General features: G+C 53.6%; 49 protein-coding genes and 1 tRNA gene (2 of these 50 cut by a window edge). 15 read left to right on the forward strand and 35 right to left on the reverse strand.

The window, feature by feature from the left end:
- Positions 1-2: 2 nt before the first annotated feature.
- A tRNA-Met gene (locus OGW16_RS17095) sits at positions 3-79 on the forward strand.
- A 74-nt stretch (positions 80-153) separates the two neighbouring features.
- Here OGW16_RS17095 and amiC read toward each other — a convergent pair.
- Positions 154-1,407, reverse strand: coding sequence for an N-acetylmuramoyl-L-alanine amidase AmiC (gene amiC / locus OGW16_RS17100; RefSeq protein ID WP_043017425.1), 1,254 nt, complete (start codon positions 1,405-1,407; stop codon positions 154-156).
- Between the two features lie 234 nt (positions 1,408-1,641).
- On the opposite strand from amiC, the gene argA reads away from it, so the two are divergent.
- Positions 1,642-2,973 carry an amino-acid N-acetyltransferase gene (argA, locus tag OGW16_RS17105; protein ID WP_043017426.1) on the forward strand — a complete coding sequence of 444 codons (1,332 nt, stop codon included), beginning with the start codon at positions 1,642-1,644 and terminating at the stop codon, positions 2,971-2,973.
- Positions 2,974-3,017: 44 nt separating this feature from the next.
- On the opposite strand, the gene recD is transcribed toward argA, so the two are convergent.
- The 12 genes from recD to rppH form a co-directional block, all read right to left on the reverse strand.
- Complete coding sequence (recD, locus tag OGW16_RS17110) at positions 3,018-4,847, reverse strand: exodeoxyribonuclease V subunit alpha (protein ID WP_286518642.1); 1,830 nt, start codon at positions 4,845-4,847, stop codon at positions 3,018-3,020.
- Positions 4,844-8,389 (reverse strand): exodeoxyribonuclease V subunit beta, encoded by a 3,546-nt coding sequence (gene recB / locus OGW16_RS17115; RefSeq protein WP_286518643.1) that lies wholly within the window; start codon positions 8,387-8,389, stop codon positions 4,844-4,846. The genes recD and recB overlap by 4 nt, the downstream gene beginning before the upstream one ends.
- A complete protein-coding gene (ptrA, locus tag OGW16_RS17120) occupies positions 8,382-11,270 on the reverse strand; it encodes a pitrilysin (protein WP_286518644.1) in 2,889 nt (962 codons plus the stop codon). Before ptrA ends, recB begins: the two co-directional genes overlap by 8 nt.
- 179 nt (positions 11,271-11,449) lie before the next feature.
- Entirely contained in the window at positions 11,450-14,818 is a 3,369-nt protein-coding gene (recC, locus tag OGW16_RS17125) for an exodeoxyribonuclease V subunit gamma (RefSeq protein WP_105179660.1), read from the reverse strand.
- A 12-nt stretch (positions 14,819-14,830) separates the two neighbouring features.
- Positions 14,831-15,154: a prepilin-type N-terminal cleavage/methylation domain-containing protein gene (locus tag OGW16_RS17130; protein WP_100194800.1), complete on the reverse strand. Its 324-nt coding sequence runs from the start codon at positions 15,152-15,154 to the stop codon at positions 14,831-14,833.
- Positions 15,139-15,546, reverse strand: coding sequence for a DUF2509 family protein (locus OGW16_RS17135; protein ID WP_286518645.1), 408 nt, complete (start codon positions 15,544-15,546; stop codon positions 15,139-15,141). Before OGW16_RS17135 ends, OGW16_RS17130 begins: the two co-directional genes overlap by 16 nt.
- On the reverse strand, positions 15,543-16,106 hold the full coding sequence (locus OGW16_RS17140) for a prepilin peptidase-dependent protein (RefSeq protein ID WP_080626148.1): 564 nt from the start codon (positions 16,104-16,106) through the stop codon (positions 15,543-15,545). The genes OGW16_RS17135 and OGW16_RS17140 overlap by 4 nt, the downstream gene beginning before the upstream one ends.
- Positions 16,097-16,567 (reverse strand): prepilin peptidase-dependent protein, encoded by a 471-nt coding sequence (locus tag OGW16_RS17145; protein ID WP_181634345.1) that lies wholly within the window; start codon positions 16,565-16,567, stop codon positions 16,097-16,099. Before OGW16_RS17145 ends, OGW16_RS17140 begins: the two co-directional genes overlap by 10 nt.
- A gap of 183 nt (positions 16,568-16,750) precedes the next feature.
- The gene (gene thyA, locus OGW16_RS17150; RefSeq protein ID WP_003033990.1) at positions 16,751-17,545 is read right to left on the reverse strand and encodes a thymidylate synthase; all 795 of its coding nucleotides are present in this window, start codon (positions 17,543-17,545) and stop codon (positions 16,751-16,753) included.
- A gap of 6 nt (positions 17,546-17,551) precedes the next feature.
- Positions 17,552-18,427 carry a prolipoprotein diacylglyceryl transferase gene (lgt, locus tag OGW16_RS17155; RefSeq protein ID WP_043017436.1) on the reverse strand — a complete coding sequence of 292 codons (876 nt, stop codon included), beginning with the start codon at positions 18,425-18,427 and terminating at the stop codon, positions 17,552-17,554.
- A gap of 222 nt (positions 18,428-18,649) precedes the next feature.
- The gene (ptsP, locus tag OGW16_RS17160; protein WP_087052044.1) at positions 18,650-20,896 is read right to left on the reverse strand and encodes a phosphoenolpyruvate--protein phosphotransferase; all 2,247 of its coding nucleotides are present in this window, start codon (positions 20,894-20,896) and stop codon (positions 18,650-18,652) included.
- 12 nt (positions 20,897-20,908) lie between these two features.
- Positions 20,909-21,439 (reverse strand): RNA pyrophosphohydrolase, encoded by a 531-nt coding sequence (gene rppH, locus OGW16_RS17165; protein WP_003825602.1) that lies wholly within the window; start codon positions 21,437-21,439, stop codon positions 20,909-20,911.
- Positions 21,440-22,123: 684 nt separating this feature from the next.
- Between rppH and mutH the strand changes: the two genes are divergently transcribed.
- From mutH to OGW16_RS17185, 4 genes are all read left to right on the forward strand, one after another.
- Positions 22,124-22,819, forward strand: coding sequence for a DNA mismatch repair endonuclease MutH (mutH, locus tag OGW16_RS17170; RefSeq protein WP_043017438.1), 696 nt, complete (start codon positions 22,124-22,126; stop codon positions 22,817-22,819).
- Between the two features lie 75 nt (positions 22,820-22,894).
- On the forward strand, positions 22,895-23,608 hold the full coding sequence (locus tag OGW16_RS17175) for a TerC family protein (protein ID WP_003033961.1): 714 nt from the start codon (positions 22,895-22,897) through the stop codon (positions 23,606-23,608).
- A gap of 144 nt (positions 23,609-23,752) precedes the next feature.
- Positions 23,753-23,971, forward strand: coding sequence for a lipoprotein YgdR (ygdR, locus tag OGW16_RS17180; protein ID WP_000758660.1), 219 nt, complete (start codon positions 23,753-23,755; stop codon positions 23,969-23,971).
- 106 nt (positions 23,972-24,077) lie between these two features.
- Positions 24,078-25,118 carry an NADP(H)-dependent aldo-keto reductase gene (locus OGW16_RS17185; protein WP_003033954.1) on the forward strand — a complete coding sequence of 347 codons (1,041 nt, stop codon included), beginning with the start codon at positions 24,078-24,080 and terminating at the stop codon, positions 25,116-25,118.
- A 100-nt stretch (positions 25,119-25,218) separates the two neighbouring features.
- On the opposite strand, the gene lplT is transcribed toward OGW16_RS17185, so the two are convergent.
- On the reverse strand, positions 25,219-26,412 hold the full coding sequence (lplT, locus tag OGW16_RS17190) for a lysophospholipid transporter LplT (protein ID WP_047408973.1): 1,194 nt from the start codon (positions 26,410-26,412) through the stop codon (positions 25,219-25,221).
- A complete protein-coding gene (gene aas / locus OGW16_RS17195; RefSeq protein ID WP_286518646.1) occupies positions 26,405-28,564 on the reverse strand; it encodes a bifunctional acyl-ACP--phospholipid O-acyltransferase/long-chain-fatty-acid--ACP ligase in 2,160 nt (719 codons plus the stop codon). Before aas ends, lplT begins: the two co-directional genes overlap by 8 nt.
- Positions 28,565-29,161: 597 nt before the next feature.
- Here aas and galR point away from each other — a divergent pair.
- Together galR and OGW16_RS17205 are read left to right on the forward strand one after the other, a co-directional pair.
- Positions 29,162-30,190 (forward strand): HTH-type transcriptional regulator GalR, encoded by a 1,029-nt coding sequence (gene galR / locus OGW16_RS17200; protein ID WP_043017443.1) that lies wholly within the window; start codon positions 29,162-29,164, stop codon positions 30,188-30,190.
- Positions 30,191-30,203: 13 nt separating this feature from the next.
- Positions 30,204-31,214: a LacI family DNA-binding transcriptional regulator gene (locus OGW16_RS17205; protein WP_043017444.1), complete on the forward strand. Its 1,011-nt coding sequence runs from the start codon at positions 30,204-30,206 to the stop codon at positions 31,212-31,214.
- Between the two features lie 87 nt (positions 31,215-31,301).
- Here OGW16_RS17205 and lysA read toward each other — a convergent pair whose 3' ends face one another.
- Positions 31,302-32,558, reverse strand: coding sequence for a diaminopimelate decarboxylase (lysA, locus tag OGW16_RS17210; RefSeq protein ID WP_043017445.1), 1,257 nt, complete (start codon positions 32,556-32,558; stop codon positions 31,302-31,304).
- A 118-nt stretch (positions 32,559-32,676) separates the two neighbouring features.
- Here lysA and OGW16_RS17215 point away from each other — a divergent pair, with 118 nt between their 5' ends.
- Positions 32,677-33,612: a LysR family transcriptional regulator gene (locus OGW16_RS17215; protein ID WP_286518647.1), complete on the forward strand. Its 936-nt coding sequence runs from the start codon at positions 32,677-32,679 to the stop codon at positions 33,610-33,612.
- On the opposite strand, the gene OGW16_RS17220 is transcribed toward OGW16_RS17215, so the two are convergent.
- The gene (locus OGW16_RS17220) at positions 33,584-34,291 is read right to left on the reverse strand and encodes an aspartate/glutamate racemase (protein ID WP_075145676.1); all 708 of its coding nucleotides are present in this window, start codon (positions 34,289-34,291) and stop codon (positions 33,584-33,586) included. The two genes, OGW16_RS17215 and OGW16_RS17220, sit on opposite strands and share 29 nt — an antisense overlap.
- A 141-nt stretch (positions 34,292-34,432) precedes the next feature.
- Between OGW16_RS17220 and OGW16_RS17225 the strand changes: the two genes are divergently transcribed.
- Together OGW16_RS17225 and OGW16_RS17230 are read left to right on the forward strand one after the other, a co-directional pair.
- Positions 34,433-34,759 carry a cupin domain-containing protein gene (locus OGW16_RS17225; RefSeq protein WP_043017447.1) on the forward strand — a complete coding sequence of 109 codons (327 nt, stop codon included), beginning with the start codon at positions 34,433-34,435 and terminating at the stop codon, positions 34,757-34,759.
- Positions 34,760-34,955: 196 nt separating this feature from the next.
- Positions 34,956-35,843, forward strand: a complete 888-nt coding sequence (locus OGW16_RS17230; protein ID WP_043017448.1) for an Rpn family recombination-promoting nuclease/putative transposase — start codon at positions 34,956-34,958, stop codon at positions 35,841-35,843.
- 55 nt (positions 35,844-35,898) lie between these two features.
- Here OGW16_RS17230 and araE read toward each other — a convergent pair whose 3' ends face one another.
- From araE to OGW16_RS17255, 5 genes are all read right to left on the reverse strand, one after another.
- Entirely contained in the window at positions 35,899-37,317 is a 1,419-nt protein-coding gene (gene araE / locus OGW16_RS17235) for an arabinose-proton symporter AraE (protein WP_043017983.1), read from the reverse strand.
- Between the two features lie 316 nt (positions 37,318-37,633).
- A complete protein-coding gene (gene kduD, locus OGW16_RS17240) occupies positions 37,634-38,395 on the reverse strand; it encodes a 2-dehydro-3-deoxy-D-gluconate 5-dehydrogenase KduD (RefSeq protein WP_003033923.1) in 762 nt (253 codons plus the stop codon).
- A gap of 56 nt (positions 38,396-38,451) precedes the next feature.
- The gene (kduI, locus tag OGW16_RS17245; protein WP_008785720.1) at positions 38,452-39,288 is read right to left on the reverse strand and encodes a 5-dehydro-4-deoxy-D-glucuronate isomerase; all 837 of its coding nucleotides are present in this window, start codon (positions 39,286-39,288) and stop codon (positions 38,452-38,454) included.
- Positions 39,289-39,887: 599 nt separating this feature from the next.
- Complete coding sequence (locus OGW16_RS17250) at positions 39,888-41,066, reverse strand: acetyl-CoA C-acetyltransferase (protein ID WP_286518648.1); 1,179 nt, start codon at positions 41,064-41,066, stop codon at positions 39,888-39,890.
- 102 nt (positions 41,067-41,168) lie between these two features.
- On the reverse strand, positions 41,169-42,053 hold the full coding sequence (locus tag OGW16_RS17255; RefSeq protein ID WP_047408964.1) for a LysR family transcriptional regulator: 885 nt from the start codon (positions 42,051-42,053) through the stop codon (positions 41,169-41,171).
- 101 nt (positions 42,054-42,154) lie between these two features.
- On the opposite strand from OGW16_RS17255, the gene OGW16_RS17260 reads away from it, so the two are divergent.
- Both OGW16_RS17260 and OGW16_RS17265 read left to right on the forward strand, forming a co-directional pair.
- Positions 42,155-42,610, forward strand: coding sequence for a multidrug/biocide efflux PACE transporter (locus OGW16_RS17260; protein ID WP_043017451.1), 456 nt, complete (start codon positions 42,155-42,157; stop codon positions 42,608-42,610).
- Between the two features lie 142 nt (positions 42,611-42,752).
- Positions 42,753-43,982 carry an amino acid permease gene (locus OGW16_RS17265; protein ID WP_172862375.1) on the forward strand — a complete coding sequence of 410 codons (1,230 nt, stop codon included), beginning with the start codon at positions 42,753-42,755 and terminating at the stop codon, positions 43,980-43,982.
- A gap of 52 nt (positions 43,983-44,034) precedes the next feature.
- Here the strand turns inward: OGW16_RS17265 and rcnR are convergent, their stop codons facing one another.
- Positions 44,035-44,307, reverse strand: coding sequence for a Ni(II)/Co(II)-binding transcriptional repressor RcnR (gene rcnR, locus OGW16_RS17270; protein WP_043017452.1), 273 nt, complete (start codon positions 44,305-44,307; stop codon positions 44,035-44,037).
- Positions 44,308-44,427: 120 nt separating this feature from the next.
- Here rcnR and OGW16_RS17275 point away from each other — a divergent pair, with 120 nt between their 5' ends.
- Complete coding sequence (locus OGW16_RS17275) at positions 44,428-45,327, forward strand: nickel/cobalt efflux protein RcnA (protein WP_047408958.1); 900 nt, start codon at positions 44,428-44,430, stop codon at positions 45,325-45,327.
- 45 nt (positions 45,328-45,372) lie between these two features.
- On the opposite strand, the gene OGW16_RS17280 is transcribed toward OGW16_RS17275, so the two are convergent.
- The 7 genes from OGW16_RS17280 to OGW16_RS17310 form a co-directional block, all read right to left on the reverse strand.
- The gene (locus tag OGW16_RS17280; RefSeq protein WP_286518649.1) at positions 45,373-46,755 is read right to left on the reverse strand and encodes an amidohydrolase family protein; all 1,383 of its coding nucleotides are present in this window, start codon (positions 46,753-46,755) and stop codon (positions 45,373-45,375) included.
- Between the two features lie 12 nt (positions 46,756-46,767).
- Positions 46,768-47,718 (reverse strand): carbamate kinase family protein, encoded by a 951-nt coding sequence (locus OGW16_RS17285; RefSeq protein ID WP_047408952.1) that lies wholly within the window; start codon positions 47,716-47,718, stop codon positions 46,768-46,770.
- A 26-nt stretch (positions 47,719-47,744) separates the two neighbouring features.
- Complete coding sequence (locus OGW16_RS17290) at positions 47,745-49,295, reverse strand: hypothetical protein (RefSeq protein ID WP_047408949.1); 1,551 nt, start codon at positions 49,293-49,295, stop codon at positions 47,745-47,747.
- Between the two features lie 117 nt (positions 49,296-49,412).
- Complete coding sequence (locus OGW16_RS17295) at positions 49,413-50,831, reverse strand: YlbE family protein (protein ID WP_047408946.1); 1,419 nt, start codon at positions 50,829-50,831, stop codon at positions 49,413-49,415.
- Positions 50,831-52,378: an acyl-CoA synthetase FdrA gene (gene fdrA / locus OGW16_RS17300; RefSeq protein WP_080626138.1), complete on the reverse strand. Its 1,548-nt coding sequence runs from the start codon at positions 52,376-52,378 to the stop codon at positions 50,831-50,833. The genes OGW16_RS17295 and fdrA overlap by 1 nt, the downstream gene beginning before the upstream one ends.
- Positions 52,356-53,177 (reverse strand): oxamate carbamoyltransferase subunit AllH family protein, encoded by an 822-nt coding sequence (locus OGW16_RS17305; RefSeq protein ID WP_286518650.1) that lies wholly within the window; start codon positions 53,175-53,177, stop codon positions 52,356-52,358. Before OGW16_RS17305 ends, fdrA begins: the two co-directional genes overlap by 23 nt.
- Before the next feature lie 93 nt (positions 53,178-53,270).
- On the reverse strand, positions 53,271-53,876 hold the full coding sequence (locus OGW16_RS17310; protein ID WP_047408940.1) for an ankyrin repeat domain-containing protein: 606 nt from the start codon (positions 53,874-53,876) through the stop codon (positions 53,271-53,273).
- 391 nt (positions 53,877-54,267) lie between these two features.
- On the opposite strand from OGW16_RS17310, the gene OGW16_RS17315 reads away from it, so the two are divergent.
- Positions 54,268-55,197 (forward strand): LysR substrate-binding domain-containing protein, encoded by a 930-nt coding sequence (locus OGW16_RS17315; RefSeq protein ID WP_043017460.1) that lies wholly within the window; start codon positions 54,268-54,270, stop codon positions 55,195-55,197.
- A gap of 42 nt (positions 55,198-55,239) precedes the next feature.
- Here OGW16_RS17315 and OGW16_RS17320 read toward each other — a convergent pair whose 3' ends face one another.
- Positions 55,240-55,512, reverse strand: a complete 273-nt coding sequence (locus tag OGW16_RS17320) for a GNAT family N-acetyltransferase (RefSeq protein WP_003033869.1) — start codon at positions 55,510-55,512, stop codon at positions 55,240-55,242.
- A gap of 11 nt (positions 55,513-55,523) precedes the next feature.
- Complete coding sequence (yjdI, locus tag OGW16_RS17325) at positions 55,524-55,754, reverse strand: 4Fe-4S mono-cluster protein YjdI (RefSeq protein WP_047413384.1); 231 nt, start codon at positions 55,752-55,754, stop codon at positions 55,524-55,526.
- Positions 55,755-55,836: 82 nt separating this feature from the next.
- Complete coding sequence (gene pgaD / locus OGW16_RS17330) at positions 55,837-56,343, reverse strand: poly-beta-1,6-N-acetyl-D-glucosamine biosynthesis protein PgaD (RefSeq protein ID WP_043017461.1); 507 nt, start codon at positions 56,341-56,343, stop codon at positions 55,837-55,839.
- Positions 56,340-57,671 carry the 3' portion of a poly-beta-1,6-N-acetyl-D-glucosamine synthase gene (gene pgaC, locus OGW16_RS17335; RefSeq protein ID WP_043017462.1) on the reverse strand. It continues 3 nt past the right edge of the window, so 1,332 of the gene's 1,335 nt are visible here — the last part of the coding sequence; the start codon falls outside the window, past its right edge; it ends in the stop codon at positions 56,340-56,342. The genes pgaD and pgaC overlap by 4 nt, the downstream gene beginning before the upstream one ends.
- Position 57,671, reverse strand: partial view of a poly-beta-1,6-N-acetyl-D-glucosamine N-deacetylase PgaB gene (pgaB, locus tag OGW16_RS17340; protein ID WP_286518651.1) — a 1-nt sliver only. 2,021 nt of this gene lie beyond the right edge of the window; only 1 of the gene's 2,022 nt is visible here; the start codon falls outside the window, past its right edge; only part of the stop codon is in view: it crosses the right edge, with 1 base visible at position 57,671. Before pgaB ends, pgaC begins: the two co-directional genes overlap by 4 nt.

Consider the following 57,671-nt stretch of genomic DNA (forward strand, 5'->3'; position numbering starts at 1 on the left):
GACGCGGGGTGGAGCAGCCTGGTAGCTCGTCGGGCTCATAACCCGAAGGTCGTCGGTTCAAATCCGGCCCCCGCAACCAACACATTAAACACCTTAACGGGTGTTTTTTTGTTTCTGTCGCCCATAAAAAAAGCGCTTTTCAGCGCTTTTTTGTTATCCCCTTCTCGCCAGCGTCGCCCCATCGGCAAAGTAGGCTTTAATCCCCGCCAGAATCGACTCTGCAACTTCCTGCTGGAAGGTCGCCGTTTTGAGTTTGCGCTCTTCCTCAACGTTACTGATAAATGCCGTTTCTACCAGAATGGATGGGATATCCGGCGCTTTTAGCACCGCAAACCCGGCCTGTTCAACCTGATTTTTATGTAGGTTATTGATTTTTCCAAGCTTGTTCAATACCGCTTTACCAAACTTCAGGCTGTCGGCGATGGTCAGCGATTGCACCATGTCGAACATGGTGTGGTCGACATAACGGTCACCGCTTTTGCTGACGCCACCGATGAGATCCGAGGCGTTCTGGGTCTGCGCCAGATATTTCGCGGCGGTACTGGTGGCGCCTTTGGTTGAGAGCGCAAACACCGACGAACCGCTGGGCTGTCTGCTGGTAAAGGCATCGGCGTGAATAGAGACAAACAGGTCTGCACGCTGCTTCTGCGCTTTCGCCACGCGGACTTTAAGCGGAATGAAGATATCTTCATTTCGCGTCATAAAGACCTTCATGTTGCCCTCTTTCTCTATGAGGGCTCGCAGGCGGCGGGCAATCTGCAGTACCACATCTTTTTCACGCGTCTTGTATTTCCCCACCGCACCGGAATCCTCTCCACCGTGGCCAGGGTCCAGCATAATGACAATCGGACGATCGCGCCCCGCTTTACCAGGCTGCGGGCCACTTTGCGCAGGCGGCACCTGTTTATCCAGATCGCCCTTGTTGTAATCTTCCAGCAACGCCAGCAACGGATCCTGAACATCCTGGGCATTCGCAGGATAGAGATCCATCACCAGACGTTCTTTAAAGCCAGCCACCGGAGCCAGCGCAAAAAGTTGCGGCTTCACGTTCTGTTTCAGCTCGAACACCATCCGCACGGTCTGTGGGTCAAACTGCCCAACACGCGCCGACTTAATATACGGATCGTCAGGACGGATCTGCGTACCAATGCCCTTAAGCACCGAGTTCAAGTTAACGCCTTCAATATCCACAACCACACGCTCAGGATTACTCAGGGCAAACTGTTTGTATTTCAGCAGACGGTTAGATTCTACCGTGACGCGGGTATAGCTGGACGCAGGCCAGACACGAACGGCAACGACCTGACTCACGGCAGCCAGACCGACCTGGCTGACGCTCAAAAGCCACATAGCACCCGCACCTTTCAGTAAACGGCGGCGACTGATTGCTGAATTGGATCCCGACATGCTTCTCCCGAGCAAAAGAAATCTTTATTGAGGTAATACGTAAAACGTCCGAATTGACCGGAAACTTTAGCGAATGACGCATAATCTGTCATCAATAAAAGGGTAAACATTCTTTTTATATTCACGGCATTACTGAGATAAATCTTCGGGATGGGTAAAAATTACGCTTGCGCACAGCGCCAAAACAGAATAAAAATACACAAATTACGAATAATCATGCAATGAGGGTGTGCCGTGGTGAAGGAGCGTAGAACCGAACTGGTACAGGGATTCCGCCATTCTGTTCCCTATATCAATACCCATCGGGGAAAAACGTTTGTCATTATGCTGGGCGGCGAAGCCATCGAGCATGAAAACTTTTCCAGTATCGTCAATGACATTGGTCTTCTTCATAGCCTCGGCATCCGCCTCGTCGTGGTCTATGGCGCACGACCGCAGATTGATGCCAACCTTGCGGCGCATCATCATGAACCGGTGTACCACAAAAATACGCGCGTTACCGACGCTAAAACGCTCGAGCTGGTCAAACAGGCTGCGGGATTACTTCAGCTTGATATTACCGCCCGCCTGTCGATGAGCCTGAATAATACGCCACTGCAAGGTGCACACATCAACGTGGTCAGCGGTAATTTTATTATCTCTCAGCCACTGGGCGTTGATGACGGCGTAGATTACTGCCATAGCGGGCGTATTCGTCGTATTGATGAAGATGCCATTCACCGCCAGTTAGACAGCGGCGCGATTGTGCTGCTGGGGCCGGTCGCCGTTTCCGTCACCGGTGAGAGCTTTAACCTGACGTCAGAAGAGGTCGCCACACAGTTGGCTATCAAACTGAAGGCGGAGAAAATGATCGGGTTTTGCTCGTCTCAGGGCGTCACCAACGATGATGGCGATATTATTTCCGAGCTGTTTCCTAACGAAGCCCAGGCTCGCGTTGAGTTGCAGGAAGAGAAAGGCGATTACAGCTCCGGCACGGTGCGCTTCCTGCGCGGGGCGGTGAAAGCCTGCCGCAGTGGCGTACGCCGCTGCCATCTGATCAGCTATCAGGAAGATGGCGCCTTGCTGCAGGAACTGTTCTCCCGCGACGGGATCGGTACACAGATCGTAATGGAAAGCGCCGAGCAGATCCGTCGCGCCACCATTAACGATATCGGCGGGATTCTGGAGCTGATCCGCCCGCTGGAGCAGCAGGGTATTCTGGTCCGCCGCTCCCGTGAACAACTGGAAATGGAGATCGACAAATTCACGATTATTCAGCGTGATAACCTGACCATCGCCTGCGCCGCTCTGTATCCTTTCCCGGAAGAGAGAATTGGCGAGATGGCGTGCGTGGCGGTGCATCCGGACTACCGTAGTTCGTCGCGCGGGGAAGTGTTGCTGGAACGGATCGCCGCGCAGGCCCGGCAAATGGGGCTAAGCAAGCTGTTTGTGCTGACCACGCGCAGCATCCACTGGTTCCAGGAGCGCGGTTTCACGCCGGTGGATATCGACCTGCTGCCGGAAAGCAAGAAAGAGATGTACAACTATCAGCGGCGGTCAAAAGTGCTGATGGCGGATTTGGGGTAAGAGTCGTTGCCGGATGCGGCATAACTGCCTTATCCGGCCTACATCTACATCATGCCGTCATTAAATAATGACGACAATCCGCTGCGACGTTCGGTGCGGGTGGCAACGGCGCCACTCAGTATCCGCTCATCGGCATACAGCGACAGACGGCGACGCGCGCGGGTAACGGCGGTATAGACCAGCTCGCGGGTAACCACGGGTGAATGCTGGCTGGGTAAAATCAACGCCGCGTGGTCAAACTCGGATCCCTGCGATTTATGCACCGTCATCGCCCAGGTGGTTTCATGCTCTGGCAAGCGGCTGGGTTGCACCGATTTGATAGCACCGTCCGGCAGCGTAAACCACACCCTCAGGCCCTGTCCACGATCGAGGGCAATACCGATATCGCCGTTAAATAATCCCAGCGAACTGTCATTGCGCGCGATCATCACCGGCCTTCCCTCATACCAGCGGCTATGCGGTGAACGATGAATTTTACGTTTTTGCGCCATCACCTGCTCGATGCGTTCATTCAAACCGCCCACGCCAAACGGCCCTTCCCGCAGGGCACATAGCAGTTGATACTCATTGAAGGCCTGAATGACAGCATCCGGCTCGGCACCCTCGCGCAGTAAATCCAGATAGTGCCCATAGCCCGCCAACGCCTCATCCAGCATTGCGGCATAATCCTCGCTGCTGTGTAACGTGCATTTTTCGATGTCGCTAAATCCCTGCTGGAAAACCGTTTTTATCGCAGCTTTGTCGCCGCGATTAATCGCAGCAGCCAACTGACCAATTCCGGAATCGCTGCCAAAACGGTAGCTCTTTTGCAGCAGGCACAGACTGTCGCGCAGAGCTGCCGCCTGAGTTCCCGGCCCTGCCGGAATAGCGCTTCCGGTCAGGCGACTGAGCTGGCGGGCGCGTTCCGGGGTAAACCCGTCACTGACGAAAGCACAGATATCCCCCAGCACCGCCCCCGCCTCGACAGAAGCGAGCTGGTCGCGATCGCCCAGAAAAATCACCCGCCCGTGCGGCGGCAGCGCATCGATAAGGCGCGACATCATCGGCAAATCGATCATCGAAGCTTCATCCACCACCAGCACATCCAGATGCAGCGGGTTTCCCGCATGATGACGCAGGCGCTGACTGCCAGGCTGAGCGCCTAATAATCGATGCAGCGTACTGGCGTCATCGGGAATGCGTTTCTTTTGCTCATCGGTTAGCGGTAGCTCTCGCAGTGCCGCACCCAGCGAGGAGGTCAGGCGCGCTGCCGCCTTTCCCGTTGGCGCTGCCAGTCGAATACGACAGCGTTCACCGTCCGCCATCTGAATCAATGCCGCCAGCAGCCTCGCAACCGTTGTCGTTTTTCCGGTTCCCGGCCCGCCGGAGATCACCGATATACGACGGGTCAGCGCTACAGCAGCGGCCACTTTTTGCCAGTTAACTCCCTCTGATGGCGGAAACAGCGCCTCCAGCGTATGGGTCAGGCGTTGTTCGTCCACCTCAATGGCGTGGTTTACCTCACTGAAAAAGCGCGCCACCGCGCGTTCGTTATGCCACATCCGGTTCAGGTACAGGCGATCGCCATACAGCACCAGCGGCGTGGGTTGATCGCCACGGCTTACCGCCCCGGAAGCCAGCAGGCAGTCCGCCCAGTTCTCAGGCTCTCCCGCTTCAGCGAGCCAGCCGCTTAACAGAGGATGCGCGTCCTCACTCAGGGATAACCGTGAAAGCGGTAAGCAGACGTGTCCTTCACCTGCTTCGCGGCTGAGCAACGCCGCAGCCAGCGCAACGGCAGGGTTATCATTTCCGGCAACCGCCAGCGCAAACTGAGCATCCAGAGGCCTGAGCTGCTTTTGCTCAACGGCTTCCAGTAATCGTTTCTGGATTGTCATGACATCTCCTCCAGCAGCGCACCAGCAAACAACTCATCCATCAAGGCGATCAACTCCCCGTCAGGTCGGGTCGCGTAAATTCCCTGCTGCGGATTCTCACTGTCAACGCCACGCAGGAAGAGATAAATAACGCCGCCAAAATGACGTTCATAATCGTAATCAGCAATGCGATGGCGCAAGTAGCGATGCAGCGCCAGGGTATAAAGTTGATACTGCAGGTCGTAGCGATGCGCCTGCATGGCAGAGGCCATCGCCTGCTGCGTATAGGCTGAGCTGTCTTCGCCCAGCCAGTTCGATTTGTAATCGAGCAGGTAATAACGCCCCTGGTGGCGGAATACCAGGTCAATAAACCCTTTCAGCATGCCACGCACCTGCATAAATTCCAGCGCAGGGCACCCCGCCGAGAGCGGATCGTACTGACGAATCAACGCATCAAGTTGGTTGGCCATCAGCGGCTGCGAAATCGGCAGATAAAACTCCATCTCCACCTGTTTTTCACGCGCGGAAAGATGGCTCAAACTCACGCCCGTCTCGTTGAGAGGCGCTTGCAAAATGGCGTCCAGCCATTCGGTCAAAACCGGCGTCCAGTGCGCGTCATAACCCCCCAACGCTAGTTGCTCTTCGACCCAATGCGGATCCACCGGTTGCGTAAAATCGAGATCTTCAAACAGGCTATGCAAGAACGTACCCGGCGAAGCGCCGCGCGGGAACTGATGCGGTGTAAGTCCTGACTCTTCAATAACCTCACCGACGCCTGCGGCATCGATATCGAGTCGCGGGATCAGATCCTGCGCGATACCATGTCCCCGCTGTTGCAGACCGGAATAACTGGTCACTCGCCAGCTATCGCCGGGCGTACGCCGCAGTATTTTCGCACTCAGTTCGCTGCTAACAGCCTGCGTAACCTGCCAGGGTTCACCGTCAGGCTGCGCAGGCGTCTGGCAGGCAATATCGTTGCTGCAAAGCGCTTCAATCGCACCACGCAGACCCGCAGCATCCATCGGCTCGCCTTTTTGCAACAGGTGGCCAAGGGCACTCTGATGCACATCGGTATCCCCTTTTTTATCGCCCCGGCGTCGCACCAACGGCGCAACGCCAAGGCTGCAGTGCCATACCGAACGGGTTAGCGCGACATAAAGCAAACGCAGGTCTTCCGCCAGGCGTTCCGCTTCGGCCAGCTCAACGCTCTCCTCGGCATCGCTGAGATCCAGCACAGCTTCAAAAGAGCTGCGATCGTGGTAGAAAGCCTGATCCTGGACACGGAAATTGGTGATAAACGGCAGCCAAACCAGCGGATACTCCAGCCCTTTCGATTTATGGATGGTGACGATTTTGACCAGATGCTTGTCGCTTTCCAGCCTGAGCTGCTGGCTGGACGCGTTGCTGTCGGGTTCAAGAATATGCTGGGATAACCAGCGCACCAGCGCATGCTCACTTTCCAGTTGCGACCCCGCTTCCTGCAACAGTTCGCTGATGTGTAGAATGTCTGTCAGGCGGCGTTCGCCCCCCGCCGTCGCCAGCAGGTTTTCCGCAATCTGGCGGGCTGCCATCAGCGCGCGTAGCATCGGCATCACGCCGCGTTTATGCCAGATCTGACGATAGCCATCGAACTCTTCGACCACCGCATCCCAGGCATTTTCGTCGTTATTTAACGCTTCAAGATCCTGCGCATTCAGCCCCATCATCGAGGTCGCCAGCGCGCTACGCAGCGTATTCTCACGCTCCGGGGTCATCACCGCCTGCAGCACCCACAGCAACTCCTGCGCCTCCAGCGTTTCAAACACGCTGTCACGGTTAGAGAGGTAGACGGAGGGAATGGCCAGTTGGGTCAGCGCATCACGGACCAGCGCCGCTTCCTGGCGGCTACGAACCAATACGCTGATGTCCGACGCGCGTACCGGACTGGATGTTTTACCACTGACCAGTTGCGCCGCGCCAGAATGCCCGGCCTTAAGCCAGTCGCGAATTTGCGTGGCGCACACCTGGGCCATGTAGTTCTGATAGTCGCCTACGCCACAGCTTTCCCCTTCCATCAGCCACATACTCATAGCGGGTTGCGTTTCACCGTGTAAAACAAACTGAAGCGCCTGGTTTTTTTCTGCAGATTTTACCGGGCTGAAGGGGATTTCGCGGAACATAAAGGCGTCGTCCATCTGGCTGAAAAGCGTATTCACGCTATTGACCATGCCAGGGGCCGAACGCCAGTTGGTATCGAGCGTATAGTGTGCGCTGACTTCGCTGCGCGCCTTCATATAGGTGAAGATATCCGCGCCGCGAAACGCGTAAATCGCCTGTTTCGGATCGCCAATCAGCAGCAGTGCAGTATCCGGCTGATGCTGCCAGATCCGGCGAAAAATACGGTACTGCTGCGGATCGGTATCCTGAAATTCATCGATCATCGCGACCGGAAAACGGGTACGAATCGCCGTCGCCAGCGCATCGCCGCTTTCACTGCGCAACGCCGCATCCAGACGGCTAAGCATATCGTCAAAACCCAGCTCACCGCGGCGTCGTTTCTCTTCGGCAACCGCCGTGCGGATCTCCGCCAGCGCCCGGGTGATCACCAGATCCCGCAGGGTTAACGGTTCGCTAAGCAGTTCATCAATAGCGACAAACAGCGGGTGCTGAGGAGTTATCCCGCCCGCTTTAGTGCGCTCTTCCAGAAAACGCTGTGAGAATTTCTCCAGCGCGTCAGGAAGCTGGTAACTTTGAGTTTCTTCCTGCGCCCACGCGCTGATCTTTTCGATCCACTTCCCCTGGTTACCGCGATTAAATTTACGCCGATCGATCCCGGAGGCTTCCAACAGGCCGTCCAGCTCATCAACGCAATCGCGCCACTGCTGCTTGATTTGATTAATGCGCGCGAGAATTTGTTCGTGCCGGGAGGCCAGCGTTTCGTCATCGGACGGCGGAGCCTTGATAACTGGTGCTTCCCCCTGCAGATAGCGATCGATATCCCTCAGCAGCGCCTGCGGTCCTTTCCACGTTTCAAAAATCACCTGCGCAATGTCGCGGGGCAGCGGGTAGCAGTGTCGACGCCAGAAGTCCGCACAGGCCTGATAGCGCAGCAGCGATTCATCTTCTATCAGTTGCTGTTCGAACAGCATGCCTGATTCAAAGGCGTTGAGACTGAGCATACGCTGACAAAAACCGTGGATGGTAAACACTGCCGCTTCATCCATCTGTCTTTCAGCCAGTAGCAGCCACTGAGCGGCCTGTTTTTTATCGGCGATTTCATCTAACAAACGGGCGTATAGCGGGTTGTCGGTGGTTTCACGCAGGCAGGCAATTCGCAGTTCATGAATGTTGCTACGAATTCGACCTCGCAGCTCTTCGGTGGCCGCCTCGGTGAAGGTGACCACCAGCAGTTCTTCGACGGTCAGAGGACGAGGAAAGGCGGCAGCGCCGCCCAGTCCAAGCAGTAAACGTAAATACAGAGCGGCGATGGTAAAGGTTTTACCGGTGCCCGCAGAGGCTTCAATCAGGCGCTCGCCCGTCAGGGGCAAGCGCAGTGGATCAAGGGACTCAGCGGCATCATTCATTCTTATCACTCATCAGGGGTAAGGTTTGCTGCAACGCGCTGACGGTCTGCCACACTTTCCAGCCTTCCGGGTGCACATATTCTGCTTTCCCGTTCTGACTGCCGGAAACCTGTGACAGTATCGCCATGCCTTGCGGCTCAACCACCGCCTGATGGAAGAAATCGGCAAGTTTTTGCGGCGTCAGCAGTTTAATCTGAGCCACTATTTTATCACGTGAATCGAAGCGCATATTACCGCGATCAAAATCTTTGCTTAACTGCGAGGCTTCAGCCCCCAGCGTTTGCGGCGCCTGCAGCATTTGCGCAATAATCGCCTGCTGAATTTGCGCAAACTCTTCAGGTTTCATCGCCCGCAGCTTCGCTTCCGCCGTCGGGAAGAACGCTTTATAACGCTCCCAGAGGTAAGACGGCTGCTTATCGCTGCTTTGCAGCAGGAACCCCATTCCCCACTGACGGCCAACGCTCATTGGGAATGCAAATACGGCGTAGCCTAACTGTTCTTCAGTACGCAGTTGATTGTAGAACCACGGCTGAACAATCTGCCCTAACATGGCGCTGTAGGCTGAACTGGCGTATTCATCGTATCCGGTTGGCACAAATACGGCCGCCAGCGCAGAATCCGTGCTGCTACCTGCTTTTTCAAAGATAACGGACTGCTTCTTGTCCACCACCACATCTTTATTGCGACACCACTGTGACCCGTTAGCGCCAAGCTGTTGCTGGATATCCCGCGCCATGGTTGTCGCCTGAGCTGCGCTCATATTACCAATTACCAGGAATTCAGGCCGCGCACCGGTTTTTAAGGCGTCGCGGTAGGTCATCACCTCTTTCAGGGTGATAGAAGGCAGCAGCTTACGGCGTTCATCACGTGAGAAATACGGTACCTGAGAAAGCATCTGCACCGGCATAATGGCCTGATCGTAGGCTTTCCCCTTCTCTGCGGAATCCATCATCTGCGCATACCACGATTTTGCCTGTTCCAGCAGTTCATCCGTTGAGGTGTAGCTGAAATAGCCGCTCAGCAGCGCCTGAAAAAGCTGCGGCAGACGTTGGGTGTAGCCGTTGGCGTTAAGCATCAACCCATTGTTAGCATTGGTTGAGAAACCAATTCCACCTACCGACGCCTGGTTGCTTAACTGATCGAGCGCAATCCCCGCCAGGTAATCGTTAAGTGCGAATAAAACCTGGTTGCGCGCGCTGTCCATGGCTTTCGGGTTACGCAGGATCGCGCTAACGTCAGCCTTCGGCTCACTGGCAAAATACTGGCTCGGCGCATACACCACACGTAAATCCGGCTCATCAACAATCAGTTCCGGGTGGGCGTATTTTTTATCCGTTTTAATCAGTGTGAAATCATCCGGAATGTAGGGGTTTAACTCCGGTAAAGACAGCGCAATGCCCTGCGCTTTTTGCTGCCAGTCGGCAAAGGTTTTGTCGCTGATCTTATCCACCTGGTAAGGCGCATCGACAAAATACGCGGTTTTATTATGCGGTTCTTTCGCGCTGATATACCAGATACGCGCATTCTGCGGCGTCATCATTGCCAGGCGTTGCTCAACGGCTTTCGCATCGTACTGGTCAGCAATATTCACCGCATCCAGCGTATGTTCGACGGGAACACGGATCATGGTATCAGCCAACCATTCCACGTAGTCCATATCACGGGTGATGGAGGGATAACGGAAATCCAGATCCAGCACGTGCGCCAGCTCGTCAAAATAACGTTTATCGACGCCTTTCTCGCGTAACAAATTGAGGTAGCTAAAGATTGCCGCAACAACTTCATCGCGGTTCGCCAGCCCCTTGTCGGTTAACGTCGCGGAAATGGCTAACACGCCGCTGTTCCCGTTGACCACCGGATCGGAGTCTGCGCGAATACCTTCAACCAGGCCCTGCTTTTGCAGCCAGTCAGACAACGTGCCCGGGCTACGATTGCCAATCAGGTAGGTCACCAGTTCATCGGTTTTACTGCGGAACTGCGCGCTGTTGTTATCGATACGAAACTCGACGCGCAGCACTTTACGCGGCATTGCCGGAACATAGTGGATGATGACGCCCTTTTGCGCGTCGGTGACTACCGGTACGGTAATTTCAGGTTTTGCGATATTTCTGTTCGGTACGCGTCCAAAGGTGTCAGCCGCTATCCGCGCCAGCTCTGGCAGCGGTTTATTACTATAAATCACTGCCTTCATCAGGTTCGCGGAGTAGTACTTTTCATGAAAATTTTGTAATGCCTGCACCACCGGGTTACCCGGTTTATCGCTTAATGTCTCGAGATTTCCGCCGGAGAAACGCGAGCCTGGGTGCGCCGGGTTGATGGTCTCAGCGCTCACCTGCGCCATACGCATCCCGTCTCGGGTACGCGCCAGCGTCAGCTCGGAGTTAACCGCGTTACGCTCACGGTCGGCATATTTTTTATCCAGTAACGGATCGGCAATAGCGTCCGCCAGACGATCCACTGCCCCCACCAGCGCGTCGTTTTCGACTTCAAGATAGAAGGCCGTACGATAAGGCGCTGTGCTGGCATTGTGGCTGCCGCCATGCATTTTCAGGAATTCAGCCAGGCTGTCCGGCTGCGGGTATTTTTTCGAGCCCATCAGGCACATGTGTTCAAGATAATGCGCCAGCCCCTGATGATCGTCCGGATCTTCCAGCGAGCCCACGGGGACGACCAGTGCAGAAAGGGATTTCACGGCCTGAGGATCGGATACCAGCAGCACGACCATGCCATTATCAAGGCGCACGGCCTGATACTGACGGGTGTCTTTATCGCTTTTACGGATGGTTTCAGCTAAAGGCTGCCAACCGGTATCTGCCTGACTTACGGGAACCCAAAGGGCGACGAACAACAGTAATGCGCTGAACCAGGTGCTGCGGGGCATTCACAAACCTCATCATTAACGTATTCACCTGTTCACTGCAAAGCACGTATGAATACGTGGTCTGAACAGGGCAAGACTCTGTGCTGAACGAGCCAGCATCTTCTCTTTATAAGAATCAGTCCGTGACAGAATGCGCATCATAGATGAAGCCATCGAGTTGCGCAATTTTTATACAATCATCATGACTGATTAAAGCGAAAAATCGGTAACAGGTAGTGCTGAGACTGTAAAACAATGGTCTCCAGCGTATCAGCATCCAGTTGTCGCCAAAGACGCTGATACCAGATGTCGTCGCCTTCACCTCGTACTATCATGTTGCCTTCATAGGCCTGCAGAAACTTACTGCGCGCTTTTTGCAACGTTGCATCGTCATCTAACATGGCATCATTTGCGGCGTCATAACAGGTTTTTATCCATGCACCGCCGCTTTCGGGCAACACCAGCAACGGTGACGACATGCCTTCCCGATACCCCTCAATGAGTTGCGACAGGTACAGTAACGCCTGTTCTGCATCCAGCGGCGGAAAACGCCATTCCCCGTCTTTACGCAGGAACAACCGGCTCTCTCCCATACCGCCACTGGCACAATAGACAAGATGTTCCAGCCAAAGTTGCACACCTTGCGCAATGCTTATCAAAGATGGGCGCCAGCGCAACAAACCGTCCTCTTGTACCTGCGGCAGCCAACCGGTGATTTGCACGCCGTTACAGTTAAGATCGATTTCCATGCTCTGACAGGGCTGGCGACAGGCGATAATGCGTTCAGCCAGCGACTGCATCTCCTGACGCTGCGTATCCCACAGAATTTCGCCAAATGGCCCATAGGGTAGCGCGCCCGCCGCACGAAAACGGCGGAACAGCCGTTCAGCATCGTTCTCTTCAACCAGCGTATTAAGCAATTGCTGATTAAGTTGATAGCGGGTTAATCCTTCAAGGGTGAAAGGTTCCGTATCGGGGATCTCACTCTCTTCAGAGCGGAAATTAACCCTCAAACGCATCTGGAAAAAGGCGCGTACCGGATGAGCCCAAAATCGCTGCAGCGTTTCCAGCGTCAGCGTTTCGGGTATCTCAAAGGGCAGAGGCTGTACAAAGTCCGAGTGCGCTTTTCCTGACAGACTCGCCGCAGGCAGCCATTCCCGGGCATAGCTTTGCTGTTCACCCGGTAGATAGTTTTGTGCATCAAAGGGCATACGGGTATGCAAACGGGTAACGTGCGCTTTTACCCGGGCCTCGCTTTGATCGCAGGTTAACGATTCATCGCCCGGCAGATAGTGGCTTTGCCCAATGTAGTCCATCAATTCCTGTACCAGAACCGACGGGAAGCGCTCGCTGTTGTCCTGAATGGATCGGCCAATGTAGCTGATATAGAGCGTTTGCTGTGCCGAAATCAATGCTTCGAGGAACAGATAGCGGTCATCATCGCGACGACTACGATCGCCCCGCATCGGTTTTTGGCTCATTAAATCAAAGCCCAGCGGCGCAAGCTGGCGCGGATAAACGCCATCGTTCATGCCCAGCAGGCACACCACCTTGAAAGGAATAGAACGCATCGGCATCAGCGTACAAATGTTAACGGGCCCCGCCAGGAAGCGCTGGCTGATGCGCTCCTGGTCAAGACGCTGCGCCAGCTCATCACGTAACAGAGAGAGCGGTACGGCCTCGCCATACTCGGCTCCCAAACCTTCAGTGATAATGGCCTGCCACTGCTGTTCAATCAGCGTCATCGCCGCTTCGGTATCCGCGTCCGGCAGGAAGAAATCATTAAGCATGTCCCGGCAAACAGGTAGCCATTCTTCCAGCGGTCGTTCCTGCGCTAACCCTCTACGCCAAAGATTGAGCTGCATCAGCAACGAGGCCAGATGCCCAACCAGCTCGGCAATCAATCCGCTGGACTCATCGTAAGGCAATACCGATTGCCACTCGCCCTGCGCGCTTTCCATCGCGTAGCCGAGCAGCATACGCGTTAAACCAAATTGCCAGGTATGCTGACCTGTAGGCGGAAGCTCCAGCTCACGCACGTTATCGTCGTCAATTCCCCAGCGAATACCGGATTCATTGACCCATAAGCGAAGATAGCGCAGCCCCTCTTCATCGATATTGAAACGCGCCGCCAGCACGGGAACATCCAGTAACGCCAGGACATCCTCTGAGACAAAACGGCTATCCGGCAGCGACAGCAGGCTAATAAAGGCCTGTAAGACGGGATGAGACTGGCGCGCCCGACGGTCGGAAATCGCGTAAGGTAAGTAACGCTCGGCTGGCGCGCTGCCAAAGACCGACTGAATGAATGGACTGTAGCTGTCGATATCCGCCACCATCACGATAATATCGCGCGGCGTCAGCGTTGGATCCGCTTCCAGCATTGCCAGCAAGCGGTCATGAAGAATTTCTACCTCGCGCTGTGGGCTATGGCAGACATGGAAAGTCACGCTGGTATCGTTCAGCTCAAGCCGGCGTTTATTGTCGCTCCGGGAATATTCTTCCAGCGTAACGCCCGCCACAGCATGACTTTCAAGCTCCAGAATATCCGATTGAATATTGTGCAAAAGATTGTCAGGCGTAATATCGACGAACGCATCCAGCTCCTGACTATTCTCTAGCTCTGAAAGCAGGTAAATGTAATCGCGCCCCAGTTTGCCCCATGAGGCCAGCATCGGGTTGCCCACATCCTGTTCGCCATCGCTATTAAATAATCCTTCAGCTTTCTGACTGTCACGAAACAACGGCAGATGGCGTTCTTCAAAGCTGTGCCGACGCTGACGCGCCATCAGCTTCGCCAGCCAGGCGGGATCTTTTATATCCCCCCAGTAGTAGCGACAAGGGTTGGTAAACAGCAGATGAATATCAATGTGCTTACCCAGCGCCTGCAATGCCTGCAAATAAACCGGCGGCAGCGCCGAAATACCGCAAATAAAGACGCGAGAAGGCAGTCCCTGCGGGCACTCGGACGCACTTTCCAGGGTCTGAATAAAACGTTGGTATAAATTGGCACGATGCCAGCGCGGCTGGCCCAATTCCTCAGTGTATTCCACCAGCGCTTTCCACAACGGGGCCTGCCAGGCCTGAGACTCGCCAAGTCCGTCAACCAGTCGCCCGGCTTCCCACTGGGTCAACCAGTCAGGGCGGTAGACTAAATACTGGTCAAAAAGGTCAGCAGCGCGCGAGGAAAGCTGAAACAGCTTGCGCTTATCGGTGTCGTCCGTCAGATAGTGGCGCAGCAATGCGAAATCATCGCCATCCAGTAACTGCGGCAACAGCGTCATCAACTTCCAACTCATGCTCTGTTTGCTAAACGCGCTCTCTTTCGGGATATCCGGCAGCACGCGCACAAACATATCCCAGATAAAACTCGCAGGCAGCGGAAAATCGATGTTGGCGGCAATACTAAACTTCTGTGCAAGGGTCATTTGTAGCCACTGCGCCATGCCGGTACTTTGAACCAGGATCATCTCAGGTTCAAAGGGGTCGTCCAGCCGCTCGCGCTCAACGATAAATTCCATTAACGCTTCCAGCACATCCAGACGATTGGAGTGGTAGACCCTTAACATAGCGACTCCTGACTACTGACGATTCGGGCAATGCAGACGCGTCATCTGACCCTGCCTGCCCAGGGGTGAAGATATTTTAACGTTGATGCTGACACATCCCGCTCTCGTTGTCTGCATTCGGTTAACCTGCCAGTCCAACGGTGATGAAAACTGATACAGCTGGGTTTGCTGCCAGGCATGACGCCAGAGTTGTTGGTACTGGTTTCTGATGATAAAGCTGTTCATCAGCGCCCGCTGGTATCCCGACAACGCGGTCACAATCATTATCATCAGTACCATTGCCAGCATCACTTCCGGCAGGCTAAAGCCACGCTGTCTGTTCAGGGGATCTGACATAACGCCTGCTCCTTTAACGGGCAAAAATCGCTCCAGCCATTGGCCGAGAAGGCGATGTTGCCATCGATAACCGCTCCCTGACGCCATAGAGACACCCCTTCATAGTGAGCAATAAGCAGCACGAAATTATTAGTAAGCAGGCGCAGGCAAACCGCGGCATCCTTCATGGTATCGCGCCGACACTGTACGGCGGGTTGTATGCGCCAGGGCTGCATACGTCCCCATTCCAACGCGGATTGCACCGTCGCCTGACGCTGCAGCGCCTGGCTTTGCGTCACCACTCGTGAAGCAAAACTGGCCTCCTGTCTGCTAGCGCCTTGCAGCAGAAGACTACCGAGCACCAGCAGCAACAGGACCATCGCCAGAGATGAAGCGCCTCTCTCGCGGTTCACAGGTTGAATCCCGTAACGCTGTACACGGCTTCAATAACCTTTTGTGGTTCGACATTGTTCACTCCGCGCAAACGCAGCGTAAGGAGCGGGGAATATCCGCTGATCTTCAGGCGTTCAACCTGAAATGCCTCAATCTGTATCGTGGCTGGATCGGTCATTTTCTCCCACCCTTTTCCATTACAGTCAGTTGCTCCCCGCAGGGTCTCCAGCACCTTGTCCTGTAAACGAAACCCGATAGCATCAGCCTCTTTAGCGGAACTGCTGTCCCAAACGCCGTTGCTGTTAGCATCCCAGCGGGCAATAACACAGTCCCCCTTAGCCGATATCACCAGTCCCTCTCCGCCACAGTTTCCCCGGCAATACCCTGCCCGCTGAAGGTGCTTAGCCACGGTATAGACCCGCTGCCATATTTCATCTTCCAGCGCCAACTGGCTCGTATTGCGCAGAATCTCTCGCTGTAGCGCCGGTAAAAATTGCGCTGAGCTAAGCAGTAAAACGCTGCTAATCGCCATCGCAATGAGTACCTCCAGCAGTGAAAATCCCCGTTCCTTTACTGACATAACCGGGCCTCATCGCGTTCGCAAAGCCTGATTCGCCCCCAACCAGATACCACCACCCGCCATTCCCCTGCCGTATTTTTCAGGCGGATATGTCCGGCCCATGCCGTATTGCGCAGACCAAAAAAGGCCAGTGAAGGCGTTATCTCTGCCAACTCGACATCGTCCCAGAGCGGTGTAAACACCAAAGGTGAAGCGGGTTTGCACACATCTTGCGAAGCCGCAGAGCTGACAAAGCACCACGATGCGCCATCCCGAATCACGCTTATCACGTGATCGCGGTTACGCCAGTTAGCATCTTCACGCAGTTGCAGCAGGTAATCCCGGACCTGGCAGGCGGTTTGCCACAGGCGCTGTTGTTGCTGCCAGCGCTGCCAGCCATAAAGACCTGATGCTCCAAGCGCCGCGACGATCAGCATCGTAATCAGGGTTTCGAGAAGCGTGTAGCCGTGTTGTTTTTTCATGCCGCCAGTATGGCGTGAGGAAAATGAATAACGAGCGGGAAATTCGGTTTCTACGGCGAGCTACGGAGAATATTTTTCGAGTTGCAGTCCATTGCAATAATTCAGGAATCTGCGCCGAAGAACGCGATTTTAGATAAAAAAAACCGACGCACACAGGCGTCGGTTGTGACAGCATGAAGCCGGTTAGATAGCCACTGGCGCTTTAATACCAGGATGCGGATCGTAGCCTTCAATTTCGAAGTCTTCGAAGCGATAGTCAAAAATAGATTCAGGCTTACGTTTGATAACCAGCTTCGGCAGCGCGCGCGGTTCACGGCTAAGCTGCAGATGCGTTTGATCCATATGATTGCTGTACAGGTGCGTGTCGCCACCGGTCCAGACAAAATCACCTACTTCCAGATCGCACTGCTGCGCCATCATGTGCACCAACAGGGCGTAGCTGGCAATGTTAAACGGCAAGCCGAGGAACACATCGCACGAACGCTGATACAGTTGGCAGGAGAGCTTGCCATCCGCTACGTAAAACTGGAAGAACGCATGGCACGGCGCCAGCGCCATTTTATCCAGCTCGCCGACGTTCCATGCGGAAACGATGATACGGCGAGAGTCCGGGTCATTTTTGAGCTGGTTTAACACCGTGGTGATCTGGTCAATATGGCGTCCATCTGGCGTAGGCCACGCGCGCCATTGTTTGCCATAAACCGGGCCTAAATTACCGTTTTCATCCGCCCATTCGTCCCAGATTGAGACGTTGTTTTCATGCAGGTAGGCAACGTTGGTGTCGCCCTGCAAAAACCACAGCAGCTCATGAATGATCGAGCGTAAATGGCAGCGTTTAGTCGTAACCAGCGGGAACCCTTCCTGCAGATTAAAACGCATCTGATGACCAAAAATGGAAAGCGTTCCGGTTCCGGTACGGTCGTTTTTCTGTGTGCCTTCATCCAGCACTTTTTGCATCAGTTCTAAATACTGTTTCATGGTTCCTCAGGAAACGTGTTGCTGTGGGCTGCGGCGGTACGCCCAAACCATCATAATAATGCCTGCGACAATCATCGGGATAGAGAGGATCTGTCCCATGCTGATGTACTGTACCCAGGTACCGGTAAACTGCGCATCCGGCTGGCGGAAGAATTCAACGATAATACGAAACGCGCCATAGCCAATCAGGAACAGACCGGATACCGAGCCCATCGGGCGCGGCTTGCGAATGTACAGGTTGAGAATGATAAACAGCACGACACCTTCGAGCGCCATCTCATAAAGCTGTGAGGCGTGGCGCGGCAGCGAGCCGTAGGTATCAAAAATAGACTGCCATTGCGGGTTAGTTTGCAGCAGTAAAATATCTTCGGTGCGAGAGCCCGGGAACAGCATGGAAAACTTGAAGTTCGGGTCAACGCGTCCCCACAGCTCACCGTTGATAAAGTTACCCAGACGCCCTGCGCCCAGACCAAACGGAATCAGCGGGGCGATGAAATCAGAAACCTGGAAGAACGAACGTTTGGTGCGTTTGGCGAAGATAATCATCACCAGGATCACACCAATAAGCCCACCGTGGAAGGACATCCCACCGTCCCAGACGCGGAACAGATACAGCGGGTTGTCGAGGAATAACGGGAAGTTATAGAACAGTACATAACCAATACGTCCACCAAGGAACACCCCAAGGAAGCCCGCATACAGTAAGTTTTCTACTTCATTTTTGGTCCAGCCACTGCCCGGACGATTCGCGCGGCGGGTCGCCAGCCACATCGCAAATATAAACCCCACCAAATACATTAAGCCGTACCAGTGAAGCGCGACGGGTCCGATTGAGAAAATGACCGGATCGAAATCCGGAAAATGCAGATAGCTACTGGTCATCTGTCACCACAAGTTCTTGTTATTTCGCTGAAGTCAGACAGCAATTGATAAGCGCGCCTGCATAATACAGGCGCTCCAAAGGTGCGAATGATAGCACAAGGGGATCGCAGCGGATGCCGGGAAGATGTAAAAGATCTGTATAGGTAATCTTTATCCCCCCGTAATGCCTGATGGTGCTACGCTTACCAGGCCTACAGGCTGATAACACGAAATTTGTCAGGCCTATAATCCCCCGCGAATCAATCCCCCCATGCCACGGCGCTCCATAAAGGCCGCTACCTGATGGCGTACTTCTGCCGCCATCTGCGCTTCCAGGCTGCGCTGCGCCAGCGTTTTCGCTTCATCAAAATCGATATGACGCAGCAGATATTTGACGCGAGCGACGGAACGACCGTTCATCGACAAATGACGAAAACCAAGGCCGATCAGAATAGCCACGCACATCGGGTCGCCCGCCATCTCACCGCACAGGCGCAAATCGATACCGCTTTTTTCGGCTTCCTGCGCAATCATCGCCAGCGCACGTAACATCCCCGGATGCAGGCTGTCATAAATGCTGGCTACCCGCGTATTGTTACGATCGACGGCCAGAATGTACTGGGTTAAATCGTTAGTTCCGACCGAGATAAAGTCTATCCGGTTTGTCAGATGCGGCAGCATGAATACCATCGACGGAACTTCCAGCATGATGCCAATGCGCGGTTTCGGGATCGCATAGCCGATCATCTCTTCCACTTCGCGTCCGGCACGTTCAATCAAACGTCGCGCTTCGTCCACTTCATCAATGCTTGTAACCATCGGCAGCAAAATGCTGAGGTTGCCTGTTGCCGCGTTGGCTCGCAGCATGGCGCGAACCTGGATCAAAAAGATCTCTGGCTGATCGAGCGTTATGCGGATCCCACGCCAGCCAAGGCACGGGTTCTCTTCACTTATTGGCATGTAGGGCAGTTGTTTATCGGCGCCGACATCCAGCGTACGCAGAGTTACCGGCTTATCGTTAAACATTTGCAGCATACCCTGATACTGTGCAACCTGTTCTTCTTCCGAAGGAAAACCGCTTTGCAGCATGAACGGGATTTCAGTACGGTACAGGCCAATGCCGTCGATTCGGCTACCCAGCTTTTCTTCATGTTCCGGGCTGAGACCCGCATTGAGCATCACCTTCACGCGCTCGCCGCTTTTCAACTGCGCGGGCTGGTTGACGTCGTCTTCCGCCAGGCGGCTCAGCTCAATTTCTTCACTGATAAGACGCTGGTATTCCTGGATCAACACCGGTTCCGGATCAACCAGCAGTTCACCGCGATAACCGTCCACCACCAACGTACGGCGATGCAGCACCGAAGGCTGGATATCGGCCCCCATGACGGTAGGGATACCCAGCGCACGAACCATAATTGCCGCATGGGAGTTGGCTGCGCCGTCCCGGACAACCACGCCGACTAGCCGGTCCTGAGGAAGTTCCGCCAGCGTGGTCGCGGAAAGCTCATCCGCCACCAGCACAAAACGTTCCGGCCAGGCATTCGGCCCCTGAACAGAGTCGTCAAGATGGAACAGCAGACGCTGGCCCAGCGCACGTAAATCTCCGGCCCGCTCTTTGAGGTAGTTATCGCTCAGGGCGGCAAACTGTTCGGCAAACTTTTCGATGATCGTTTTAACGGCCCACTCGGCCACCGAACCATTATCCACTTCCGCAAATAACTCACGGCGCAGGCGGGTATCAGAAAGCAGGTGTGAGTAAAGATCAAAGATCGCCGCTGTTTCTTTCTGCGCCCCGGCGGTAAAGCGTTTGCTGTAGCGGCGAAATTCGTTCGCCGCCTCTTCCAGCGCACCGGTCAGTCGCTCGCGCTCAAGCACCGGATCCAGCGTTGAAGCCTGATAGACCTGTTCCATCAGCGGCAGCGTCGCGTCCTGCCAGCCTTCGGCTATTGCCACACCGGGAGCGGCAGGCAATGCACGGATACGCGTTTGCCGGTATTGGCCGAACAGCGCGTTTAGCTGCGACTGCGAAAGAATAGCCGCCATTTGCGTGGCGAGCGTGACGAGGAAAGACTCTTCACTTTCATCGTACTGGCGCAATTCGCGCTGCTGTACCACCAGCACACCTAAAAGCTGGCGGCGCTGAATGATCGGCACGCCTAAGAACGCACGAAAGCGCTCTTCTTTTACCGAAGGAATGTATTTAAAGCTGGGATGTTTTTGCGCATCGGCGAGGTTGATAGGTTCCGCCAGCCTGCCAACCAGGCCAACGATACCTTCATCAAACGCGAGTGCGACAGTGCGACCACGCGGTTTTTTCAGTCCCCGGGTCGCCATGAGGTAATAACAACGTCGATCGTGATCGGCCAGATAAACCGAACAGACCTCTGTATCCATCGCAAGACAGATGTCGGTAACCAGAATATTCAGCGCTTCATTCAGACGCGGAGCACTGGCCACCTTTTCGACTATTTCGCGCAGGCGGGTGAGCATAATTTGCGTAGCTTAACCTCTTTTACGTCTGTACGCAGGTGCGCTTTGCGGCTTAGGAGTACTCTCCTGAAGCGCCATGACAACACTTGCGAATTCTTTCATCACCCTGCGATAGACATCGCGTTTAAATGACACCACCTGTCGAACCGGATACCAGTAACTCACCCAGCGCCAGCCGTCGAACTCAGGTGTACTGCTGGTTTGCATATTGATTTCAGCATCGCTGCTGACCAATTGCAGAAGAAACCATTTTTGTTTCTGGCCGATACAAACCGGCTTCGTGTCCCAACGCACCAAACGTTTCGGTAACTTGTAACGCAACCAGTTACGAGTAGAAGCAAGGATCCGTACATCTTTACGACTAAGACCCACTTCTTCAAAGAGTTCCCGGTACATCGCCTGCTCTGCTGTCTCTCCTGCATTTATCCCACCTTGCGGGAATTGCCAGGAGTGCTGACCAAATCGCCGGGCCCACATGACCTGCCCCTGGCGGTTACAAATTACTATCCCTACATTCGGGCGGTAGCCATCGTCATCAATCACCGGACTACCTCAACATAAACCTTATATACAAACGATTGTTTCACACTCCTGAGGGGCGGTAAACCACTCTGTTAAGGGTGCGATATTCTAATAACAATTGAATAACTCACAGCTAAGGGCCGAGTTATAAACAGAATAAGGGCAAGCAAGGCGATTTTATTCACCTTTTCTGTGGATATAGTTGTGAAGAAGTACGGAATTACTATGGGAAAACCCAGAACAGTCCGAATAAGACATTCGTCACATATTAAAAATAGTCTTATGGATTCATAAAGTTAAAACCGATCAGTGCAAATAAACACTTAGAAATGTGACGTGTATCACGCACACGATCTTCAGGCTGATGAAAGATCGACCAGCGTTGGTTTTATCCACAGATTATGCCAATAAGTTAGGCACAATTTGTGTGAAAATTCGATTTTCGTCGCACGTCAAGGCTGTAAATTGAAACAGTAGTGGGGCTTTTTCACAGTTATCCCATCTTTCTGTGGATAACATGGTGTAAGATCCTGTTCATTGTCAGTGACCAGAATTGGAAAACCTACTTCGCTGTTGCGCAACTCTGCACACGTGAATCTAAAAACCAATATAAATCATAGAATTGAATAAAGCATGTGGAAAAAGATAAACTCTGTCCACACGGTATAAAACCATTGCTCATTTTTTCACCTAAGGGTTAACCCGATGCCTGAACTCCGTCCGTTGCTTTCTCCCCCTGAATCTGAAGCCCAGTTGCTGAGCCAGGCGCGGCTACTTTCGGGCTACGCGTTAGGAGAATTAGCGGCAATGGCGGGAATCGTGGCGCCTAAGGATCTCAAGCGCGATAAAGGCTGGATTGGCGTGCTACTGGAAATCTGGCTCGGTGCCAGCGCGGGCAGTAAACCAGAGCAGGATTTTGCGGCACTGGGCGTGGAGCTGAAAACGATCCCTGTGGACAGTCTTGGCAGACCGCTGGAAACCACCTTTGTGTGTGTGGCGCCGTTAACCGGTAATACTGGCGTCACCTGGGAAACCAGCCATGTGCGGCACAAACTTAAACGCGTTCTGTGGATCCCGGTGGAAGGCGAACGCAGCATCCCGCTGGCTGAGCGTCGCGTCGGCTCTCCCCTGCTGTGGAGCCCGAATGAAGAAGAAGACCAGCAGTTGCGTCTGGACTGGGAAGAGTTGATGGACATGATAGTGTTAGGCCATGTCGAACGCATCACCGCTCGCCATGGGGAAGTACTGCAGCTGCGTCCTAAAGCAGCCAACGCCCGAGCGCTAACCGAGGCCATTGGCGCTCATGGCGAACCCATCCTCACCCTACCACGCGGCTTTTACTTGAAAAAGAACTTCACCCGCGCATTGCTTGAGCGACATTTCTTGTTCCAGGCGCAATAGGCACCGTCCGGCCTTTCACCCGCCGCGTTACGGGCCTATAATTACCGCTTCTTTTTTTTGGCAGGACTTTGTTCGATGTTATTTGCATGGATAACCGATCCTAACGCCTGGCTTGCGCTCGGTACGCTGACGCTGCTGGAGATCGTTCTTGGGATCGACAATATTATTTTCCTCTCTCTGGTTGTAGCCAAACTCCCGACAGCGCAACGTAATCATGCCCGACGCATTGGGCTTGCAGCGGCGATGATCATGCGTCTGGCACTGCTGGCTTCTATCGCCTGGGTAACGCGGCTGACAAACCCGCTATTCGAACTGTTTGGCGAGGCGATATCAGCGCGCGACCTGATCCTTCTGCTGGGGGGATTGTTCCTTATCTGGAAAGCCAGTAAGGAGATCCACGAATCCATTGAAGGCGAGGAAGAGGGACTGAAAACCCGCGTATCTTCTTTCCTGGGCGCGATTGTGCAGATCATGTTGTTAGACATTATCTTCAGTCTGGATTCCGTGATTACTGCGGTTGGCTTGTCCGATCATCTGTTTATTATGATGGCGGCGGTGGTGATTGCCGTAGGCGTGATGATGTTTGCCGCGCGCCCAATTGGCGAGTTTGTCGATCGCCATCCTTCGGTAAAAATGCTGGCGCTCTCGTTCCTGATTTTGGTCGGTTTTACGCTAATTCTGGAAAGTTTCGACGTCCACGTTCCGAAAGGATATATCTATTTCGCCATGTTCTTCTCTATCGCAGTAGAGACCCTGAACCTGTGGCGTAATAAAAAAAATCCGCTCTGAGGAAACCCATCGCTCCCTGCAAGGGGAGCGAATGCCGGCCACACCTACCCCTTCTCACAGTTTAAGATTTTACTGCTTTCACCATGCACAACTTCGCGTTATTACTAAACTATTGTCAGACGCAGGCCATGTGAGGATAAGCAGATGAAAAAATGGGCAGTTTTGATTTCCGCCGTAGGACTGGCTTTTGCCGTTTCCGGATGCAGCAGCGATTATGTAATGGCAACAAAAGATGGTCGAATGATCCTGACCGATGGAAAACCAGAAATTGACGATGATACCGGTCTGGTGAGCTATCACGACCAGCAGGGCAATGCGATGCAGATTAACCGCGATGATGTGTCTCAAATCATTGAACGCTGATGGTTGAGGTCAGCAGCGCGCTGGCCTTAACAATTTTACTTCCCTTTTTCGCTTCCCTCAGCCATTTTTATAATCCTTATGTCGTGATTATAAAAAGGAAACGGCTATGCAATATCACCGTATACCCCACAGCTCGCTGGAAGTCAGTACACTGGGGCTGGGCACAATGACGTTTGGTGAACAAAACAGCGAAGCCGACGCACATGCACAGCTCGATTATGCCGTAGCACAGGGCATAAATTTAATCGACGTTGCCGAGATGTATCCGGTACCGCCGCGTCCTGAAACCCAGGGGCTCACCGAAACCTACGTAGGTAACTGGCTCGCCAAACACGGCAGCCGCGAAAAACTAATCGTTGCTTCTAAGGTCAGCGGCCCATCACGTAACAACGACAGCGGCATTCGCCCGAATCAGGCGCTGGATCGTAAAAATATCCGTGAAGCGCTGCACGACAGTCTGAAAAGACTGCAAACCGATTACCTGGATCTGTATCAGGTTCACTGGCCGCAGCGCCCGACCAACTGCTTTGGTAAGTTAGGCTACAGCTGGACGGACTCCGCGCCGGTCGTTTCCCTGCTGGATACGCTGGACGCGCTGGCAGAATTTCAGCGGGCGGGGAAAATTCGCTATATCGGCGTGTCCAATGAAACCGCCTTTGGCGTGATGCGCTATCTGCACCTGGCGGACAAACACGATTTACCGCGAATCGCCACCATCCAGAACCCCTACAGCCTGCTGAACCGCAGCTTTGAGGTTGGACTGGCGGAAGTGAGCCAGTATGAAGGGGTTGAACTGCTGGCCTACTCTTGCCTGGGCTTCGGTACGTTAACCGGTAAATACCTGAACGGCGCGAAACCTGCCGGTGCACGTAATACGCTGTTTAGCCGTTTCACGCGCTACAGCGGCGAGCAAACACAAAAAGCCGTCGCGGCCTATGTGGATATCGCGAAACGCCATAATCTGGATCCTGCGCAAATGGCGCTGGCATTCGTGCGTCGTCAGCCGTTTGTCGCCAGCACGTTGCTGGGTGCCACGACGATGGAGCAGTTAAAAACCAACGTTGAAAGCCTGCATCTGGAGCTGAGCGAAGAAGTACTGGCGGAGATTGAAGCGGTGCATCAGGTGTATACCTATCCTGCACCGTAACGGTTAGCGCCTGATGGCGCTATGCTTATCAGGCCTACAGACAGCGTTCCCTGTAGGCCGGATAAGGCAACGCAGCCATCCGGCAACAGCACGTAACAGACTAATGGCGGCGCTGCCAAATCCACAGCGCCGCAATCGCCAGCGCAAACAGCGCACCAAATCCAATACCAATCGCAACTGCCGGGATCCCCACCAGCACCGCCAGTGAGTAAATACCCAGCATCAGCAGCATCGCACTGTTTTCGCCGAGGTTTTGCACCGCTATCGCATTACCCGCACCGACGCTTTTCTTGCCCCGCTCCTGCAGCAACGCATTCAGCGGCACCACAAAGAAGCCACCAGACACGCCGATAAGCATCAGCAACGCGTAGGCCGGAAGCAGCGAATGTTGAAGAGAGAAAATCAGCACCACAATGCCAATCAGGATCCCCGCCGGCATACAGCGCGACACGGTTTCCAGCGTCACCAGCTTCGCTGCCGCACCCGCGCCTACCACAATCCCAATCGCTACCATGGCATTGAGATAGGTCGGCGTGGCGTTATCGGTGATACCGAGCGCCACCGGGACCCACAGCACCAGCAGAAAACGCAGCGTAACGCCCGCGCCCCAAAAAAGGCTGGTTCCGACCAACGAGAAGCGTGTTTCACCGTTGCGCCATAGCGAAGATGCGGCACAGAAGAAACTGCGCATCATTTTCCCCAAGTGCCAGGACTGACCAGGGCGAGCCGCGGCCAGTTTCGGGATATACAGGTTAGCCACTACCGCGCCAGCATAAGCCAGCGCACAGGCAGAAAGCGCGGCAATCACATGCCAGTCGGCCAGTACGCCGCCGGCGACAGAACCGAGCAAAATCGCGGCAATGGTGGAGGCTTCCATCAGGCCGTTGGCCTTCACCAGTTTGTCACCGGTAGTCAGTTCACCGAGAATGCCATACTTGGCCGGTGAATACGCCGCCGCGCCGATCCCCACCAGCGTATACCCGAGAAAGGGATTAATGCCGAAGCAAATACTCGCCGCACCCAACAGTTTCAGGGCGTTCGCAAACATCATCACTCTGCCTTTGGCAAAGCTATCCGCCACCTGTCCAACAAACGGCGCAAACAGGATGTAAGCGCCCACAAACACCATTTGCAGGATTGGCTGGCTCCAGTCCGGATAAAATTGTTCCTTCAGCAGCGCCAGCGTGGCGAACAGCAGCGCGTTATCGCCAAACGCCGACAGAAACTGCGCGGCGATAACGGACATCATCCCTTTGGACCAGATTGAAGTGTTAGTGTGCACTGACTCACTCATGTTGTTTTTCCGGCTCATCGACCCAGCTTTTCAGCGTAACAAAATCCGGCTTACCGCTGCCGAGTAATGGGAGTTGCTTCAGGTGGCGAATATCACGCGGTACGGCAAGTTCAGGTACGCCGTGCGCCCGCGCATACTGTTGTAGTTTTTCACGCGTGAGGTCGGTGTCGGTAGTAAACAGCACCAGCGCCTCACCTTTGCTGGCATCACTCTTGATCGCCGTGGCGTGCATTTTGTCTGCAGATACCGCCAACGCCAGTTGCTCAACCATTTCCAGAGACACCATCTCTCCGGCAATTTTAGCGAAACGCTTGGCGCGCCCCTGAATCTGTACAAAGCCGTTTTCATCAAAGCGCACAATGTCGCCGGTGTCATACCAGCCGCGCTCAATCTCACCTTGCGCATTCTCTGCCGTCGGCACTTCCAGCACACCGGGTTTTTCAACGCGTAAATAGCCGCTCATAATATTGGGGCCTTTCAGCTGTAAACGCCCACCGTCCTCAATACCCGGAACGGCTAACAGTCGGGCATCCATGCCAGGCAAGATGCGCCCTACCGTTCCCGGTTTTGCCGCCATTGGTACGTTGATCGACACCACCGGCGCACATTCCGTCACGCCATAGCCTTCAAGGACGCGCAGGCCAAATTTCTCCTGCCACAGCTGCTTTGTGCTGTCCTGCAGTTTTTCCGCGCCCGCCACCACATAGCGCAGGCGGTGGAAATCGTACGGATGCGCGAAACGCGCGTAGTTGCCAAGGAACGTAGACGTACCAAACAACACGGTGCAGTTCCGGTCATATACCAGCTCTGGCACAATGCGGTAATGCAGCGGGCTGGGATAAAGGAACACTTCTGCGCCAGTCAGCAGCGGCGTGAATAATCCCACCGTCAGGCCAAAGGAGTGGAACAGCGGCAGCGCCGACATAAAGCGGTCATCAGCGGTGAAATCGGCAATCGTTTTAATCTGCTCAACGTTCGCCAGAATGCTCTTGTGGCTATGGACCACGCCTTTCGGATGGCCTTCCGAACCGGAGGTAAAGAGGATCACCGCGGCCTCTTCCGGCTGCTGTTTAACTTGCGCCAGATGCGGTGCCAGCAGATGTGAGAAAATCCACAGCTTATCGCTAAATGTCACATCAGCTTTTAAGTCCTCCAGATAAACCCAGCGCACCTGGGTGAGCTGTTCTGGTAAATGCCAGAGTTTGCCTTTTTCGAGAAACTGTCTGGATGTGAAGATCGTTTTGATTTCGGAGGCAGTAATGGCGCTGGTTAACCCTTTCACGCCCGCGGTGTAGTTCATCATGGCCGGAATGCGTCGACGCGCAATGGCGCCAAAAATGACCGCCGCGCTGATGCTCGCGTTTGGCAGCATCAGGCCAATTTTTTCACCTTCGACACTGTATTTTTCCAAAATACGGGCCACAAAGAGCGTCTTCGTGAGCAGCTTGCGGTAGCTGTCCGGGGTAAAGTTGATATCTTCAATGCAGTTTTTGCCTGCGCCAAAACGGTATTTTGCCGCCAGCAGCGACTCGTATAGCGTTTCACGCGGACGCACCGCCATGCGCGCTTCCATCATAATTTGATGCAGCATTTCACCAGCAATTTTGCGGCGATCGCGAGCACGCGGCGCTTCCGGCATCGGCATGTGGGTCGGCGGCAGAATATGCAGTTGGATACGCGGGAAGAATCGCTGTTTCACCCGACCTTTCAGGCGGCTAAAGCGGGAAAGCTCTGCGCCCTCAATACGGACAGGAACGACCGTCGCCCCCGACTTAGCGGCGACAAACCCCGCGCCGTCATAAATTTTCATTAACGAACCGGTGGTAGAAATACGTCCTTCCGGGAAAATAACCACCGGACGCCCCTGCTCGACCAGACGAACCAGATGTTTAATCGACATTGGTTTGGTTGGGTCTAACGGCACGAAATCAATCAGCGGGGTTAGCCAGCGCATATACCATTGCTGGCTGATCGAGGTGTAAACGGCGAAGACGGGACGAATTGGTAAAAATAGCGCCAGCAGGATGCCGTCTATAAATGAGACATGGTTGGGAGTGATTAGAACGCGTTCTCCCTGTAGCGCGTTAACATCGCCCGTGACGCGAACGCGGAAAAGCACGCGAAACAGATTACGAAAAAAGCCAAATAGCATCTCAACTCCCTGTGCCATTAATTACATAAACATTAATGGTGGGAGAGTATACGAGTTGGGGAACAGGCGCGACAGGTAACTGGTAAATACAATCCGAAAAAAAACCTGCGCATCCGCGCAGGTCGGTGCAAGAGACAGGTACGAAGTGCGTACCGAATAATCTCACCAATCAATACCTCTGGGATCTTGATTGTGGTCGTCAGACACCAGATACGCCAGCGCGAAAACGCAAAGGAATGAACCCAAATGCAACGAGTTGTGTAAATTATCGGTTACTGTTACAGATAGGCTGAAGATAAAAAAAAACCTGCGCATCTGCGCAGGCTGGTGTAATTCTAGTGATCAACCCGAAAGTTGATTTCAACTATCAATACCTCTGGGATCCCAACTCTAGCAATCCGCTCAGTTCTCCCACCAGCGAACAATCGCAACAGCGCATCGCAAAGTGTAAGCAAAAATTAGCATTTTCTATTTTCTGTCTTACTTCGCTCGTGCGCGCTCACATTTGCGACGTCCTGACGGGCAATCTGCTTGAACAGCCAGCCATTTTCCGTAACACTGACGGAATGTAAGCGTTTACCCACAACAGGTACTATCATGGCGACCATAAAGGATGTAGCCCGACTAGCTGGTGTTTCAGTCGCCACCGTTTCTCGAGTGATCAATGATTCCCCCAAAGCCAGCGAAGCATCGCGTCTGGCCGTAACGAGTGCAATGGAATCACTCAGCTACCACCCCAATGCCAACGCGCGTGCGCTGGCGCAACAATCCACAGAAACCATCGGCCTGGTGGTCGGTGATGTGTCCGATCCATTCTTTGGGGCAATGGTTAAAGCAGTCGAGCAGGTGGCCTATAACACCGGGAATTTTTTGCTGATTGGCAACGGCTACCATAATGAACAGAAGGAACGTCAGGCGATTGAACAGCTCATTCGTCATCGCTGCGCGGCGCTTGTTGTCCATGCCAAAATAATCCCGGATGCCGAACTGGCTTCGTTAATGAAGCAAATCCCCGGCATGGTCTTGATTAACCGAATTCTGCCGGGATTCGAACAGCGCTGCGTTGCCCTCGATGACCGTTTCGGCGCGTGGCTCGCTACCCGACACCTCATTCAACAAGGCCATACGCGCATTGGCTATCTGTGCTCCAATCACACGATTTCGGATGCGGAAGATCGTCTGCAAGGTTATTACGACGCGCTGAATGAGAGCAACATACCGGTCAGCGATCGACTGGTGACCTTCGGCGAACCGGATGAAAGCGGCGGTGAACAGGCGATGACCGAGTTACTTGGCCGTGGTAAAAACTTCACTGCGGTAGCCTGCTATAACGACTCAATGGCGGCTGGCGCCATGGGCGTATTGAATGATAACGGCATTGATGTGCCGGGAGAAATCTCGCTGATTGGCTTTGATGATGTGCTGGTTTCCCGCTACGTGCGCCCACGTCTGACCACGGTACGCTATCCCATCGTGACGATGGCAACCCAGGCCGCCGAACTGGCACTCGCGCTGGCGGAGAAGCGCCCCGTGCCTGAAATCACCCACGTTTTTAACCCGACTCTGGTGCGTCGCCATTCCGTTTCGACGCTGACGGAGCCAGGGAATTCATCATCAAACGATTAACCAGGATAGCGTTATGACTACGATGTTGGACGTTTCACGGCACGCAGGTGTCTCAAAAGCGACCGTTTCGCGCGTACTGAATGGCACGGGTCAGGTAAAAGAGAGCACGCGCCAGAAAGTGTTTAAGGCCATGCAGGCACTTGATTATCGGCCCAATTTTTTAGCGCGCTCTTTGGCAAACCGCACCAGCAACAGCATTGGTCTGGTCGTTTCGACATTTGATGGATTCTACTTCGGCCGCCTGCTGCAACAGGCCTCGCGCCAGACGGAGTCTCACGGCAAACAGTTGATCGTCACCGACGGACACGACACGCCGGAGCGTGAACAGGAAGCCGTACAAATGCTGGCCGACAGGCAGTGCGACGCCATTATTCTCTATACCCGCTATATGAGTGAAAAGGCGATAATGTCGCTGATGAACAGCATTGCTATGCCCCTGTTGGTCATCAACCGTGATGTCAGTCAGGCCCGCGATCGCGCCATTTTCTTTGAACAAGAAGATGCAGCATATCAGGCGGTCAATTATCTGATCTCTCAGGGACACAGCGATATTGCTTGTATCACCGTGCCTGGCCATACGCCTACCGGTAAATCCCGCCTGATGGGATATCGTAAGGCGTTGGAAAAAAACGGTATTCCCTGGGATCCTGACAAGGTCAAATACGGCGACTCCACGATGACGCGAGGCTATGAAGCCTGTCGTGAACTGCTGGCGGAAGGGGTGAAATTCAGCGCTCTGTTCGCCTGTAACGATGACATGGCATTAGGCGCATCAAAAGCGTTACATCAGGCCGGACTGAGGATCCCAGCGGACGTCTCATTATTTGGTTTTGATGATGCGCCCAGCGCCAAATGGCTGGAGCCGGGGCTGTCTACCGTTTATCTGCCGATTGATACCATGATAACCACGGCAATCGACCAGGCTATCCGGCTGGCTAACGGCGAGAGCGTAGAGCCGATCCCACCGTTTACCGGTAAACTGGTGTTGCGGGAATCGGTGACAACGGGGCCGTATTACGAATAGTGCCGGATGGCGCAAGCGCCTTATCCGGCCAGTTAATTTCGTAGGCCGGATAAGCGTAGCGCCATCCGGCGTTTCACAACGCTATATTCAGATTAACTCCAGCGCCAGTAGCTCATCAATGGTCTGGCGACGGCGAATCAGTCGCGCCACGCCTTTATCAAACAAGACCTCCGGCAGCAGCGGGCGGCTATTGTAATTTGACGACATTGACGCGCCGTACGCCCCGGTATCATGCAAGACCAGATAATCTCCCGACACCACCGCAGGCAACAGACGGGTTTCTACATTCCCACCTTCCTGCTGGGTAAACACGTCGCCGGATTCACACAGCGGCCCCGCCACCACGGTTTCAATCTGCTGCGCGTTTTCCAGCGAGCGGCCATCACCCGCCAGCGCGGAGATATGGTGATAGCTGCCATACATCGCCGGGCGCATCAGATCGTTGAATCCCGCGTCGATCAGCACAAAGTGACGGCTGCCCATCTCTTTTACGCTGCGCACCTGCGCCACTAACACGCCAGCTTCTGCGACCAGAAAACGACCAGGCTCTATCTCAAGTGCGACCGGGTGGCCCAGGTGTTTAGCGATCTGCTCACGCGCGGCATTCCACAGGCCGAAGTAATGATCGGTGTCGATCGCCTCTTCCCCTTCACGATACGGGATTGATAAACCGCCGCCCGCGGAGATCGCCTCCAGATCCTGACCAAATTCAACCACCTGACGCACCATCGCGCCGCACACCTGCTCCAGATGGCCGTAGTCTACGCCGGAGCCAATGTGCATATGAATCCCCACCAGCTTTAACTTATAGCGCTGGATCACTTCCAGCGCCGCCGGTAGATCGCTGTACCAGATACCATGTTTGCTGTTTTCACCGCCGGTATTTGTTTTCTGACTGTGCCCATGCCCAAAGCCAGGGTTTACGCGTAGCCACACGCGATGGCCCGGCGAGACCTGACCCAGTTGTTCCAGCATGTCCACCGACCCGGCATTTACCGGAATGCTCAATTCATGCACCCGCGCGAGCGTCGCTTCATCAATCATATCGGCGGTAAAGACTATCTCATCTTTCCCAGGTACAAAGCCTGCCGCCAGCGCACGTTCAATTTCGCCAAGCGAGACGGAATCAACCTTCACGCCCTGCTCGCGCATCAGACGCAAAATATGAATATTCGAACATGCCTTCTGAGCAAAACGCACCACGTCAAACTGACTCAGCTTAGCAATCTGGGCGCGAATAATCTGCGCATCATAGACCCACACCGGGCAGCCGAATTCGGCAGGCAAGCGCAGCAGGTTGTCGGCGGTCAGGTCAGTGTCTGTATTGTTGAGTGGGCGTGGCATGGTGTACTCCGGTATTGGCTTTTTTATGATTACGCCACAACCCGAAAAGAATAAAAAATATCGTTTTATCGTGAGTCTATGCAAAAATGATATGGATTGGTTCATTCGAGGATTGCCCATGCCCGCCGTTAACCTGCGTCACATTGAAATCTTTCACGCTGTGATGACGGCGGGAAACCTGACGGAAGCCGCGAGGATGCTCAATACCTCACAGCCTACCGTCAGCCGCGAGTTAGCGCGCTTCGAGCAAGTTCTGGGGCTAAAGCTGTTTGAGCGCAGCCGTGGGCGCTTGCATCCAACGGTACAGGGATTACGTTTATTTGAAGAGGTGCAACGTTCGTGGTATGGCCTGGACAGAATAGTGAGCACCGCCGAAAGCCTGCGCGAATTCCATCAGGGCGAACTGTCGATCGTCTGCCTGCCAGTATTCTCACAGTCTTTTTTACCGCCGCTGCTGCAGCCATTTCTCGCGCGTTATCCGCAGGTCAATATTCAGATAGTGCCGCAGGAGTCACCGCTGCTGGAAGAATGGCTGTCGGCACAGCGCCACGATCTGGGGTTAACGGAAACGCTGCATACACCTGCCGGAACGAAACGCACCGAATTGCTGGCGCTGGATGAGGTGTGCGTACTGCCGCAAGGGCATCCGCTGACCCGCAAAGCGGTATTAACACCGCAGGATTTTCAGGGAGAGAACTACATCAGCCTGTCACGAACCGACAGTTACCGTCAGCTACTGGACACCCTGTTTAATGAACATCAGGTGAAGCGCCGCATGGTGATTGAAACCCATAGCGCCGCTTCAATTTGTGCGATGGTGCGGGCGGGCGTTGGGATCTCGGTGGTAAACCCGCTGACCGCGCTGGATTACGCCAGCAGCGGAGTCGTTATCCGCCGCTTCAGTATTTCGGTGCCGTTCACGGTCAGTCTGATTCACCCGCTTCATCGCCCCGCCTCGGCGCTGGTTGATGCTTTTACTGCACATCTGCAAGCCCATCTGCCGAGACTTATCGAACCGCTGGAGGCTATTTTGCATCCACAGTCGAAAGCATAAATGCCACCGCATCTTGCGCATGGATTGCCGCAGTGTCGAAAACAGGTAGTGGGCTTAGCTCTGCCGGAACCAGCAGACCAATCTCGGTACAGCCAAAGATAACCCCTTGCGCACCCTGTTTAGCCAACTGGTCAATCACGCTCAGGTAATAGTCACGAGAGGCTTCGCTGAACTCACCGAGGCACAGCTCGTCGAAAATAATCTGGTTTATTTTCTGGCGGTCATCAGCTTCAGGAATAAGCGTGCTAATGCCAAATTCAGTCTGTAAACGCCCACGATAAAAATCCTGCTCCATGGTGTAGCGCGTACCCAGCAGCGCCACGTTGCTCATCTGCTGCTTTTGTATAGCCCGACCCGTTGCGTCGGCAATATGCAGGAACGGCACATCACAGGCGCTTTCAATCGCCTCAGCAACTTTGTGCATGGTATTTGTACACAGCACAATCCCTTGCGCTCCAGCTTGCTGAAGCCCTGTGGCGGCCTGCGCGAGGATCTCCCCGGCCCGCTGCCAGTCACCGCTTGACTGACAAACTTCAATCTCGTGAAAATCTACGCTGTGCAACAGAATCTGTGCCGAATGCAGACCACCCAGATGCTGTTTTACCCCTTCATTAATGAGCCGATAATAAGGAATAGTGGATTCCCAGCTCATACCGCCTAACAGACCGATCGTTTTCATCATTTCCCCTGACTCGTTGTTGTCTCTCCAGTGAACCAAAGATGTGATCAACTTTCCACATCTGTTGGCGTGCATTTCTTTTTTTTATTTTCTGACATAGGTTTAATGAAACATCGTTTTAATTAATAACAGGAAGGCCGGATGTTTATTTTTCATAAAGAGACTACGCTTGACGATCTGGGCAATGGCGTTACCCGGCGCATTCTCGCTCACGACGGTAAAATGATGGCGGTTGAGGTGAACTTCGAGCAAGGCGCGATAGGCCCGATGCACAATCATCCGCATGAGCAGCTGACTTACGTGTTGTCCGGTGAGTTTGAATTTACCATCGGCGAAGAAAAGCATGTCGTCAGGGCAGGCGATACCCTGTATAAACAGCCGAACATTATGCATGGCTGCGTTTGTTTAAAACCGGGAACGTTGCTGGATACCTTTACGCCCATACGCGAAGATTTTCTGCACGGGTAATTTCGCTGTTCTCAAGCCGTGCTACTGACCGGTTTGAGAACACGCTAAAATGCGTACTCAGTTCCCTAAAAATGTATACGTTACAAGGTGAGGCATTTTCCCTCGATACCAATTCGCATAAGCGTTAATCACCCGATGCGTCTCGCCATGTGGGCGATTACAGTCACGTTATCTTAATTAACGGTGACGGATCGCCATGACAAAAATGACAACATCCACTCCACATGACGCAGTCTTCAAACAGTTCTTGTACCATCCTGATACCGCAAGAGATTTTCTGGATATCTATCTTCCATCAACCTTGCGGGAGCTATGTGATCTGCAAACACTAAAACTGGAATCAGGCAGTTTTATTGAGGATAGCCTGCGAGCCAGCTACTCCGACGTACTGTGGTCATTAAAAACAAATGAAGGCGATGGATATATCTATGTTGTTATCGAGCATCAGAGTTCGCCAGACGCTCACATGGCATTTCGGCTAATGCGCTATGCAATGGCCGCAATGCAACGCCATCTGGATGCTGGCCATAAAACATTACCTTTGGTGATACCGATGCTGTTTTATCATGGCGCACTCAGCCCCTACCCCTTTTCACTCTGCTGGCTGGATGAGTTTGACGACCCCATAGTGGCACGACAGCTATACTCAGCAACATTTCCGCTGGTGGATATCACCGTAATACCCGATGACGAAATTATGCAACATCGCCGTATAGCACTGCTGGAATTGATGCAAAAACATATCCGCAAGCGTGATTTAATGGGATTAGTGGAACAACTGGTCTCGTTGCTGGCTACGGGATACGCTAATGACAGCCAGCTCAAAACACTATTTAATTACATGATGCAGTTTGGAAATACGCCTCACATAGATAAATTTATCCGTGAAGTCGCTCAGCGGGTACCACAGCAAAAGGAAAGTCTGATGACTATTGCGGAAGTGTTGCAACAAGAAGCCAAACAACAAGAAGCGTTACGCATTGCCCAGATGATGTTAGCGAATGGTATTAGTCATGAAATTATACTAAAGATAACCGGGCTGTCTGCTAAGGATCTCCTCGCCAGGCAGGCTGCTCCACACTGAAATAAGTAGTTATGAGAGCCCGATAATCAGTTGTTCTATCGGGCTCCCTGCTCACTTACACCCCAATATCTCTTAACTTCTCACCCGCCATCAGCTTGCGTTCGATATGCTCCAGCGTGACATTTTTGGTTTCTGGAACAAGCCAGAAGGTAATCCCGATAAACGCGACGTTCAGCGCGGTATAAAGCCAGAACGTACCGGCTGCGCCAATGCTGTCGAGCAGCGTCAGGAACGTTGCGCCAATAATCATGTTCGATACCCAGTTGGTGGTTGTGGAGCAGGTAATACCAAAATCGCGGCATTTCAGCGGCTGAATTTCCGAACACAGGATCCACACCACCGGCGCGGCGCTCATCGCATAGCCTGCAATACACATCATCGTCATGCCAACTGACAGCCAGGATAGTCCATTGGAAGCCGTGCCGTTATCAAACTGCATAAGGCAATAACCAAGCACCAGCGTCCCGAGGGCCATCACGCTGAAACCAATTTTCAGCGCCGGTTTACGTCCTGCTTTGTCGACCGTGAAAACGGCGATAAAGGTGGCAAACATAAACGTTAAGCCGACCACCAGCGTGGCAATCATTTGCTGCTCTGTGGTGGTAAAGCCCGCCATTTTAAAAATTCGCGGCGCGTAATACATGATGATGTTCATCCCGGTAAATTGTTGCATCGCCTGCAGCAACATCCCGAGGAAAACCGCGCGACGCACGTTGCGGTTAATTTTAAACAGCGCCCAACCGCCCTGCTTCAGCTTCAGACTTTCACGGATTTCGTTCAGCTCATCGCGGGCCTTTTCTGACGTATCGCGCAGCATACGCAGTACTTCTTCGGCTTCGATGTGGCGACCTTTTTCCGCCAGCCAGCGCGGGCTGTTGGGCAGAAAAACAACCAGGATGATCAGTAACACCGCCGGGAGCGCCAGCACGCCCAGCATAGCGCGCCAGTTACCGCTGTAGCTGAATGCCGTATCGGACAAAAAGGCCAGTACGATACCCAGCGTTACCATCAGTTGATACATACTGATCATTTTGCCACGCACGTTCTCGCTGGCCATTTCGGAGAGATAGAGCGGTGCGGTGTAAGACGCGATCCCCACCGCAACGCCCAGCACCACGCGGGCAAAAATGAGCATTTCTACGCTGGAGGCGAAGGCCGACCCCAGAGATCCGACGACGAAAAGGATCGCGCCCGCCATCAGACTGTATTTACGTCCCAGGCGGAATGACAGCCAACCGTTAAACAGCGCACCCATTGCCGCACCCAGCATCATGCTGCTCACCACCCACTCCTGCAGACGGCTGGTCAGGACAAAATGATCGGTGATAAAAGGCAACGCGCCGGCTATCACGCCAATATCCAGGCCGAATAACAACCCTGCGACAGCCGCAGAGATAGATACAAACATATTCATACGTCGCGTATCGCGCGCAGTGCGCGGCGCTAAAGCAGCATCATTATTTATTGAGACCATTTTTTCCTGCCAGATACAGAATAACCATGTCATTGAAAGTAAGGGATCCCTTACAGGAAGCGTCAGGCGGGAAACGGCAAAAACATGGATTAAATAGCTACACCACATCGTTATGTGATGGATATTCCAATTTTAAAATTTAATGACAATCACTCAATTAAATTTAATCTATTGATATTAATGAATATTAAAAATCAAGAATCCATAAATATGGAAATGAATATGGAATAATTTATAACCACAATATGGATTTTAATGATCAAAATGTAAAAAAAACCCTGCCAGAGGGCAGGGTTTGACGGTTCAGGAAAGCGAATTAACGTGCCAGCCAGCCGCCATCAACCGCAACGGTATAGCCGTTGATATAGTCAGATGCGCTGGACGCCAGGAACACGACAGGCCCCATCAGGTCGCTCGGCAGCCCCCAACGACCCGCCGGGATACGATCGAGGATTTCTGCGCTACGCTGCTCATCAGCACGCAGCTGTTGAGTGTTGTTCGTCGCCATATACCCCGGCGCAATTGCGTTGACGTTGATGTTATGTTTTGCCCATTCGTTCGCCATCAGACGGGTAACGCCCATTACGCCGCTTTTAGACGCGGTGTAAGACGGCACACGGATCCCGCCCTGGAAGGACAGCATAGAGGCGATATTGATAATTTTGCCGCCGTTACCCTGAGCGATAAAGTGTTTCGCCGCGGCCTGAGACATAAAGAACACGCTCTTAATGTTCAGGTTCATCACGTCATCCCAGTCTTTTTCGCTGAAGTCGATCGCATCGTCACGACGAATAAGACCCGCATTGTTGACCAGAATATCGATATGACCAAATTCCGCCACTGCACGCTCAAGCAGCGCCGGAATGCCGTCGATTTGACGCAGGTCGGCGGTCAGACTTAAAAAACGGCGGCCCAGCGCGGTCACGCGTTCGATGGTTTCCGTCGGTTCAACAATGTTGATACCGACGATATCGCAACCTGCTTCAGCCAGACCCAACGCCATACCCTGACCCAGGCCGGTGTCACAACCGGTCACAACGGCGACTTTTCCTTCAAGAGAGAATGCATTCAAAATCATTGTAAATCCTTAATTTTTATATTGCCTGCCGCAGCAGGCACGGCTGTCGCCCGCGATTAGCGCAGATCTTTGACTGCAACATGGTCCATATCATCAAAGACCTGGTTTTCGCCGACCATGCCCCAAATGAACGTATAAGCTTTTGTGCCGACACCGGAGTGAATTGACCAGCTCGGAGAAATCACCGCCTGTTCGTTGTGCATCACAATATGACGCGTTTCCTGAGGCTGACCCATCATGTGGAAGACGCAGGTATCTTCTTCCATATTGAAGTAGAAGTAGACTTCCATACGACGTTCATGGGTATGACACGGCATGGTATTCCACAGGTTACCCGGCGCCAGTTCCGTCAGGCCCATGCTCAACTGGCAGGTTTCCAGAACATCCGGCACAAAGTATTTGTTGATGGTACGACGGTTACTGGTGAGGTTATCGCCCAGCGTCACTGGCGCAACGTCTGCTGGCGTGACTTTTTTGGTTGGGTAAGTCGTGTGTGCCGGCGCGCAGTTGTAGTAAAACTTCGCCGGTTTCGCCGTGTCGATGCTGGCGAATACCACTTCTTTTGCCCCTTTCCCGACGTACAGCGCATCGCGATGGCCAATTTCATAGCACTGGCCGTCAACGGTAATCGTGCCAGGGCCGCCGATGTTGATCACACCCAGCTCACGACGCTCGAGGAAATAGGTTACGCCCAGCTGTTTGCCGACTTCGCCACCCACAGAGACGGTTTTGGCCACTGGCATAATGCCGCCAACAATGATGCGATCGATGTGGCTGTAGACCATGGTGTATTCATCTGCGACAAACACTTCTTCGACCAAAAACTCATTACGCAGCCCCTGAGTGTCCAGGGTTTTCGCATGCGCACTATGGATGCTTTGTCTTACGTCCACATTTACCTCCAGTGATAAATTGACCGTGAATGCTTAAACGAATAGCAAAACGCTGTTCCGTTTTATCTTATGCGCTCATGATATCCCTCCCGGAATGGGTTTTCAATTACAACTAAAACGATGTTTCACTTTTTCTGCATCTTATTGTCAAAAGTGTAATTGTGATCACGCTAGCGCATATAAATCGCGAGAACATTTCAAATAAAATTATTTAAAACAATTAGATAGATAAATACACAAAGAAGTGGTTCATTAGTGGCGGGGATAAGACATTGAAAATACAGTCGGACTCATACGATGTTTGCACACCTTTTCAAACAAAGTGCGCAGTCAATCACATGAAATGAAACAGCGTTTTGATATGTTGGCAGGGTTTAGAGTGTATGTTTCTGTAACTGGCCTTGCCCTCCTGTTGGAGGGCTTTTTTATAGAGGAAGAGATAACACGGCAGAAAACTGTTCGAGAAGAAAAATATATACCCTAAATAATTCGAGTTGCAGGAAGGCGGCGACGCAGCGAATTCCCCGGAGCGTACATAAGTACGTGACTGGGGTGAGCGAGTAAAGCCAACGCACATGCAGCTTGAAGTATGACGGGGATTAGTCTCGTTCGATAGCGAGCGCCACCCCCTGACCGCCGCCGATACACAGCGTTGCCAGTCCTTTGTGCGCCCGACGCTTCACCATTTCATGTACCAGTGAAACCAGAATTCGGCAGCCAGATGCGCCAATCGGATGGCCGAGAGCAATGGCTCCGCCGTTCACATTTACCCGCCGTTCATCCCACTCCAGCATTTTCCCAACGGATAATGCCTGCGCGGCGAACGCCTCGTTAGCTTCAATAAGATCAACATCAGCCAGTTGCCAGCCCACACGCTCAAGACAGCGGCGCGTCGCATACACTGGCGCAATCCCCATCAGTGCGGGATCAACCCCGACGCTGGCAAAGGCGCGAATGCGGGCCAGCACCGGTAAATTCAGCTCCTGCGCTTTGGCTTCGCTCATCATCATCACCGCGGCGGCGCCATCGTTGATGGATGAAGCGTTACCCGCGGTGACCGAACCGAGCCGGTCAAAGGTAGGATCCAGACGCGCCAGCCCTTCGGCGCTGGCATCGGCGCGCGGCTGCTCGTCGGTATCCACCACGAAAGATTGCCCATTACGCTGCGTTACCACCGGCACGATTTCATCTTTAAAACGTCCGGCATCGATTGCCATCCGTGCCTTGTGCTGTGAGTGCAGCGCGTAGGCATCCTGTAATTCACGGCTGATGCCGTATTCCCGCGCCAGGTTTTCCGCAGTAACGCCCATATGGTAATCGTTGAAAGCGTCCCACAGTCCGTCATGCACCAGGCTGTCGACCAGTTGACTGTTTCCCAACTGTGCACCGGTGCGGCTATCGGTAAGAACATGCGGCGCACGGCTCATATTTTCTTGCCCGCCCGCAATCACAATGTCGGCTTCGCCGCACTGGATAGCCTGGGTCGCCAGATGCAGCGCTTTCAGACCCGAACCGCAGACATCGTTAATGGTGATGGCGGAAACGGTATTGGGTAGCCCACCATTGATGGCGGACTGACGCGCCGGATTCTGCCCGGCGCCTGCGGTAAGTACCTGTCCGAGGATCACTTCATCCACGGCGTGAACATCCACGCCAGTGCGTTCCAGTAACGCCCTGACCACCATGCTACCTAATTCAACGGCAGAGTGGCGCGCCAGCGTCCCCTGGAAGCAGCCAATCGGTGTCCGTAACGCCCCGACTATCACAACCTCTTTCATCACCACCTCAGCGCAAAATAACACCGCAATAGTAGATGATTGTTAAAAAGAGTTATCAAGGTTGTTTAAAAACGGTGATTTTTATCACAAAGGAAATTCGTATCATTTATTGGTCATCTGAACGCCACTCTGCTGTAAATGGTCGCGCAGCCAACTTCCCGCCACGCCAGGGGGGGATTTTTTATTCCACAACAGATCGATAGAGATAGCCTTTGGCCAACCGGGCAGATTCAATTGAACCAGCGGTTTTTCTGCCGCAAACTCCTCCACCAGCGCACAAGGGAGCGCGCACCAGCCGAATCCCTGCACCGCCATACTCAGCAGCAACAAATAGTTAGGCGCCGACCAGACGGGGCCACGCGCCACGTTGGTGCCGTTTTCCAGATAGGTATTCAGACGCAACTCGCGCCAGGTATGTAGCTGTTCCCACTGCAGTTTTTCATGAGCCGCCAGCGGATGCGACGCCGCGACGTATAATCCCATCCAGGTTTGCATCGGCAGACGCGTAACGCCCATGTCGGTCGGGTAATCCTCGCGCGCTTCGATCAACCCCACCTGAGCACGCCCTTTTTGCAGCAGATCGATCACGTCTTCATCTTCGCCAATCAGACATTCAAACTCGGTATGGGGAAACTTGCGGTCAAACTGCACCATCAACTCTTCCAGCACATCCGGGTGAAGCGTGTCCGAAAGCACGAAAGTCAGACGCGCTTCCGTCTCACCCGACAGCGAGATCGCCGCCTCATCGAGACGTTCGCTGGCCGTCAAAATTGCCTGCACATAGCCCAGCACCCGCTTACCTTCTTCAGTCAGCGTTGGCTGGCGGGATGAGCGGTCAAAGAGCGCAAAACCAAGATCGGCTTCCAGATGCGCAATGGCCGTACTGATGGTGGACTGGCTTTTGCGCAGCCGCCGGGCCGCCGCAGAAAACGAGCCGCAGGACACGGTCTCCACAAATGCCGTTAACGCTTCAGGAGAGTAACGCATGAACTATCTACTTTATCGATGGATACTATCTTTTAGATATCACATAAAACGATAAAATTGCCACCATTCCGTTATCCGGGCATTAAAGAAGGTTTTAGGTTATGCAACACGATACAGTCCAACGTCGCTCGCTAGTGGAGCGTATTTTTCATGCCGTCTGCTTTGAAGGCATTGCCACCGCTGTTCTCGCACCAACCACCGCATGGTTGATGCAGCGCTCGGTGCTGGAAATGGGCGGACTGACCGTTCTTCTCGCCACCACGGCGATGATCTGGAATATCATTTATAACGCCCTGTTTGACCGCCTGTGGCCATCACATCTGGTAAAACGTACGGCGAAAGTGCGGGCATTTCACGCCTTAGGCTTTGAGAGCGGTTTTATTGTGATCGGGGTGAGCATCGTGGCGTATGTGCTAAACGTCAGCCTGCTTCAGGCATTCACGCTGGAAATAGGTTTCTTCCTGTTCTTCCTGCCGTACACCATGTTCTATAACTGGGCTTATGACACGTTACGCGAGCGTGTTATGAAGCGTCGCCAGCAGCGCGTTACTGCCTGATAATTAAAATAATAGTCGGAATCTTCTCGGTTCCGGCTATTAATCCATTCACTAGCCCACTCGTTCACACCTCCCCCAGCCCCTGCCATTTGTGGTAAATTGCGCTTCTTTTTGTTTATTTTATAGTTGATACGTTCAAATAATGTCGAAATTTTGGTCAAAAGAAGAGACTCTCTGGAGCTTCGCACTATATGGGACTGCCGTCGGCGCAGGAACCCTCTTCCTCCCCATACAGCTGGGTTCTGCAGGCGCGGTGGTATTGTTTATCACCGCACTCGTCGCCTGGCCTTTAACCTACTGGCCGCACAAGGCGCTGTGCCAGTTTATCCTGTCCTCAAAAACCTCGGCAGGTGAAGGAATTACCGGCGCGGTTACGCACTACTACGGCAAGAAGATTGGCAGCCTGATCACCACTCTCTATTTTATTGCCTTCTTTGTGGTGGTGCTGATCTACGCCGTAGCGATAACCAATTCACTCACCGAACAGCTGGCAAAACATATCACCATCGATCTGCGGATCCGCATGCTGGTCAGTTTTGGCGTGGTGCTGGTGCTGAACCTGATTTTTCTGATGGGCCGACAAGCCACCATTCGGGTCATGGGCTTTCTGGTGTTCCCGCTGATCGCATACTTTTTATTCCTTTCGCTTTACCTGACCGGAAGCTGGCAACCAACGTTACTCACTGGCCAGATGTCTTTCGATCAGCACACGCTGCATCAGGTTTGGATATCTATTCCCGTGATGGTTTTCGCTTTTAGCCATACGCCAATTATCTCTACGTTCGCCATTGACCGACGTGAGAAATACGGCGAGCAGGCCATGGGTAAATGCAAAAAAATCATGAAGGTAGCCTACGTCATCATCTGCCTGAGCGTGCTGTTTTTCGTCTTCAGCTGTTTGCTTTCGATTCCGAAAAACTATATCGAAGACGCGAAAAATGAAGGCGTGACCATTCTGTCAGCGCTATCGATGATGCCCAACGCGCCGGCATGGCTGTCGATATCCGGGATCATCGTTGCCGTTGTGGCGATGTCAAAATCGTTCCTCGGCACCTACTTTGGCGTGATTGAAGGGGCAACGGAAGTAGTAAAAACGTCGTTGCATCAGGTGGGAGTGAAGAAAAGCCGGGCTTTTAACCGCGCCCTGTCCATTATGTTGGTTTCGACCATTACGTTCATCATCTGCTGCATTAACCCTAATGCCATTTCAATGATTTACGCGATTAGCGGGCCACTGATTGCCATGATTCTGTTTATCATGCCGACATTATCGACCTATCTGATCCCGGCACTGAAGCCGTACCGTTCAGTGGGTAATCTGATCACCCTGATTGTCGGTCTGCTGTGCGTATCTGTGATGTTTTTTGGCTAGAACGTGTTGTTTTACGGCTCATTTCAGTATTTAGATGAGCCGTTAAACTGACTTATTTGATGTACGAATCCAGCACTTTCAGGATCACATCCAAATCCTCTTCGCGCTTAATTTCATCGCCCTGATGCACAATGTGCTCGGTTAGATGACCTTTAATCACTTCACGCATTAATCCATTTACCGCACCGCGGATCGCCGCTATTTGCTGCAATACCGCCGCGCATTCATGCGGTTCATCCAGCATGGTTTTCAACGCCGCTACCTGCCCCTGAATCTTGCTGGCTCGGGCTTTCAGCTTTTGTTTGTCGCGGATCGTATGTGACATAGCTTTACCTTTTTAACGTCTGGCTGTAGCGACAATACCATCCTCATTCTACTGGGGGGTAGTATTTAATACTGGGGGGGAGTAGAATCAAGCAAAATTAAACAACTAAGAATCATTCTCATGGGTGAGTTTTCTACGCTTCTTCAGCAAGGCAACGCCTGGTTTTTCATTCCCAGCGCGATTCTATTGGGTGTGTTACACGGGCTGGAACCAGGGCATTCCAAGACGATGATGGCGGCCTTTATTATTGCTATTAAGGGAACCATCAAACAGGCGGTGATGCTGGGGCTGGCGGCAACGCTGTCGCATACCGCCGTGGTATGGCTGATTGCGCTAGGCGGGATGTATATCAGCAAAGCGTTTACCGCCCAGGCCGTCGAGCCCTGGCTGCAGTTTGTCTCGGCGATTATTATTCTCGGGACCGCATTCTGGATGTTCTGGCGGACCAGGCAGGGAGAGCAGAACTGGCTGGCCCAGACGCATCATGACCACGATCATGGGCATCATCACCACGCTCACGAGCATCACCATGATCATGACGGTCATCACCACCATCATGATGACCACGATGACGATCACCATCATCATCATGAACACGACCATGGCGCACTGGCCGGGCTGAACGAAGGTTCAAAAGAGTATCAGGATGCCCACGAACGAGCGCATGCCACCGATATTCAGCGCCGCTTTGCGGACAAAGAGGTCACCAACGGCCAGATATTACTGTTTGGTCTGACCGGCGGGTTGATCCCCTGCCCTGCCGCCATTACGGTACTGCTGATTTGCATCCAGCTCAAAGCCTTCACGCTGGGCGCGACCATGGTACTGTGCTTCAGCCTCGGGCTGGCGCTGACGCTGGTAACGGTGGGCGTGGGAGCGGCAATCAGCGTGCAACAGGCGGCCAAACGCTGGAGCGGATTTAACACGCTGGCACGCAAAGCGCCCTATTTTTCCAGCGCACTCATTGGCATGGTGGGGTTGTATATGGGGATCCACGGCTATCTGGGAATTGTCGGCTAACAAGCAAAGAGCGCAGCAGCGATTGCCGCCGCGCGTAAAACCAGATTAGCTTGCGACATTCCCCCACACCAGTTGCCCTTGATGGAAGGTCGCGGTGCGTGGGGAAATTCGCGCGACGGCTTCCGCCGAACAGGAGGCATCCACCAGCACAAAGCTGGCTTCATCCTGCGCTTTCGGCCAGACGCGCTCACCTTTATCGTTGAGCGGCAACACATCGCCAGTGGCGAGGAACAACGCCCGCGACAGGTTGAGTTCGTTGGGGCGAATATAGAGCTGCGCGTACAGATTTGCCTTTTCCAGCATGTCGCCCAGCCCGTACGGCGACCAGTGGTCAATCACGCTGTCAGTTCCGGTAATCACTTCCACACCTTTGTCACGCAGCTGTTTAAGCGGCATGTGCAAGGTACCGATCGGCACCGTCGAGGCAATGGTAATCTGCTGTGCCGCCATGCGGCCCGCCAACGAGTCTACCTGCTGTTCGTTCAACGTTGCCAGCGCAAACGCGTGGCTGATGGTCAGTTTGCCCTTTAACTGTGGCGTTTTCTCCACCGTCTCCACCATGTAATTCACTGCCGCCACGCCCGCCGGGCTGGTTTCATGCAAATGGATATCCACGCCTTTATCGTAATCCAGCGCAATCTGGAACATGGTGTCGAGGGATTTTTCCATCGCCCCATCGACGCTGGTGGGGTCCAGACCGCCGACATAATGCGCTCCCGCCTGCATCGCTTCGCGCATCAGCGGTTCAGATTTTGATAACAGCAGGCCATGCTGCGGAAACGCCACGATTTCACAGGTAAAACCCGGTTGGCGACGCGCCAGTACCGCCTGCAGGTTTTCGAGATTTTTCAGCCCGGAAACCGGTTCGATATTACAGTGGCTGCGCGCGATCGAGGTGCCTTTTGACTGCAGCAGATCGATGAGCTTTTCCGCGCGCTCCTGTGTGTAAGGCTGGAGTTCAGGCAGCAGCTTTTGTTCCAGGCGGATCATATCCTGAATGGTAGTGCCTGCCGGACGGTTCAGCGAGCGCCAGGGACCGCCGTAAAAGGTTTTATCCAGATGGATGTGCATGTCGCGCATGGCGGGCAGCATCAGCTTTCCTCCCGCATCATAGTGCGGCAGCGTCGCATCCGGATGCTGCTTATTCTCGCGCAGCGCAACAATTTTCCCGTCCTGGATTTCAACGGTTTGTAGCGCGGTACGGGTATGCACCACCACCGAATTATCGTAATCAAACCCGGCTTCCAGCAGGACGTTATCCAGGTAATAGTGCTTATCGTTAATCGTCATTGTGCTCTTCGACCCGCAGGTGTTCCCGACAGGATTAGCAGCATACGCGACCGGAGCCACTGCGCCAAACAGCGCGGCAGCTGTCACCATTTTTCCACTCTGACTTAAAAATTCACGGCGGCTGTTACTTTCCTTCATTCACGTTTCCTCTCAGGAATGGACAATATGGGTGCCCGTTTCGCCACGCAGTGCGGCAGGCAGGCATTCCGGTGTGGTGATGATCACTCGTCTACCGCCACGCTCCAGAAACGCCAGACTGGCAACGATCTTGGGTAACATGCTACCCGGCGGGAAATGCCCCTCCTGCATGTAACGGGCCATCGTTGCGACATCCACCGTATCCAGCGCCTGCTGGTTGGGTTTACCAAAATGAATACAGACCTGCTCGACGCCGGTGGTGATGACCAGAATGTCAGCGCGGATCTCCTGCGCCAGCAGCGCCGTGGAGAGATCTTTATCAATCACTGCGTCCACGCTCTGGTAATCTCCCTGCTCGCTACGCACCACCGGGATGCCGCCACCGCCCGCGCCAATCACCACAAAGCCTTGCTGGGTCAGCGTTTTGATCGCCTCCGCCTCGACAATGCGCTTCGGTTGTGGAGAGGCGACTACCCGGCGGTAACCGCGTCCTGAATCCTCAACAAAGCGCCAGCCCGGATTGACCCGCTGCAGTTCATCGCGCTGCGCTTCACTAAAGAACGCCCCGATAGGCTTGGTGGGGTTAGCGAAGCCCGGATCGTTTTTGTCGACCTCCACCTGCGTGACCACCGTGACCGCCTTCTGCTCGCCGCGTCGTGCCAGTCGGTTGTTCAGCGCCTGTTGGATCAGATAGCCGATGCCGCCCTGCGTATCGGCGACGCAGTTTGCCAACGGGGTAAGCGGCAGCCCTTCACGCTCGTGTGCGATTTCCGCACGCCGTAGATCCAGCCCAACCTGCGGCCCGTTACCGTGCGTCAGCACAATGTTGTAGTCCGATGCCAACATCTCCAGCACCGTATCCGCCACCGCTTTCACCGCTTCAGCCTGATGTTCAATCGACTGGCTGGCGTTATCTTTGATAATGCTGTTGCCGCCAATGGCAACGACCACAAGTTCTTTCATAGTGTTATCTTCCGCGTGCAGGCGATTCAGGTCGTTTTCGTCGGTTCCTGCTCTGGCGCAGTCACCGCTTCACGGCTATCAAGAACATGCTTGAGGACAAACATGCCGCTCATCATCAGGTAGGCCACAACAAACATCATCGAGCTGCCTTCGGCAAAGCCAACCGCTGGAGAGTGGATCACGCCAAACAGCGATAACAGCGCGCCAAAGGCTGCGGCAATCGCCCCGCGCAGCGGCTTATTCATAATGGCGAAGATAGCGACGCAGCCCCACAGCATGCTGGCCAGCGGCGCGCCGCTTCCCAGATGCACCAGTCCGTCGTAATAGACACCTTTGCTGTGCAGCAGATCGCTCCCCAGTTTCCCCGCAGATGTTCCGGCGGCCCCCATCACGCTGTTGACGATGGTCAATGCCCAGTTAGCAATCCACGGGAACAAGCAGATGAAGATAACGGGAACCTCGACTTTGGGCGTCTCCCGCACCACCTGGTTGGCGGTCACCACACCGATAAATACCAGAATCGGCACTATCGCGGTCATCGGAATAATGGCGAGCATAAACGCTCCTAACCCAAATAACGGCACCAGGAACATGGTGATCCCCGAAGCGAGGGTATAACCGATGCTGGCACCCATCGCTTTCCAGCCCGCATGCCCAACATACACGGTCACCGGGAACGGGTTGCCGAGCATGCAACCGAGCATGGAAGCAAAACCGTTCGCCATCATGACTTTACGGGTGTTGTACTCATCCCCCGCCGCATGCGCGCTTTCAATGTTCTCGAGGTCAAAAATGTAGTTCGCCAGACCCAGAGGAACAGCAGAAGCCAGATACGGCAGCGCGTGCGGCAAACCTTGCAGGAAGCTGTCGACATGGATTTCCGGTGGGTTAAAACCAAAGGAAGCCATCGACGATTTAATGGCCTCCGGGCTTTGCAAACCAGAGATCCACGCCAGGGCCGTACCAGCAATCAGCAGCAGCAAACCGGTAGGAATACGGGCAAAAATCGGCTTCTTACCGAACCAGTTAATGAAGATCAGCAACAGGACGATGAAAGAGACGGTCGGCGCTTCAAATGCCTGCAGCATCGGGTTCATCGCCAGCAGCAGCAACCCCAGGCCGGACAGACAAGACAGCAGTACCGTGCGCGGGATCATCTTGCGGATGGTCTCACCCAGGAAGGAGCCGCCCACCAGGATCAACGCTTCAACAAAACACCACACCAGCGCGATTTGGATAGCGAAGTTGGCATCTTTGGTTTGCTGATAAACCGGCATCAGCACCAGGAAGGTCACGGTAAAGATCGACGGTGCGCTCGGTCCGGATGGCAGCGCCGTCACGTCTTTACGCCCGGTGTGCTTTGCCATCTGCAGGCCAAACCAGGCATAGCAGACGCTGGCCACCAGAACCGCCAGACCAAAGGCTGGCGCAATGCGACCATAGACAATTTCGGTAGGGATCCCGACAACAAAAATGAGCAGCCCCATCATTGTCAGCAGGTTAGTCAGGTTGTTGGTCATCAGCCCAAAGTAAGCCGCCCAGTCACCACGTTTCCATTCTAGTTTTATGCTGTTCATGGAATATCCTTCACAGGTTAAGCATCGTTTGCGATCGCGGAGATCGCCCAGCCCTGCAGGTAAGCAACGTTTTTCGCTTCGCTACTGTGGGGCTAACCGCGTTAGCCCCGGTTATTGTTATTGGCAGTAGCGGTCGCGCCAGTTGAGGATCGCCTTTTCAAAACAGGCGAACGGCGGGTGAACTATTCCAGCGCCGATCATGCCGATCCCCGCATCTTTGTGCGCAATGGCGGTGTTGATCACTGGCAGAATGCCGGTGCTGCCCACGCGCGTAATATCGATAGCGGTCGGTACACCCATAAAACCAAGCAATGGAATGGTGACGTTGGGGTTTTCGCCGAGGGTGATTTCACGCATCTGGCGCGAAAAATCAACCGCCTCCTCGACCGTACCGCCCACCAGCGCCACGATGGCCGGTGCCGTCGCCATGGCGAAACCGCCAATGCCGTAGGTTTCGGTAATCGCACTGTCGCCGATATCGCGCCCGGAATCTTCGGGCTTGTAGCCCGCAAACATCGGACCAATCACCTGCTGTGCCGGACCGGTAAACCACTGACCCGGTAAGCCGCTGATGCGCAGACCGAACTCAACGCCGTTACGCGCCATCGTCGTCACCACGGTGCTGTATTCGATACCGTGTGCGGCGTCCATTGCGGCTTTACACATCGCCATCCAGGTCGGTCCGGAGAAGTAATCGCTGCTGAGGACGAACTCGAACACCTCTCGCTGTTGCTCAACCGGATAGCCGGTCTGAATAATCCACGGCGTCAGCGCCTGAATCAGCAGCGCCGTCCCGGCGTTGTTGCGGTTGTGACACTCATCGCCCATATGCAGCGCCTGAGCCAGCATCAGACGCAGATCGATTTCGCCCGCCAGCTTCATGGCGTCGCGCAGCATCGGTCCCATCACATCGCGCATCCAGTTCAGGCGCTCGATAACGCTCTGATCGTTCGCCCCCATGCGCAGGATCTTCGCCATCTGCTCGCTCATATTGGTATATGCGCGGTTGCCGTAAGTTTTGTTCTCAACGATGTGCATAAACATCGATGCCGAGGTCACGCCCGCCATCGAGCCGACACAGTCATGCTCGTGGCAGGGTGAGAAGATGATTTCACCCGAGGCGGCCAGTTCGGCGGCTTCATCCAGATCTTTCGCCAGCCCTTCAAACACCAGCGCACCGGTTACCGCTCCCTTCATTGCGCCGCACATTTTTTCCCAGCGGATTGGCGGCCCGGCGTGCAGGATGGTGTTACGGGTCATGCCCGGTACGACGTTGATCGCCTGGTCATAGCCAATCAGCACCGGATGCGACTGAATAATGCGTTCCAGCGCCTGCTGGTTAGCGGCAGCAATTTTGTCTGCCAGCGGCGAATCGGCAATGTCGTCCAGCGCAGCCACGACCTGCATGTTGCCCTGGCCCGGCGGCGTCCAGTCGAGTTGAGTCACGGGTACGTTTTGCTTTTTCAGGTCATCGCTGAACATCGCGATGCCGACGTTAATCACGTTCAGCGGCTGGTTAAACAGTGTCTGGCTCATCAGGCTTCCTCCCCCTTACAGATAAATTCACGCGCCAGCAATCCGGTGTTGGTGCTACTGCTCGCCCAGATAACGCCAGCATCGGTCAGCATCTGACACTGTTTTTCCAGTGACGGCGTATCAAGATCGGTTCCCAGCACATAGCCGAGGATCTCAAGCGGACGCCCCTCTGCGGCGGCGATCGCTTTGGCTTCAACGATCGCCTCAAGCATCACGCCAACCGGATCTTCATGCGATCCAAATCCAAGAACGAAGTCCATAACGATCACGCCGACTTCAGGATCGCGCGCTTCCTGCAACAGACGACTAATGCGGTTGGTCGGATCGATCATCGGGTGCGGTTTGCCGTTGGTAAAATCGTCATCACCGAAATCGAGGAAGGTATGCGCCACGCTGCGATTGAGATCCGTTAGGCGGAACGCCGGATCCGGATGAATGTTGCTATAAACTTCGGCATGTTTTTCCATGGCGGCAAACATCGCCTCATCGCACAACGTGCCGCCGCAGAATAAGCCACGGATGTACTTTTGCTGCGGGGTGAGGCGGGCGCGAACCTCTTCAATCAGCGGCCAGTTGAGCGGATGGAGATCCAGGCTCTCTTTTTTCACGCCGGTCAGCAATACCGCCTTCAATGCCGCCTCTTTAGTTCCGCGTGCAAACTGCAGACCTTTTTCATCTGCAGGCGCGGCTTCACGGCCGAGGAAACACACCACAACGGGCTTATGACAGGCGCGCGCACGTTCCAGCACCTTGCGCGCCACCGCGGTCGCAGGAGGTTTGGAAATAAGCGCAATGATCTCAGTTTGCGGATCGGCCTCCAGCATGCCAATCGCGTCAAGCATCATCAGGCCACCAATCTTTTCGCTCAGATCGCGCCCACCGGTGCCAATCAGTTGGGAAATCCCGCCGCCAAACTCGTGAATACGTACGCTCAGTTCCTGGCTACCGGTACCGGACGCACCAACAATCCCGATGTTGCCGCGACGCACCGCGTTGCCAAAACACAGCGCCGCGCCGTTGATAATGGCAGTTCCGCAATCTGGCCCCATCATCAACAGCCCTTTTTCATGCGCCAGCTGCTTAAGCGCCAGTTCGTCTTCAAGAGAGACGTTGTCAGAGAACAGCATCACGTTGAGGTTATTTTGCAGCGCCTGACGCGCCTCACGCGCGGCAAACAGGCCATTGACCGAGATCACCGCCAGATTGCTGTCAGCGACGTGCTTCTTCGCGCTGGCCAGCGTGGCATAGCGCGCTTCATGCTGACCGCCCTGCTCTTTATGCGTAAACAGATCGTCAATCGCCACCAGCGTCTGGTCATTCGCCGCCTCGCTGGCGCCTTTAATGACAATCATCAGGTCGCCACTTTTCGCCTCTTCAAGTTCAGGCGTCAGCAGGCCGAGATTCTTCAGTACACCCTTATTCATTTCTGTCGCCATAGCCACGAACGCCTGCTCAACGCCATCGAGCTTATTTGCGCGTGTGGAAATAGACATCAGTGAGACAGAATCAAAATACGTGTTCTTTTTAACAACTATCCTGATCGACATAATTCCCTCCGGACCTGTGGCTCAGGGCGCAGGCATCCGCCATGCCATACAGCATGTCGCAGCCAGAACTTGAGCCGATATTTTTAATGTCAGTAATATATTGCGTAGAAACGGGTTGTTGCTCAGTAATAATATGGTTCAGCAGCCGTCCGACGCTTTCCCGATAACGTTGATGAAAGGCTTCCTCCAGCGTTATTTTGCTGAGTAACGTTGTATTATTTCCAGCACGTTGTAAGGCAACTAAAAAACCTTCACGATATTTCCCCAGCGGATGCCCGGGAATAAATAGAATGGTGCTTAAGCCCACTAAATAATCATCCGATGAGGGCGTCAGACCAATCCCCAGACCAATTAAATGGCTGACCGCTGTAGAGATATTTTCTCCTGTATGTAACGCCGCCAGTAAAGTTTGTCGGCGGTTGAGTAATTGACGGGTGATTTCCTGATAAAACGGGTTATCTCCCTGGTACAAAAATAATGAGTCATCGCTTCTTAGCTGTTGGCGGATAAGCTCTTCCCAGCACAGCCAGCGGATTGCGGCAAGGCTTACTGCATCTGGCGTCCAGCGTGGTATGCGCCACGGCAGGCACCCGGAGGTTTCTATCCATTTATCGTTGCCAACTGCTATTCCCGACCTGGTAAAACTGACCCACTCACCGGGGTAAAACAGCTCTTCACAATGCGTCAGCGCCAGCCGACAGCTGTTAGGCGCGTTATCACAACCTTCACTCAGTAACGTCAGCAGTCGCTGCTGTTCGGGTATTAACAGGTTTACCGCGCGGGAAAAAACCTGTTCCACCCGTCCCGTTCCCCGGAAAGCGAGAAACGCGCCGTCTGCGGTTAGCGCCTGTACGCATCGCCGTGATGGCGTAGCGATAGTGGCGCTCCTCTGTCAGGCTCCGGCCGCAATCAGCAGTTCGGCAATCTCGTGATATCCTTTCTCCCGCGCCAGTTCCAGCGGGGTTTTACCGTATTTATCCGTCATGTGTGGGTTTGCGCCATGGTCGAGCAGCAGCTTAACGATTTCTTGCTGCTTCGCGCCGCCGTCATTAAGCACGATGGCTTCCAGTAACGGCGTCCAGCCGACAAAGTTGGTATGGTTAACATTGATATCGGTACGCAGCAGAAGTTCGCGGACGATCTCGACATGGCCTTTTTCGCTGGCAGGCGTAATACCAACGCCGCCAAACCGGCTCAGGCAATTGAGATCGGGGTTGGCCGGCAATACGATACGCAGCAACGTTAAATCATTAGTCAGACAGCTAATCAGGAATGGATTAAAACAGGTTTGATCCTGTTTATTAATATCGGCACCAGCGGCAATCAATAAAGAAACACAGTCATAATGCTTATTCAGGCTGGCAATAATAATGGCGGTGCGTCCCTGGCGGTTAGTGGCATTAATATCCACACTTTTTGCCAGGCAGGATTTTAATCCATCAGCACTGCCCTGCTCTGCCGCCAGCAGAAATTCAGTAATGAGTTCTTTCTCTGACATAATCGCTCTCCTGCAGTTTTTTAGACTTTTTAAATATCCAATAAGCTGAGAATAGCAACAGAGCGCAGAGAATAATATCCGCTTAAAATTCATTCATCGTAAGTGTGTCGATTATTGAATTATATTTAACAATGAGAACAAAACGTGCTGTAGTGCAATCTTTTCCTTATGACAGAGCTGCTTTTTGCCATTAATCAATAGTCAGGAAAATCAGGCGCGATGCTGCACGGATAGCGGCCTGCAATTAATATACAGAAGTGTGATTGCCTTCAAATCAAATGTAAAACTAGTGTTAAATTCTGTTCAAAACTGATTGCTCTGTATAAGGATTACAAATACATTCAACAATCATCGCATCGCGGATACGCGTTTGCCGCCGGAGGGGAGAAAGATGAATTCAATTTTTACCGAGGAAAACCTGCTGGCATTTACCATGGCTGCCCGCTATAGCAGCTTTAGCAAAGCGGCTGAAGAACTTGGCTTAACCACATCGGCAATTAGTTACACCATTAAGCGCATGGAGCTGGGGCTTGATGTGGTGCTGTTTACGCGTAGCACCCGTAGCATTGAGTTGACCGAATCTGGTCGCTATCTGTTTCGCAAGGCCACCGACCTGCTCAACGATTTCCACGCCATCAAGCGCAGCATTGATACCATTGCTCAGGGCATTGAAGCCCGGGTACGTATCTGTATTAACCAGCTGTTATATACCCCTCAACACACGGCGCGACTGCTGCAGGTACTCAAGAAACAGTTCCCTACCTGCCAGATAACCGTCACCACCGAGGTGTATAACGGCGTCTGGGATTCGATCATCAACAACCTTGCCAACATCGCTATCGGCGCGCCGGATACTTTACTGGATGGCGGCGGGATTGATTACACCGAGATCGGCGCGATCCGCTGGTCGTTTGCGATTGCCCCGGATCATCCGCTGGCTTTTATGCCTGAACCGATTTCTGAGAGCCAGTTGCGCCTGTACCCGAACATCATGGTGGAAGACACCGCGCACACCATCAACAAGAAGGTCGGTTGGCTGTTACACGGCCAGGAGTCGATCCTGGTTCCCGATTTTAATACCAAATGCCAGTGCCAGATCCTGGGTGAGGGCATCGGTTTTCTGCCGGACTATATGGTGCGCGAGGCGATGGAAAAGTCGTTGCTGGTCACGCGGAAGATCCACAACCCGCGTCAGGATTCACGGATGTTGCTGGCAACCCAGCATTCAGCAACCGGTCGGGTAACACAGTGGATTAAAAAGGAGTTTGGCCCACAAGGGGTGTTGACGGGAATTTATCAGGATTTGCTGCATCGGGAGTGATGCCCCGGACGGCGGTTATGCCTTCCGGGGTACGTAAGCTTTTCAGGCGCGAATATCGTCGTACTCACGGGTTTTATCAAACTCATGTTTGGCAAACGGGCACAGCGGAATAACTTTGCGGTTTTCGGCTCGCATTTTCTCCACCACCTTCGCCACCAGCTGTTTACCAACGCCCTGACCTTTCAGGCTGGGATCGACATCGGTATGTTCAATAATGCTGAGATGCTCACCCGTCGGCACGAAGACAATCTCGGCAACCTGATTGCCTTCAGCATCGTTAACATAAAACTTATTGTGGCCTGCAAGAATTTCCATGGTCCCCTCACTCATTTCTGGCGATATTTCAGCGCACCGCTCGGACAGGTATCAATCACTTTAATGACCGTTGCGACATCCACTTCATCCGGAATGATCCACGGTTTACGCTTCAGATTAAACAGCTTAGCGCTTCCCCGCACACAGTTGCCCGAATGCTGACATATCGCCGTATTGAAGTAGACATCGATCTTCTCGCCGGTATAGGCCCGGTAACCTGCATCCAGTAGTTCCTTATCCACGACATTGCCTCGCATTTTTTTATTGTCTGGGTCTAATCATAGACCTGTGCGAGGCCGAAGAAAGCAGTTGGCACCAGAAATATCACTCAGACCTTTTCTGCATCGACGGCTGCGGCTCTGGCGGCAAATACTCCAGCATCGCAGGCGTCGGCGGCGGCAGGCGGTTATCGGCGATATCCCTGTCCACATCGATATGACTGATTTCACCATTCTCATGATGGTGGACCGTCAGCACCCGCGCTTTGTTGAGTTCTGTAACCAGTTCCCGGGTAATGCGTAAACTTTCCGCCAGCTCATGGTCTTCCAGTCCGGGCCTGCGGCTGCGGCGTTCTACACGAAAACGATACTGGTTGTACTTCGCCCAGCTTATCAGCACCAGTCCGTTGACCAGCGCGACAAGGATGTAAAACGTGACCGTATCCAGCGTGGTGAAAAAGGGTCGCACGCCCATATAAGGTGAGTGCGCCAGAGCCGCGATCAGCCCTTTATAGATCAAATAGATAAATCCAACCCAGGCGATGACCGTCAACAGCACGTCAATAATGCGCGGCAACAAACGCCGCTCCGTAAAGATCAGTGGCTGGCTCATGATTCGATCCTCCCAATTCCACGGTCGGGACTCACCCAACGCGCCCTGCCGCGTTTGCGTTTGAGCATGACTTTCGGGAAAGCGACCAGCGTGGTGAACAGGCTTAGCATCCAGTACACCACCGGAAACCAGATAATCCAGAACAACGACGCGCCAATGCCTTTTTCGTAGCGCCGCTCAATCATCAGGCTCACCGCAAACTGCAGCAAGCACACCACGCCGAGGATAAGTCCGGTAAAGGCCGGCGGGAACAGATGTTGTACATACAGCGAGTCCGGCATCGGGATCATCAGCCCTAACAGGAACAACACGATACTGACAGCATAGGCAAACGACCAGGCGGTAGAAAAACAGAACTCAAGAAACAGCGGCCACATGCGGCGGAACTCCCACGACCACAGGCGGCGCATGTTAACGATAAACACCTCTGCTCCCCCCTGAGCCCAGCGCAGACGCTGCTTCCACAGCCCTCTTAACGTTTCAGGCATTAAGATCCAGCACAGTGCTCGCGGCTCAAAGAATACTGACCAGTGGCGCAATTGCAGCTTCCAACTGATGTCGATGTCTTCGGTGATCATGTCCGGGCTCCAGTAACCGACCTCGGCCAGCGCGCGACGACGAAACGCCGCAACCACGCCAGAAACGGTAAAGATCTGCCCATAGACTCGCTGTGTACGCTTAATCAAGCCGATAATGGAAGAAAACTCACCGACCTGCACCCGACCGATTAAGGTGGAGCGGGTTCGAATACGTGGATTCCCGGTCACTGCACCGACGCGCGGGAACTGGATAAGCGGAGCCACAATATAGGCAACGGCATCACGGTCCAATAACGCATCGCCATCAATACACACCAGGTAATCACTGCGCGCCGCGGCTGCCCCGGTCTTAAGCGCCAGCGCTTTGCCCTGGTTTTCAGCCAGATGAATCACCCGCAGACTGGGGTATTCCACAGCCAGTTGTTCCAGCACGTCGTGGGTATCATCCGTTGAACCATCGTTGATGGCAATCACTTCGATGTTCTTATATCGCTGCGCCAGCGCGGCCTCAATGGTTTCACGCGCATTGATCCCTTCGTTAAAACAAGGGATCAAAATGGAAACCAGCGGATTTCCCTGTAGCGTCGGCGGCGGCGTGTCATCTCCCCATTTCCAGTGGCGTTCACGGTAAAACCAGAAATAGACCCCGCCGCTTATCCACAATGCTGACATGAATAAGGGCCAGAAGAAGACAAAGTTCAACATCACTTCACCTGTAAAGACGACAGCCACGCCAAACGGCAGGCTGAACATCAGGCAAAGTATCAGGAAAGCAATAATGCGATCTGT

The sequence above is a fragment of the Citrobacter sp. Ce104 genome, from assembly GCF_030334595.1.
GTDB classification, from domain to species: Bacteria; Pseudomonadota; Gammaproteobacteria; order Enterobacterales; family Enterobacteriaceae; genus Citrobacter; species Citrobacter europaeus.

Coding starts and splice junctions, on each gene's coding strand:
- OGW16_RS17145 (WP_181634345.1), bottom strand. CDS start 16,567: ATGAAAAAACAACACGGCTACACGCTTCTCGAAACCCTGATTACGATG.
- aas (WP_286518646.1), bottom strand. CDS start 28,564: ATGCTATTTGGCTTTTTTCGTAATCTGTTTCGCGTGCTTTTCCGCGTT.
- OGW16_RS17250 (WP_286518648.1), bottom strand. CDS start 41,066: ATGAAAGAGGTTGTGATAGTCGGGGCGTTACGGACACCGATTGGCTGC.
- ygdR (WP_000758660.1), top strand. CDS start 23,753: ATGAAAAAATGGGCAGTTTTGATTTCCGCCGTAGGACTGGCTTTTGCC.
- thyA (WP_003033990.1), bottom strand. CDS start 17,545: ATGAAACAGTATTTAGAACTGATGCAAAAAGTGCTGGATGAAGGCACA.
- ptsP (WP_087052044.1), bottom strand. CDS start 20,896: ATGCTCACCCGCCTGCGCGAAATAGTCGAAAAGGTGGCCAGTGCTCCG.
- OGW16_RS17285 (WP_047408952.1), bottom strand. CDS start 47,718: ATGAAAGAACTTGTGGTCGTTGCCATTGGCGGCAACAGCATTATCAAA.
- recD (WP_286518642.1), bottom strand. CDS start 4,847: ATGACAATCCAGAAACGATTACTGGAAGCCGTTGAGCAAAAGCAGCTC.
- lysA (WP_043017445.1), bottom strand. CDS start 32,558: ATGCCACGCCCACTCAACAATACAGACACTGACCTGACCGCCGACAAC.
- amiC (WP_043017425.1), bottom strand. CDS start 1,407: ATGTCGGGATCCAATTCAGCAATCAGTCGCCGCCGTTTACTGAAAGGT.
- recC (WP_105179660.1), bottom strand. CDS start 14,818: ATGTTAAGGGTCTACCACTCCAATCGTCTGGATGTGCTGGAAGCGTTA.
- OGW16_RS17225 (WP_043017447.1), top strand. CDS start 34,433: ATGTTTATTTTTCATAAAGAGACTACGCTTGACGATCTGGGCAATGGC.
- OGW16_RS17205 (WP_043017444.1), top strand. CDS start 30,204: ATGACTACGATGTTGGACGTTTCACGGCACGCAGGTGTCTCAAAAGCG.
- OGW16_RS17295 (WP_047408946.1), bottom strand. CDS start 50,831: ATGAGCCAGACACTGTTTAACCAGCCGCTGAACGTGATTAACGTCGGC.
- OGW16_RS17220 (WP_075145676.1), bottom strand. CDS start 34,291: ATGAAAACGATCGGTCTGTTAGGCGGTATGAGCTGGGAATCCACTATT.
- kduD (WP_003033923.1), bottom strand. CDS start 38,395: ATGATTTTGAATGCATTCTCTCTTGAAGGAAAAGTCGCCGTTGTGACC.
- OGW16_RS17255 (WP_047408964.1), bottom strand. CDS start 42,053: ATGCGTTACTCTCCTGAAGCGTTAACGGCATTTGTGGAGACCGTGTCC.
- OGW16_RS17290 (WP_047408949.1), bottom strand. CDS start 49,295: ATGAACAGCATAAAACTAGAATGGAAACGTGGTGACTGGGCGGCTTAC.
- OGW16_RS17260 (WP_043017451.1), top strand. CDS start 42,155: ATGCAACACGATACAGTCCAACGTCGCTCGCTAGTGGAGCGTATTTTT.
- rcnR (WP_043017452.1), bottom strand. CDS start 44,307: ATGTCACATACGATCCGCGACAAACAAAAGCTGAAAGCCCGAGCCAGC.
- OGW16_RS17215 (WP_286518647.1), top strand. CDS start 32,677: ATGCCCGCCGTTAACCTGCGTCACATTGAAATCTTTCACGCTGTGATG.
- OGW16_RS17265 (WP_172862375.1), top strand. CDS start 42,753: ATGTCGAAATTTTGGTCAAAAGAAGAGACTCTCTGGAGCTTCGCACTA.
- galR (WP_043017443.1), top strand. CDS start 29,162: ATGGCGACCATAAAGGATGTAGCCCGACTAGCTGGTGTTTCAGTCGCC.
- OGW16_RS17320 (WP_003033869.1), bottom strand. CDS start 55,512: ATGGAAATTCTTGCAGGCCACAATAAGTTTTATGTTAACGATGCTGAA.
- OGW16_RS17130 (WP_100194800.1), bottom strand. CDS start 15,154: ATGTCAGATCCCCTGAACAGACAGCGTGGCTTTAGCCTGCCGGAAGTG.
- araE (WP_043017983.1), bottom strand. CDS start 37,317: ATGGTCTCAATAAATAATGATGCTGCTTTAGCGCCGCGCACTGCGCGC.
- fdrA (WP_080626138.1), bottom strand. CDS start 52,378: ATGTCGATCAGGATAGTTGTTAAAAAGAACACGTATTTTGATTCTGTC.
- OGW16_RS17275 (WP_047408958.1), top strand. CDS start 44,428: ATGGGTGAGTTTTCTACGCTTCTTCAGCAAGGCAACGCCTGGTTTTTC.
- OGW16_RS17315 (WP_043017460.1), top strand. CDS start 54,268: ATGAATTCAATTTTTACCGAGGAAAACCTGCTGGCATTTACCATGGCT.
- mutH (WP_043017438.1), top strand. CDS start 22,124: ATGCCTGAACTCCGTCCGTTGCTTTCTCCCCCTGAATCTGAAGCCCAG.
- lgt (WP_043017436.1), bottom strand. CDS start 18,427: ATGACCAGTAGCTATCTGCATTTTCCGGATTTCGATCCGGTCATTTTC.
- OGW16_RS17230 (WP_043017448.1), top strand. CDS start 34,956: ATGACAAAAATGACAACATCCACTCCACATGACGCAGTCTTCAAACAG.
- OGW16_RS17310 (WP_047408940.1), bottom strand. CDS start 53,876: ATGTCAGAGAAAGAACTCATTACTGAATTTCTGCTGGCGGCAGAGCAG.
- OGW16_RS17280 (WP_286518649.1), bottom strand. CDS start 46,755: ATGAAGGAAAGTAACAGCCGCCGTGAATTTTTAAGTCAGAGTGGAAAA.
- pgaD (WP_043017461.1), bottom strand. CDS start 56,343: ATGAGCCAGCCACTGATCTTTACGGAGCGGCGTTTGTTGCCGCGCATT.
- ptrA (WP_286518644.1), bottom strand. CDS start 11,270: ATGCCCCGCAGCACCTGGTTCAGCGCATTACTGTTGTTCGTCGCCCTT.
- OGW16_RS17140 (WP_080626148.1), bottom strand. CDS start 16,106: ATGTCAGTAAAGGAACGGGGATTTTCACTGCTGGAGGTACTCATTGCG.
- lplT (WP_047408973.1), bottom strand. CDS start 26,412: ATGAGTGAGTCAGTGCACACTAACACTTCAATCTGGTCCAAAGGGATG.
- recB (WP_286518643.1), bottom strand. CDS start 8,389: ATGAATGATGCCGCTGAGTCCCTTGATCCACTGCGCTTGCCCCTGACG.
- OGW16_RS17185 (WP_003033954.1), top strand. CDS start 24,078: ATGCAATATCACCGTATACCCCACAGCTCGCTGGAAGTCAGTACACTG.
- OGW16_RS17175 (WP_003033961.1), top strand. CDS start 22,895: ATGTTATTTGCATGGATAACCGATCCTAACGCCTGGCTTGCGCTCGGT.